This is a genomic window from Halomonas sp. A3H3 (genome assembly GCF_000982975.1).
GTDB lineage: Bacteria > Pseudomonadota > Gammaproteobacteria > Pseudomonadales > Halomonadaceae > Vreelandella > Vreelandella titanicae.
On record NZ_HG423343.1, the window covers coordinates 604654 to 661182 of the forward strand.

Below are 56529 nucleotides of genomic sequence, written 5' to 3' on the forward strand. Positions count from 1 at the left end.
CGACACCGAACACCCGCTGACGAGCCAACGTGTCGAGCTTATGACGAACCTGTTCCGGTGAGCGGGGATCATGAAGCACGGCGGCCAAGCGGCGTGTTAGGCGATGCTGTTTATCGACTTCACGAAGCAGGAGTAATCCGGCGTCCGACGTAATGTGGCCCCCGGAGAAGTCGGCTTCAATTTGGCGGCGAGAGAGTGGCGAGAAGGTCAGCTTGTCAGGTACCATTTTGGAAGCGGCTGTTGGTGTTGGTTTTTGGTGTATGGCCCTGAAACGTTAACACTTTCAGCCGCTTTCTTTTATACCCTGTGAGAAATCCGGGCTAGAAGATCATGCGGAATATAAGGGCAATCAAAAGCAGATATCCACTTACCAATACAATCCCCCTTTCGCACCAAAAAGGAGATCCCCCCTAGAAACGCGCACTAAGTTGCACGTTTTTATCGGTGCGTGTTTCCTTAAAATCATGTATAAACTTTTACTTATATAATAAAAACAAAGGGTTAATTTAATTTGGCACATCACCTGCATACGTTCAGATATTACGTATATTGGCCGGATAATTAGAGCCCTGAAGATTAATTCAACGCAGCGCCTGCTGCAGTAGGACGACATCACGTTACTGAAAGGACTCTACTTGCCTGCCTATGACTTCATAGTGAGGTAGCAATGTCATTCAATCCAGAAGGTGTAACGCGTCGATCTTTTTTAGGCATGGTGGGCGCGGTGGCGGGAGCTGCGGCCATGTATTCCGCAATGAGCACAATGGGCTTTGCATCTCAGTCTAATTGGCGAGGGCGCTTAAACCTACAGGGAGCCCCTGACAATACCAATATATTAATCTTAGGGGCTGGCTTAGCCGGTATGACGGCAGCCTTTGAACTGCGCAACGCTGGTTATAATGTCAAAGTGCTGGAGTATCGCGATAAAGCAGGTGGCCGCTGCTGGACGTTACGCGGTGGAGATAGCTACACCGAGTTAGGCGGTTTTACCCAGCATATCGATTTTGCTGAAGGCAACTACTTAAATCCTGGCCCATGGCGAATCCCTTCGGACCACTTCGCCGTATTGGATTACTGCAAACGCTTTGGAGTGAAACTAGAACCCTTTATTCAGGTCAATTACAACGCTTACTTACACGACTCAGAAGCCTTTGATGCTCAGCCTCAACGCTTCAAGGAAGTGGCCACCGATTTCAGAGGTCACGTTGCAGAGCTACTTGCCAAAGTCGTTGATCAACAGGGGCTAGATGAGGCAGTTAGTGTTGAAGATGCAGAAAAGCTCGTTGCCGCACTTAAACGCTATGGCGCATTAAATGACAACTTAGATTATATAACGGGCAGCGAGTCCTCCACTTTCCGAGGTTGGAGTCACCCTGAAGGCGGCGGTGTTGATGGAAAGCCTGAGCCATCTCAGGTCAACTCACTCTCAGAAATACTAAACTCAACGTTATGGCGTAACCTTACCACTGGCGATAATTTGCACATGCAGTCCACCATTTTCCAGCCGGTGGGTGGAATGGACATGATTGCAAAAGGGTTTGAAGAACAGGTTGGCGAGCTGATTACCTACAACGCGAAAGTGACTCGCATACGCCACGAAGGCGACCAAGTAACCGCCTCTTGGATATCTGCCGATAGTGGTAGCAATGAGCAGACAGAAACGGCCGATTACTGTATCTGCACCATTCCGTTTTCCGTGCTTAGCCAGATTGACCATGACTTTTCACCTCGCATGAGCAAGATCATTGATTCAATGCCCTATGCATCAGCCTTCAAGGCTGGAATTGAGTTTAAGCGGCGCTTCTGGGAAGAGGACGAACATATCTATGGCGGCATTAGCTATACCAATCTTCCCATTACGTTAATTTCTTACCCACCCTACAACATGTTTAGCGATGGCCCAGGAGTCCTTTTAGCGGCTTACCCTTGGGGAGCCTACGCCTATCAATTTAACGCCCTCTCCCCCGAAGAACGTATCGACAAAGTGATGGAATACGGTTCGCAGATTCACCCTCAATATTACGATGAGTTCAAAACCGGCGCTTCAGTCGCATGGCATCGTGTTCCATGGACCTTAGGTTGCTATGGCCTGTGGCAAGACCGTGAAGCGGACTACCAGGATGCCACCGCAATGGATGGACGAACGCTAATGGCAGGTGAGCATATTTCGTATCTACCTGCGTGGATGGAAGGGGCCGTACTCTCCGCTCTGGATGCCGTCGAACGCCTACACACCACCATTACTGAGATTTAAGGAGTCTGTGATTATGAAAATGCTATTCACATCAATGGCAGCACTCTTTCTCTCAATGCCGGCCATCGCCCAGGAGACCTCCATTGATACCACCACTTGGTTCGATGACCCTTCTACGTTAACTCAAACCGACGGGGCTTCCATCTATGCGGGCGTTTGCGCCGGTTGTCACATGCCCAATGGGCAAGGCGCCAAAGGGGCAGGAGAATATCCAGCGCTTGCTAACAATCCCAGCTTAATGGCGACCGCTTACCCTATCAGCCTTGTTATTCACGGACATAAAGCCATGCCCCCGCTAGGCGGCTTACTGGATGACGAGCAAGTTGCTTCGGTGGTGAACTTTATCCGCACCAACTTTGGTAATAACTACACTGATAACGAAGCCAGTACAGAACTGGTTAAGAACATGCGCTAAGGCTTTTCGCTAAGCCTTAAGCAACGCAAAACGCGTTCTTACTCCCAAAAGGAAATATATGATGAGTTTTAAAAGCACGATTATTGGCCTAACACTTCTTTCTGCTTATGCGGGCTCGGCTCTTGCTGAAGACATTATTCGCCACCCCATTCCCAATTCAGATTTCCCTATACTGCAGGCAGTTGAAATCCCTTCCGATAGTACAACGGTTTATCTCAGTGGCACTGTTCCTAGCATCATTAATGAAGATGCTGATCCAAATAGTATGGAGGCGTTTGGAACAACCGAAGAACAAACGGTCACGGTTATGAACCGCATTAAGTCGAACCTGGAAGGTCTCGGTTTAGGTGTCGGCGATATCGTCAAAATGCAGGCGTTTCTTGTAGCCCCTGAGGGTGAGACCGTCGATTTCAAAGGCTTCATGGCGGGATATACACAATTCTTTGGCACCGAAGAGCAGCCTAACCTCCCTGTGCGCTCCGCCATGGTCGTCGATGCGCTGGTCAACCCCGGCTGGCTGGTAGAGATCGAAGTTACCGCCGTTAGGCCATAATTTAAACAGCAGGACAGCAAAACAGCCGACTACATTAATGTAGTTGGCTGTTTTGTGATGGCACCGCTAGCAACTATGGGGCTGTTCGCGCTTCTATTTTTAAGGTTTTATCAAATGCTTTGAGAAAAAATCTAGCAGTAGTTGGCAGTGTGCATTCTGCCCAGAGCTACTGGGTATATGATCTTCACCTTCGTAGTAGTGCACTTCCGGGGCGCGGCCATGCTCGCGCAGGCGTTGTTCCAGGCGTTTGGTCATTTCCACCGACCACATTCGGTCTTTGGTGCCATGGGAAAGCAGTAGCGGCCCTGGGTAGCGTTCGATTTCGATCGGCGTGGTCGGTAGCAAGCCTTCGTGACTATCGCGCCATGTCCAGGCGCGTTTGCTGACATCCCAGGCTTGCCAGCCTGGATCCCCTCCATCGCGAAAACTACGTGCATCAAAGGCCCCGCATACAACATCTGGAGGGCTATGCGCGGCAATGGCATCAGGCATACCTTCGATCTTATCTCTTGCCATCAGTGAGCCGAGCAATAATGCATGCTCGGCGCCGCGTGAAATACCATAAAGCCCTACTCGCTCATCAGCGAACTGGAATTCTCGTAGGGCTTTAAATGCCTCCACGCTGCGATCCAGTGGGTGGTCGATAATATGCCCCGCATTCCATGCATTACCGCCGCTTGAATAGCCATAAGGGAACGCCAAGAAGCCATGGGCGGCGAATAGCATCGCATCACGATGGCTCCACCCTGCCCACGCGCCTTCAGAACCATGCAACAACATGACGGCTGGAAAAGAGCCATCGCCCGGCGGGCCATAAGTAACGCCCCAGCCGGGTAGCAAACGCTGCACGATATTTAAAGGCATTTAGACAACCATTCCTTCCTTGTTTTCTGATTCATCCAAACTAACTTTTTGTCAAACCCTGCTCGGAAAGCCGTTCACTAAGCAGGGAAAGGCAACACGCCTTGGTGAAGAAAATCATCCAGGTGGTAGGTATAAACGCCTGATGCGTCTTTGCGTTTAAATGACACTTGAGCGGCACTTGTAACGCAAAGCCAAGGGCGCATATCGGCTGGCTCATGCTGGGCAAGCGCATCAGGGGTAAACAAGCCCACGCACGCACCACCCTGAATATCTCTTGCGGAGGCATACTCAAACGCCTCAACGCCTGCCCCACGCATTGCGCTACCCAATTGCTGACACGGGGCGTAATCAACTGGATGTTTCAGTACCGCAAGGTGGTCGACAAAGAAGCCTGCGTATAGCCTCACTCCCCGTTTAGCGGCATAGTCTACAGAAAAGAGTGTGTGCTCTGAGCGCAGCGAGGCAGTAACGGGATCACCTTCCATGGAGTACCAGAAAACCAGTCGGTAGTAGGCAGATTCAGCGAGAGTGGTAGCAATGCCCTTACCACCGTAGAAAATGCTTGGCTCAAACACACGGCCAAAACGTGACCCCCATTTGAGAGGGGGATACCGAAAAGGGGTTTTTAGAAGATAGTGCAGGTCTCGCTCCTGTTCAGGGTAAGGCGGTTTAGCAGTTTCAAGCAGTGCTTCAAGCATCTCCTGCTCTTCTAACGTGTCGACATAGCTAAGCGTTGCGACTTGCTCCTGACTTTCCACCAGTCGATAAAGGGTTCCGGAAATAGGTTTAATATTTCGCGCGCCGCCACAGGCTTCCCACACACTCACACTTTACCCCGCATACCATCCACGAATCTCAGTACCGCAAACAGCCCCTCCAAACGTGTTACCTGCTCGGCCGGGATGCCACCAGTAACACGATTGGATGTTCGCATAAAATGCTGAATCCATGTTTGGTCGCCTCCGGTAAGAGCGAATAATGCTCGAGCCAAGCGGATAAGCAGCAGAGCTAGTTCACCCTGCTTAGAGTTCGGGTCAAGCTTCAGGCTTTTTTTAAGTTGGGTAATAGTCGTGCGGTGTACGCCTAGCACCTCTGCCAAATCAGACTGCGATAAACCCAATTGCTCAGCAGCACGCAAAACTGCTTTAGCTAGCACCATTTCGGGGGTGGGCTTTGTTTGAGTAAGAGCTGGCATGGCGCACCTCAGAGAGATGGATTTTCATCAATGATAGCAAAAAAGTTCTTTATTCACACACTGAGCACAATTTTCCTATTTATCTAGGTGGCCAGGCGAATGGTTTCATTTAGTGCCGTGCCCCAGCATCGTATAAAGTTTAACTAGCATAGTAGCTAAAAATGACGCTTCCATCGCATTAGAATATTATGGATCATTAGACTTTAGCCGACACCCAGGATATTACTATGCACCAGCCAATCGCTGTTTTCGACGCTGGCATTGGCAGCTATGCCATTGTTGCCGAGATACATAAACGCCTTCCCAAACAGGATATTGTTTATTTCGCTGATCGGGCGAGCTTTCCTTATGGGAGCAAAGGGCGTGAAGAGCTACTCGCTGTCATGCATCGCACACTGCGTTTTCTTGAGGGCTATGCACCCTCTGCCATCGTCATCGCATCGAACGCACCGTCTATCATGGTGCTGGATGATGTTCGCCAAAGCACCTTGGTGCCATTGTTCGGCGTCTACCCGCCCATCGAAGAAGCACTCGCTATGTCGGCGAGCGGCAAGATCGGCATCATGGGGGTGCATTCACTCATCGAAAGCTCGCCGCTCAAGCAGTTCATAGCTCGCCATGCACCCCACCCGGAGAATGTCAGCCTGATCAATGCTTCGTCCATGGTGGAGCTTGTCGAGAATGGCGCCTTTCTATTCGACCCAAAAGCGACGCAGAAAGCGGTCACTGCTTTTATCGACGGCGTCTTCCGGCAGCACCCCGATATCGACACGCTGACACTTTCCAGCACGCATTTACCATGGCTTCGCTCCTTCTTCGAAGCGGCGAGACCCAGTTGCCGATTCCTCGACCCCGCCGAATCTATTGTCGCTGGATTAGGCGATGGCACGCCGGGCACAGGCCAAATTCAAGGTCTGGTGACAGAAAGCGAGGCCTATGATGTTGAGACATTCCGACGTATGTTGCAGCAGTTCGGCATCGATATACCGCTAGAGGTAGTCTAAGCGCCATAAGGCTTTATCAGGTCAAAACGCGTAGTTTTTCCCTGGGTTCTTTAAACGAGTCGGTAGCGATGCCAAACCGTTCCGAAAGCTCGCAGATTTGGCGCCAGTTCAGCTTGCGGCGCCCACTGAGAACTTCAGACACCACTGATTGAGCGCCAACTTCAGGTAGCTCGCTCTGCGCTATCCCATGCTCTTGCATAAGGTAGCGAAGTACCTCACTTCCAGACACCTCAGGCATCGGGCGATGTGCTTCATCATAGGACTCAATGATATCACCCAAGCGATTCGCCAGGCCGACAAGTGGGTGTGTCTCATCGTCACCGACAAGATCAAGAATTTCATCAAGCGCCTCGACCCGGGCATCGTATTCAGCTTCGGAATGTGGATCGCTAAGAAGAGGGGCAAGATAAACCCAGTGTTCCGTCGCTTGCTCAACGAGTGCGTGCATAGTCACTCCTTTTTCCACTTACCCTTGTCATAACAAGACTACTTTATGGGTAAAATACGCGAAAGCGTTATCTGCCGCTGCACAAACACCCTTTATTCAAATGGTTTGACCTCAACACTACCCACTCCCTCCGAGCTTTTTCCTTGCGCCCCTCGGGCGATATCGTTGTGGCTGATAACCACAATTTCACGTGGCCACCACTCTGGATGGTTATCGCGGATAAACGCCAGCAGCTTCTCGCGCACATTCATTTCCGCTGTCCAACCCGCCAAAGGGTCTGAGGTCATGAGGTAACAAGTGACGGTTTGCGCCGTTCCTGTTTGTGCCGTTACGTAGCAGAGCAGCTTATGGTGTTCGATAACGCTGTCTTCTTCTTTGGCGACCTCGATAAATTTCTCTCTTAACAGTCCTATATCGGCGCTTAAGTGAAGCGTCAGCGTCAATGACCGGTACATCTTGGTACTTTTTACCGACAAATTGTCGAATGGCTTAGAAGTAAAATAGGTAACGGGCACAATCAAACGCCGCTCATCCCATGACCTCAACCGGATAAAGGTATAAAAGATACCTTCGACATAGCACCACTCGTCTTCAAAGATCACCAAATCGCCAATGCGAGTGGGTTTAGCAAACGATAACTGAAATGAAGCGAGGATATTGCCAAGTACCGTTTGGCCCGCCACACCCACTAATACGGCCAATACACTGGCAGACGCCAGAATCGATAAGCCAAGAGTTTCGAAAAGCTGAACCTGACCCAGTATGTAGATGGACACGCCAGTAACGGTGATCAGAATAATGACCCGGCGCAACGCGTAGAGCGACGTTAGCAGTCTGCGTTCGTCTCTGGGCTTGGTATCATCGATTTCACCCACAATACGCCGCGTTAAACGCAGCATAATGGTATCCACTAAGCGCAACGCAATCGTGCCGACTCCCCAGGCCATAATACTGATTAACAGCACCCGAAAGGTTGTGGTGGCAACCGCAGAAAACGACACCACATAATCCAGCACCATCTGGGTAACCAGCGACATTGCAATCAGCGCCCCAGGCATACCGATTTGGCTGGCAAAAATGCTCGACACTCCTGAAGGTAACCATTTCGACATCAAGCTGATCAGACGGTGAACTCCCCACCCTACGAGCCCGATAAATAGCACAAACAAGGGAATCGCGATCCATTCCCAAATTCTCAGGACGCCAAACGAGGCCTGGAAGCGTTCGGGAATATAGCTTTCCAGAGCTGAGGGGCCGTACTGTTCATACAGCGCCGGAATATAAGACACACTGATAGGCATGATTAGCCAGACTGGCTCCTGGTCACCCACGCGGTATCGACCCAAGCGGATATCGTAGGTTTCGCCATCGGCTTTTAAAGAGGAGACCTCAACGTTGCGACGGGTCTCGCCAACGCGGGGGTTTTGGCCTGCGGGATCTTCAATCACCGCGTCTTCGCGACCGGGCAGATCGGAAACGCTCAACCACTCGCCGCGTTGAAAAATCTCTGCCAGTTGCCGGGCGAGCTCACCCCCTTGCTCGCGTTGCTCATCCTCTGAGAACTCGGAAAGGTTGAGCATATGGGCAGCGGCTGCATACTCTTCCTGGCCCGTGAGGTGCAAAAAACTCCTGATCGATTCTCGCGGTGTTACTCGGTTTGCCTCTTCAGGAGGTTCACCAAGCCCCGTATTTAACGCATCGATAGTAAACCACCGCTCACTTTCGCTCTCTCCTCCTTGAGTTTGTGCCGCGCATAGGTTGGAAAAGGTCAGTGCCATCACCAACAAAACCCATGCGAGCCACGAGCTGTTTGCTTTCATAAATGCCTTATTCATTGAAGTGGGTCAGTTTGACTACCCACCGACCGGCCCTATCGAGCCAGTCCAGCGTCATTACTGGACTATCCATGTCAGTGGAGGAACAAAGTACAGCCTACCTTACTGAATGAAGCAAGACAGAATGCAATAGTGAAAAGTGGAGTGAGAACAGCTCGCCAGATAAAGTAAATTTTACTTAACACTTTCTCCTAACTTAGTTAATTCTGCATTGTATAAAGCCACCAGCAAGGGCTCGCCCTTGGTATTCACCCTAAACTGACCATAACGCGCTGGCTCATAGCGCTCACCGTGCCCCTCCTGAAAGAAAAACGCATCGGTGGCAAAGCGTACCTGACCATTGCGTAGCCGGTAGCGAAGGCGCCGTTCGTCGTCGCGTAAAGAAGTACCTTCATCCAAGCGCTGAAAGTGAGCGATACGCTGTTCATCCAAACGCACCACTACATAGCCGTTAAGAGCTTTCAGCGAGTCTTCATCACGCTCACTCTGATAAAGCGCGCTTTGAATTTGGTTACCCAGCGCAAAGTTTAGCGCCATATAGTCGCCCTGCATCAATGAGCGCGGGTCGACAGGCGCCAGCTCCAGGTAAACAATTTCTCCCTCGGATAAATGACGCTCTTTCTGCCAAACGGCCCAGTTCACCGCCACCAACACAACGACGGTGGTTAACACTATGATCCAGCGATTTCGCTTGGCTTTCAGCATCATTTCCCATGTCCTTCCACAGAGGTCGACGGACTATTTTCCGCTACGCTCAACCACTTGAGCAGCGTCCAACGTAGCGCCAGCAGCCCTCCCCCCAACACCAGCAACGTTAGAGCCTTGGTTAACAGTGTTGCGTCCAGCCAGTAGTAATAGCTGCCAATGCCCACCAGCAGAGAAAGCACTCCAAGCCCCAGCACTAGGCGATGCCCGATCGCGAACCCTAACAGTACGACGACCAAACCTTGGCCCACACTCGGTGCATAAAATGAGACCAACAGCAGCGCTAAAGGACTGAGATACAACCCCCAATGGGTTTTGGAATGAGGGATGGTATAGAGCAGCAACGCCAGAGAGAGTGCCACGAACACGGCGTTCAACCAGGGTGCTGACCATGCAAAAGCGTTAGTGCTCTGTGCGTCAGACCAGAAGGCAAAGGAGTGGCCGCTATGCGCTAATCCCTGCATCACCAGCAGGCCTATCAACAGGCCGTAGCCCCATGCTTGCACATCTTGAATACGGCCAGAACAGCGAAACTCATTCAGCCAGAGCAGCGCCAGTGCCAACAGCACCAATCCACCCGCTGCTGGCGCCATAGCGTTCACTGCCAAAGCCATATAGAGCGCCAAGCTGGCGGCAAAGGCTGAAAAGGTGCGATGTACCTGGCTTGGCATTACCAGCGCCAGTGCGCACTGTAAGGCCAGCAGCGACCACCACAAATAAGTGGACACATTCCAGAACTCGACCAGCGCCCACGCTATTAGCAGTTGCCCGGCTAAGCTAACCGCAAGTGCCAAGTGCTCGAGCACATCACCGCGAGCTTTGCAAAACAGCCCATAAGCCGCGCCGATCATCACAAGCCCCAGGCCCAACGACGCGGCGGGGCTCTCCACCACGAACACCACGCCCATAGCGATAAAGCCGAGCAGAAATAGCGCCGCTAACCAGCCTGAAAAGGCCTGCAGCGCACGTACAAACCAAGGCGTTTGCAACTGCGCTGGGGAGGTAGGCTCGTTTAACGGAATACCCGCTTGGCTCAGCCTAACGCTTAAATCATTAACGTTGTTCGTCACTGGGAAATCTCCCGATGTAGCCGCTTTAGCCATACCACGGCCCCAGCGCCCATCGCCAGTACCGCGATGGTGATCAGCAGCAGACTTCCCTCCTGCCAATCGCCTTCCCAGAGCAACAGCCTGGCAAGCAGCAGTGTGGTCACCGTTAACGCCGAGACACAGCCGCCCGCGATCATAAACAGGTCAGGCCGCCAATAGCGATAAACGCCATACAGCACCGCCAGCCAGAGTGAGTAAATCGCCAGCACTGGCGACCATAAGAGGCCTGCATCGACTATCAACCTCATCGTTAACAGCGTCATAGGCACCCCGCTACCCACCGCCAGCAAGCGTAGTACCCACTGCTGTGACCAGTTCCGACAACGGGCCCCCCATTCCCATGTCGCCAGGGCAAGGGTATTGAGCCCAAACAGCCCCCAAAGCGCGGCATCGCTACTGACCAAAACGCCAAACGGCCCGCCCCAGGTACGAAAATAGAGCCCGACGACCAAATTGAGTAACCCCAGCCACAACACCCAGAGCAGCTCAAAGCGCGCCACCCAGACCCAGGGCAGAGCAAGCAGCGCCCAGGTAAAAAACAGTTGCCAGGGGTCGGCACCGGTTTGGTACACCTGCCCGAACAACGCCAACAGCACGCCCACCAATAAAGTGGCCGAGGTTAGCGCCACACGTTGAACCATCGGGCTGGCCTTGGGCCAAACGGCGATGCCTACCGCCAGCACCATCGCTGCCTGCACCACGCCAAAGCGCAGCCAACGGCCCATCTCAGCCCAGTTATAAGCGATGAAAAACAGCACCGCGAAGGCCAGCGCCAGTCCGCCTAGCCACAGCAGTAAGCGATCAATAAACAGCGCCCAAGCGCGAGGCGAAGGGTGCAGCCCAGAAGCTTGCACTGCGCGCGTCACCTGTTCAGGCGGTATCACGCCCTGCTCAATCAGTGGTATCAGTTCACGGCGGGTAGATGCCATGGGGGCTCCCTTCTAAACGGCGCAGTGGAAACAAAGTAATCTAGGCTAAGCGCCACGATCACTCCAACTTAGTAAAGCGCAACCGAGCAACCTGCGCAGGCGGCTGGAAGGAGTCGGCTCGGGCATTTTCCCAATAGTGCTTGAATACCGTGTGCTCGCACTTTGCATTGAGCAGTTCATTGGGTTTTAAGAAGGTGAATATCTGATCGTAGGACTGAATCTCGTTTTCCGAGACACGCCGGATAATGTGCTCGGGCCCCAGCTCACTAGGGTGGCTAAGCCCTGCGGCACCTAGCATTTCCGCCAGCGCTTTTAAGGTATTGCGGTGGAAGTGGTAGACCCGCGCTGTTTTATCGACAATGTCCAAATGGCGGCTGCGGTTAGGGTCTTGAGTAGCCACGCCGCTGGGGCATTTGTCGGAATGGCAGTTAAGCGCCTGAATACATCCTAATGAAAACATAAAGCCCCTGGCCGAATTGCACCAATCAGCACCTAGTGCCATGGTTCGGGCAATGTGAAAACCGGACATAATCTTACCCGCCGCGCCGATACGAATCTCCTCGCGCAGCCCGGCCCCCACCAGGGTGTTATGCACCAGCGTAACGGCTTCTGTTAAAGGCACACCTATACGATTGATAAACTCCAGCGGTGCCGCACCGGTTCCTCCTTCGCCACCGTCCACCACTATAAAATCAGGCCGCTCGCCGGTTTCTAGCATCGCCTTAACGATCGCAAACCACTCCCAGGGGTGGCCAATCGCCAGCTTGAAGCCGATCGGTTTACCCCCAGAAAGCGAACGCAGGCGGGCAATGAATGCCATCAGTTCCAGCGGCGTCGAGAAAGCTGAATGGGCAGCGGGTGAAATCACGTCCTGGCCCATGGGAACTTCTCGCGCTTCGGCAATTTCGGCAGTTACCTTAGCCGCTGGCAATATACCGCCATGCCCCGGTTTGGCGCCCTGGGAAAGCTTGATTTCGATCATTTTCACCTGATCGGCACTGGCGTTAGCTGCAAAGCGCTCCGCATTAAACGAGCCATCGTCGTTGCGACAACCAAAGTAACCAGAGCCTATTTCCCAGACGAGATCACCTCCATGCTTGCGGTGATAGCCGGAAATAGAGCCTTCACCGGTATCGTGATAGAAACCGCCTTTACCAGCGCCCGCATTCAGCGCCTCGATAGCGTTGCCCGAAAGCGAACCGAAACTCATGGCCGAAATATTGAAAACACTCGCCAGGTAGGGTTGGCTGCAGCGGCTACCGCCCACCCGAATCCTGAAGTCACTGTTTTCGATAGCCTGGGGAAGTAGCGAGTGGTTGATCCACTCATGCCCCGGCTGATACATGTCCAGCAAGGAGCCAAAAGGCTTTTTATCGCTCTCATTTTTAGAACGCTGATAGACCACAGCGCGCTGCTCGCGGGAAAATGGTCGTTCGTCAAGATCAGACTGGATGAAATACTGACGTATTTCCGGCCCAATGGACTCTAGAACATAGCGAAAATGGGCCAGAACAGGATAGTTACGGCTCACCGTTCGCCGCGTTTGGCGTAGATCATAAAGCCCCAGCCCAGCGAGCATGCCAAAAATCGCCACGCCCCAAAGCCATGCTAAAGAAAACACCACCCCCACCAGCGAAACCAACAGCAGGATCAGGCAGGCAACAAAGACGGCATTACGCAGAGGAATACGGGTCAATCCCCGGGCTTCGATCATCTGAACACGAACTCCTTATCAACAGTTCACCACGGGGCGACCAGCTACCCCGACAGGCTCAATTTAAATCGTAAGGGTTTTGTGTAAGTTTTGGCGAACTTACTACACCCATTAATATCGAATGCTGCACTCACCTCGTATGCTACCCACAAAGGCCTTAGTGGAGACACCCAATGCTAATAAAGATTGCCAAACCGAGTGACTTACACGAATCCGATGTCACGCCGGAATCTATCTACCTCTCCAGGCGGCGCTTTATGGGCGGTGTGGCAGGCCTAGGTGCAGGGCTTGCCCTATCCGGTCACGCCGGTGCCAACGCCGACTACTCGGACGTGCCTGAAGGCGATGCGCCAGCCTGGTTAAAGGAGAAAATCAGCGAGACCCAATGGCGGGCCATTACCCCTAGCGATCCAGACAAAGATAAAATCGCCCCCTTTGATGACGCCAGTGGCTACAACAACTTTTTCGAGTTCGGCACTGACAAGGGCGACCCCGCCCGCCATGCGGGCAGCCTACAAACAGAGCCATGGAGTGTGGTAGTTGATGGCGAAGTCAATAACGGCGGGCGTTTTGCCCTGGAGGACTTCGCCAAGCCTTCGCAGTTTGAAGAGCGTATTTACCGCCTGCGCTGCGTCGAGGCGTGGTCGATGGTCATCCCCTGGCTGGGCATTCCGCTGGCGGAAATCATCAAGCGCGCCGACCCCACCAGCAAAGCCAAGTACGTACGCTTTGAAACCCTGGTAGACCCGGATCAGATGCGTGGCCAGCGCTCCTCGTTCTCAATCATCGACTGGCCCTACGTGGAAGGCTTGCGCCTGGACGAAGCCATGCACCCGCTAACGCTGCTGGCCATGGGCATGTATGGCCGCGAACTGCCTAACCAAAATGGCGCGCCCCTACGGCTGGTAGTGCCCTGGAAGTACGGCTTCAAGAGTATCAAATCGATTGTGCGCATCTCGCTGGTAGAAGAGCAGCCGGTCAACTCCTGGCAGCAGATTGCCGCCGATGAGTACGGCTTTTATGCCAACGTTAACCCAGAGGTAGACCACCCCCGCTGGAGCCAAGCCACCGAGCGGCGTTTACCCAACAGCCTGTTCAACCCCAACACTATCGATACCTTGATGTTTAACGGCTACGCCGACGAAGTTGCCGAGATGTATGCGGGGTTAGATTTGAGGAAGAACTACTGATGGCAACGCAGCACAAATGGCTAGCCTGGCGCGTCGCGGTATTTCTGGCGGCGCTAGCACCGCTACTGTTTTGGAGCTGGCAGGTGGCGAATAACGCCGCGGGCCCCGAACCGGGGCGCTACCTGCTATTGAATATCGGCATTGGTGCGCTGTGGTTGCTGCTATTCACCCTTAGCCTTACCCCACTGACCAAGCTTACCCGCTGGAAAGGCTTTGCGCTGATCCGGCGCCAGTTAGGGCTTTGGTCGCTGGCTTACGCCACCCTACATATGCTCAGTTACGCGTTGTTTATTCTGGGGCTTAACTGGGCACTGCTTGGCAGCGAGATCATCAAACGCCCCTACATCATCGTCGGCATGATCGCGCTGATCGGCCTTGCTGTGCTGGGTGCCACGTCCAACCGCTGGGCAATGAAGCGCCTGGGCAAACGCTGGAAACCGCTGCACAAATTTTCCTACGCCATTTTAGGGCTGGTGCTGCTGCACTTCTTCTGGGTGGTGCGCGCGGATATGCAGGAGTGGGCAATGTATGCCGCTATGGCTGCGCTGATTATGGCCACCCGCCTGCCGCCTGTTGCCCGCTCCCTGCCTAAACTGCGTTATCGTTTTAGCCGTTAAAGCCTCAATAGATCCCCTTTCGTACCAAACGGGTTCATGTTCTGTTCAGTTAATGCGTTTATGCTGCGTGCAGTCAATCGGATAGCGTTTGGAGTAGTCATATGGCAGCAACGTATTTGGGCGCTGGTCGGCTGGTTTCAGCGCTGGCATTAATGTTGATTGGAACTGTCGCGGTTGCAGAGCAATCTGCGCAAGCTGAACAGCCGTTGCGAGTCGAACAACTGCAGCGCTGTCGCAATCTACTGACGCTGGATATACAAGAGTTCTGTCTTAGCGTCAGTGGGCTTGAGAACAACGACTTTCAGATAAAGCTGAACGGTACAGCACTTCAGCCAAAGGAGATCACCCGCGACAACGACCGGGTGCGTGTAAGCATCAGCAGCGCTGATGCGCAAAGCGGCCCACTGTGGTTTGAGCAGCGTGAGCAGTCCAGCAACCCGGTTTGGCTCAGCCTTAACGGCAGCCACGTAGTAGCCGCCACCGACCAAGAGGTGGCGAAGAACATGGATGGCATCACCACCTACGTGGATCTGATCAGCCTGATTATTGAAGAGAGCCACGACGGTGCCGAGGAAGCCCAGCGTTTGGCAGAGAAGTACGACGCCGAAGTCGTCGGTATGATCCCACCGCTCAATACCTATCAGTTGCGCTTGCCCGCCCGCAACCTGGAAGAGCGCGACGCGCTGGTACTTAGGCTAGGCAGCGAAGTGAGCGTGGATGCGGTGGTGGTCGAAGAGTCGGGGGCAGAAGAGAGCATTGAGAGCGAAACGGAAAAGCCGCCCGCTGCGGATAATCAGGAGTGGGCGTCGAATCGTTTTCTGGATGCCGTGAACTATTACCAGCGACGCTTATCACGTCAGGGGCACGGCGGGGATATCGAGACGCAGCCCATCCGTATTGGCGTCATCGAGCGGGAGGTGGACTTTGACGCCCCGGATTTTGCCGATTACCTGGGTGACTGCCGCACTGATTCCACTAGAACCTGCGTGTACGCCCGCGATGCGGCTAAGCCCGACGGGCATGGCACAACGGTCGCTGGCGTATTTTCCGCGGCCTGGAACGAAGGTGGCAACAGTGGTTTTTTACGCGGGCTGGACGATGTGGGCCCTGGCTTCGATGTAATTGTGGATCGCAACTCAGATGCCGGCATAACGGCTAATGTTGCTGCTTCCGTCAATCTGGTAGAGGACGGAGTACGCGTACTCAACTGGAGTTGGGGCATTCACCGAGTAGGGGCAATCGACATTAACGGGAAGGAGGTCGATTCGCTGGTGCGTTCCGGCATCGCCATGAGCGGTTACGAAGAACTGCTCGAAGAGTTCTTCTTATGGCTGCGCCGCGAACACCCCGACGTAGTCGTCGTGAACTCAGCAGGCAACGCGTCGTCATTTTCAGGAAGTGACGATTATCGCCTGCCCTCTTCTTTTATTACCGACCAACTGTTTGTCGTGGGTGGGCATGAACGCAGCGATGAGGATGTGCAGGTTGAAGATCCCCGCTATGTGGTCAAACGGAATGCATCCAATATCGATATGCGGGTGGATATAACCGCAGCGGCCTGTGTACGAGGCTCCTCCCTGGTAGAGGGTGAGCAAGGCGAAGCCCATTGCGGAACGTCCTACGCGACCCCGCTGGTGGCTGGCCTATTAGCGGCAATGATGTCAATTGACCCCGAACTTACCCCGGCACAGTTACGCATGCTACTTCGCCGCAGTGCCATGACGATCGGGGAGGAGTACGATTTCGAGCCGACAGACGCGGATGATCTGACCGCACCGATACTGCCATCGGAGCGGGCCAACGAGCTGAACCACCCGGATATCGGTCTGTCCGCCCGCCTGGATATGTACAAGGCGCTGGATCTGACGGTGCAAAGCTTGGATCGGGATCGCTAGGTCAGATAAATCAGCCAAGCAAAGCCCACTTCGCGAGGTGGGCTTGTCCGAATTAACTACGTTAAGCCAAATCCTTTAGCCAAGTACTTTAGCCAAGCACTTTGCGAAGATGGGCACGATAAGCCGCTTTATCGCGATCGACATCCGGCATCTTCATTACATCGTTGGCGATAAAGGTCGGCAGCGCTTCTAAGCCGATAAATTCCTGAGATTTGTGGAACGGGAAGTAGACACCATCCACACCGCGCCCTTCGAAGAAGTTGTCAGGCTCATCGAACGCTTCCAAAGGCGCGTTCCAGGTCAGCGATAGCATATAGCGACGGCCCTGTAGCAGGCCACCACTGCCGTACTGCTTGGTCGGGTCTTGGCGGCTGCGGCCATCGCTGGCGTAGAGCGAACCGTGGCCTTCTGTGAATACCTCATCGATGTAGCGCTTAACGATCCAGGGCGTTCCCATCCACCAACCCGGCATCTGATACACAATGGTGTCCGCCCATAGGTAGTTCTGCACTTCGGTCTCAAGATTGTAGCCTTGATCAACCACCGTCTCGCGCACCTCATACCCCATTTCCTGCAACGTACTCACTGCCACGCCGTGCAGGGTATTATTGAGCTTACCGCCAGAGTGGGCAAACGCCTTGCCCCCGTTAATCAGTAGAATCTTCATCTAACGCTTTCTCCCAAAGAGTTTCATCATCAAAGCTAACCGAGTAGATTTGACGTTAATGGCGCGTATTGTGGGAGTAACAGCGCGGAAAAAGAAGCGACGTACCAGCAAGACTCTTTTGATTTTAAATCAACAATGTTAAACACTCACTAAGGCAAACGGCAGCGCTATGAAAAGCAATTTATGAAAAGCACCCTTGAAGAACAGAAAGCATTTGTGACAGTCGTGGATAGCGGTTCTATCACAGGCGCCGCTGAGCGGCTTGGCATGACCGTTTCCGGGGTTAGCCGTACGCTTAACCGTCTGGAGCAAAAACTTGGCGCCACGCTATTACGTCGCACAACGCGCCGCTTGGAACTTACCGAAGAGGGAGAAACGTTTCTAAACCACTGCCGCCATATTCTGGCTGCCGTTGAAGAAGCCGAAGAGGCAATGCTGGATCGCCACAACCAGCCCCAAGGCAGGCTACGAGTTAACGCCGCCCCCAGTTTTATGCAGTTCGTGATTGTGCCGGTGATTGGCGAGTTCCGCGCCCGCTACCCTGGTATTACGCTGGAGCTGGATACTCATGATCGCTTTGTCGACCTGTTGGAACAGCGGGTTGATTTGGCCATCCGCATTGGCAAGCTTGAAGATTCGTCGCTGCACGCCCGCCTCCTTGGCTACAGCCCGCTGCGCCTTCTGGCCAGCCCCGTCTACCTTAAACGCCAAGGCGCGCCGCAAAGCATCGACGACCTTCAAGATCACAGCTTGCTAGGCTTCAGCCAGCTTGATCATCTCAACCGCTGGCCACTGTTCCGCGCCGATGGTCAACCCCTGCACATCACCCCAACGCTGGCGGCTTCCAGCGGCAGTACACTAATCGAGTTAGCCGTTGCGGGAGAAGGCATCGCTTGCTTAGCCGACTTTATGACCATCACTCCCCGTCAAAACGGCACACTGGTGGATGTACTACCCGACTGCACAGAAATGCAGACCCAAGCTGTGAACGCCGTGTACTACCGCCAAACCACGCTTTCACAACGCACCCGGCTGTTTATGGAGTTTTTAGCTGAACAACTGCCAGGGAAGTATTTGATCGCTTAAAACACTCGGTCAGCCGCCCCGAGTGCCCAGAAGCTGTTTGAGAACACGCGACTCCAGCACAAAGGGAACAGACATATGATCTTCGCCCTCTACTTTGTGAAAACTGCTACGCAAACCATATGCCGACAGGTCTTCAAGCCGCTGATAAAGCTGACTAGCATCCTGCTGGTTCTGGAGTGAGTCGTTGTCGGCCACGACCAATGAAAGGCTGTGATGGATGGCATTAACCTCCCCTGCCTCCACCTGCTGACTGAAGTCCCTTTCATGTTTCAACAGGTAGCTATTGTTCCACCAGAGACTGGGGCTGGCCGCGACAATGTGGTTAAACAGCTCCGGCCGAGTAAATAAGGCATAAATCGCAAACATACCGCCGAAAGAGTGGCCATAAAGACTCTGGTGATTAGCATCTACAGGAAAGCGCTCGGCAATAGCAGGCATCAAGCTCTGCTCGATAAAATCCAACAGCTCATCCTGTCCGCCCTGAGGTGGCGTGTTGTGCTCCTCGGCCACCGGCGGTGATAAATCGTAAGAGCGCCGCAGGAAGTTATGCGGCGCTTCGCCCGGATAAGCGATGCCCACAATAATGGCCTGGCGGAACTGCTCCTGTGCCCGCTTGGCCTCATGCAACGAAGCGAAATAAGCGTTGCCATCCAACACGTAGATCACCGGGTAACCGCCGCTGTAGGGTACCTCGCCTTCCGGTTTGCTGATCAGGATACGATAGACGGCACCTTGCTGGTTTTGCATCGTCCATTCCAGCGTCTGATCAAGGGTCACTTGACGCTCAGCCGCCACGTCTGGCTCATCTGCGTATGCTGCCCCTGAACCGGCCATTAAAACCAACCCAGCAAACACTAAACTACTCACAAAAAGTTTCATGACTCGTTGCCCCCGCGACGCTGCCACTTCATCACCATTGGTAAGCGATGCTACCAATCAGACTGCGACCGGCACCGCGATAGCAATAGATGCCCTCACAGGAGATATGCTCTTCATCCGTTACGTTAGTGGCGTTGAGGCTGGCACGAACCCCCTGTAAAGAGCCCGCGAAATCATAGTGAGCCGCCATATCAAACAGGCTGTATGCAGCGTTTTTATTGCTGTTGGCATTATCAATGTACTCACTACCGATATAGCGCACCCCACCGGAAAGACGCAGTCGTTCCAGCGCAGGAACGCGATAATCCAACCACAGGGACGCCAGGTGACGCGGGGTATTCGCCAGGTCACTGCCCTCGTTGCCATCATTATCCGCGGTGATTTCGCTGCGGTTGTAGTTGTAGCTTGCAGTCATGCGCAGGTCGTCGGTGACATTCCCGACGGCCTCAAGCTCCAGCCCACGGGTACGCACTTCTCCGGTTTGTACTTGAAATAGTGGGTTCTCGAGATCAGTGGTTTTACGATTGGCTTCATCGATCTGGTAGATCGCCGCAGTCAGCATCGCATCACTGCCCGCTGGCTGATATTTCAGCCCCAGCTCAAACTGCTCACCTTCGGTAGGATCGAAGTCATTGCCGCTCACATCGGTACCACTCTCAGGCAGGAACGATTGCGCATAGCTGAAGTACGGCGACAGCCCCGAATCAAATGCGTAGAGTGCGCCAAAGCGCCAAGTGTTTTTCTCATCCCGGCTTTCGCTGGCAGTACCGGTGAGGTTGTTGCGAGTCTCGTCACGCGCCCAGTCGCGGCGGATTCCTGCGGTCAAACGCCAGTTATCGAGTTTAATCTGATCCTGTAAATAAAGGCCTCTGCGGTGGGTTTCCCCACTGTCGTTTGTCCACACGTTACTCGGCTGGGCTACAGGCTGACTGTAATCCGGATTGTCGATATCGATCGACGGTGCGCTGCCGCCCGCATAAATAACATCGTTCTCGAGATAGGCGTAATCGGCGCCTAGCATCACCTGATGTTCCACCCCGCCCTGATCAAAGGTCGCCATCAGCCGGGTGTCCGTGCTAAGTGACTCCATCTCTTCGTAAAGGCCGACGCTGCTGCGGCTTAGCGTTGTACCGGATAAGGTGCCTGCTGAAAGGTACTGGTTGGTGGTATCCACCTGACCGTAGCGCACATTTTGCTGCAGTTGCAGCTGGTCACTCCAACGGTGGTTAAATTCATAACCCAGTGCCCACTGCTCTTGATCCAGCTTGTCAAAGTCTTCATCGCTGGACCAAAAATGAGTCAGGTTATCGCCGTCCTGATAAGGACGCGGTGAAGCAGAGGTCTGGCGTTCCTGATACTGGGTAATAAAGGTAATGTCGGTATGATCGCTAATCTGCCAATAAAGAGATGGCGCCAGCAGCGAGACGTCATTATCCACCTGTTCAATGTCCGTTTGCGCATCGCGCATAACGCCCACCAAGCGGTACTGCACATCGCTGCCCATATCACCACCCACATCGAACTGGCCTTGCAGATGGTCATGGCTGCCCACCTGCAGTTGCACTTCCTGTGGTGCATCAGCACTAGGACGTTTGCTAACCCGGTTCACCAGCCCACCCGGTGATAGCTGACCATAGCGCATCGAATCAGGGCCTTTGACTATCTCAATTCGTTCCAGATTATAAGGCACGGTGGAGTAGTAGGAGAGCCACCCGCTATTGGGTTGGCGCAAGCCATCAAGGAAATCGCCATGATATACCGTCGGATACCCCCTCACCGATATCAAGTCAAAGCGCGGGTCCATCCCCGCTGCTTCAACCCGAACCCCAGCCGTATAAGCCACCGCCTGCTCTACTGACGACGGCTGCCGGGCACGAAGCTGCTCTTCGGTGACCACACTGATACTTTGCGCAAGCTCTATCAGCGGTGTATCGGTTTTGCTGCCCGCTGAGGTGCTGTAAGCCAAATAACCGTCACTACTGATTCGGCTGCCTACCACTGCCACGGTATCCAATACCATGTTTTCTGCCCTACCTGCTTTTTCCATTACATAGTCCGCAGGCCCCCGCTTGACCACTTTCAAACCACTGCCCTGAAGCAACTGTTCAAACCCCTCCTCCACGCTATAACGCCCATTCAATCCGGCGCTTTGCAGGTCATCAGTGAGATTAGCGGGGAAGGACAACACAATGCCCGCATGGTTGGCGAATTGGCTCAATACACTGCCCAGCGATCCCGGTTCGATGCTGTATGCCTGCTGGTTCGCAGCCTGTTGCGCCTGTCCGTCCGTTGTTTGTGCTTGCGCTGCTTGTAGGGGCAACAGCGACATCGAACTCATCAGGGCACAGCCTAGTGCGATACCGCCAAGCGCGCACGAGGGTTTGCCATGATGGTATCGAAGGGATATGAGTGTCTGCTTGGGGTTAAAGGGTTTGGTCATCTTTATCTCGTTAATTCCAGAATCGGTTGCTTTATCTCTGGGTCGAACGAGATCGGAAAAGGGACAATAAATAATCCAACTTTTTATTCGCTAGATTTGAGAGTTACCCAATATTGGGTCAGTCGGTCGACGCTAACCGGCAGCGCATTGGCAATGGCTTGCAGCGCCCGGTCGGTATCATCAATAGGGAAAGCGCCTGATACCCTCAGCCCGGCAATGGCGGGATCACAACGCAGCACGCCTGTACGGTAACGGCTCAACTCTGCTACCAAACGGCTCAACGGCCAGTCCACCGCTACCAGCAGACCGCGTGTCCAGCTATCCGCCTGGGCGGTGGCGGTGGCAACCTCTACAGAGCGTGAGCTCATCTGCGCCTGCTCTCCAGCAACAAGGCGCTGGGTCTTGCCACCAGCCAACTGCGGAATCAACTCGACCTCATCCTCCAGCACGGTGACTTGGGTAGACGTGCCCTGCTTGCGCACGGTAAACACGGTGCCCAACGGCACAACAGTGCCTTGCTCGGTATGCACCTGCAGCGCTTTAGCGGCGGCAACGCCTTTCGCCCCTTGGCCCGTGCGAATAAAGATTTCGCCTTCATAGAGGCGAATCAACCGCGTGGTCGAGGTTTCCACTACATCCAGCGCGGTGGCCGTGTTAAGTACCAATTGCGTACCGTCGGCCAGGGTATATTCACGGCGTTCTCCCCGTGCGGTGCGGTGGCTGGCCATCCAGCTTTCTACTGGCGCCTGTTGCCAGGCCAACGAGCCCAGCGCGCTTCCTGCTGCCAATAAAGCAAAGCCGCGCAGCACTGCTCGTCGGCTATGACTCTGACGTTGTTTGATCTGCAACGCATTGAGCGAAGGAGTACCAGGAATCACCTGCAATTGCTGACGCAGTTTTTCTACCTGTTGCCAAGCCTGAATGTGGGCCGGATCCTCCGCTAACCAAGCCGCATGTGCGTGTTTTTGCTGTGCAGTAACATCTTCCGAGCACAACAGTGCGTACCAGCGGGCCGCAGCTCTGAGGGTATCTTTGCGGGTTGCCTGGGTATCGCTCATAGTGGTTCTTCAAACATCAGCAGCAAGCAATGTTCAGTGGCTTTGGCCATGTACTTTTTCACCGAGCTGACGGATACCCCCAAACGTTCGGCGATCTCAGCATAACGCAGACCCTCCAAATGGCAGAGCAAAAACGCCTGGCTTACCTTGTTGCCTAACCCTTCCAACATTTCATCGATCTGAAACAGGGTTTCCAGAATCAAGGCCTGCTCTTCCGGCGAGACGACCACCGGCTCAGGTTGATGCTTTAAGGCTTCCAACCAGGCTTTTTCCAAGGCATCCCGACGCACAAAATCCACCCACACCCGGCGAGCAATGGTGGTCAGAAAGTTACGCGGTTCATGGAGTTTGCTAATTTGGTCGGCGTTACTCGGAGAGGTGAGAATGCGCAGAAAGGTATCCTGAGCCAGATCAGCCGCCTGCCAGCTACAGCCCGTTTTGCGCTGCAGCCAACGCTGCAACCAGCCATGATGTGCATTATACATCTCGGCCAATGGCGTATTCTCAGCTGAAACCGGCATCCCCCCTCCCAAACGATCAGCAAACGGAGGGATATTCTAGTAACAGCTGCCAGTTAATACAAATCATTATTATTTTCTTTAACCACACTATTGTCCCTCGATAGCTGCCGCTGAAAAGTGGACGTACAGCCCGCTCTTATTGAACTGCAGACCCAAACTGTGAACGCCGTGTACTACCGCCAAACCACGCTTTCACAGCGTACCCGACTGTTTATGGAGTTTTTAGCAGAACAGTTACAGGGGCAACTGCATGGAAGCTTATCCAATCACTGATTACAGCTTGCGCGATTCACTCCCTCATTCTAATTTACTTATATGCAAGGCTATTCAACGTCGCTCCAGATGTCACTTACCACATCGCTACTGAGATAAGGTGCCGCCTATGCCTCCCGCCGCCGCCCACTCTTTATTGCAGTCGCCACTAAATCACTCACACGGGGCTTGCTGTTGCGGTTCACCGTTACTACAACGCTTTCATGAGCGTGTGATGGCAGATATTACCCGCCGCCAATTCATGGGAGGAGCCGCTGCAGTAATGGCACTTTTCTCTGGTCTGCGCGCACCCACCGCCATAAGTGCTCAACCTAAACGGGCTGATGGCCCACTATTATTGACCAATCTAAGGCTATTCGACGGCAGCGGCGCGGCGTTACGCGACAACGTTTCAGTACGTATTGAAGAGCAGCGTATCCAGGCTATTTTGCCTGGTGATGCCGCACCTGAAGGCGCAGAAATCATCGACTGTGGTGGTAGCGTATTAATGCCAGGCTTGATTGATGCCCATTGGCACACGACGCTGGCGGCTATTAGCCAAGTAGACGCCATGACCGCCGATCTAGGCTATATCCATCTAGTGGCGGCTCAGGAAGCAGAGAGAACGCTGATGCGTGGCGTTACTTCAGTGCGAGATGCGGGCGGGCCATCCTTTGCACTGAAGCGTGCTATTGATGAAGGAATTGTGGCTGGACCGCGCATACTTCCAGCAGGAGCCATGATCTCCCAAACCTCCGGCCATGGTGATTTTCGAATGCGCTACGAAATCCCACGGGCCAACAACGCACCGCTTAGTGAACAGGAACGCCAAGGCGTAGCCGTCATTGCCGATGGGGAAGCAGAAGTATTACGACGTACCCGTGAACAACTCATGCTAGGAGCTTCACAGATCAAATTGATGGCAGGTGGCGGCGTGGCGTCTACCTATGACCCATTGGATAGCACCCAATTCAGCGAGCGCGAGCTGCGCGCAGCGGTGGATGCAGCAGAAGACTGGGGTACCTATGTCATGGTGCATGTTTATACCTCCCGAGGTATTCAGCGTGCATTAAGGGCAGGCGCTAAATCCATCGAACACGGGCAGCTCGCCGATGAAGAAACCGTAAGGATGATGGCAGGGGAAGGCGCATGGTGGAGCCTTCAGCCTTTCTTGCAAGATGAAGATGCAAATGTTTATCCCGATGCCGCTCGCCGCGAAGCACAACAACAAGTAGCCGAAGGCACCGTGCAGGCCTACGAGCTAGCCCAACGTTTTGATATCAAGACAGCCTGGGGCACTGATATTTTATTTACCCCGCAAAATACCCCCAACCAGCTGCGTCAATTAGTCAAGCTGACTCGCTTTTATGACCCACTTACCGTGTTGGCCATGGCGACTGGCCGCAATGGTGAGCTTCTTTCACTATCAGGATCACGCAACCCCTACCCTGGCACGCTCGGTAAAATAGAGCCGGGCGCGATGGCCGATCTACTTTTAGTAAACGGTGACCCTAGTAAGAATCTTGATTTCCTTCATGACCCTGAACGCAATCTGCGACTGATCATGAAGGGCGGACGCATCTATAAAGACAATGTATAAGGATTTCTGTGATAGCCAAATTACGCCCATTTATCACTGCCTTCAGCATCTTAGCGATAGGCTTTGCAACGAATGCCAATGCCCAAGAGGATGCTTGGCGTTTCCAGCTTACCCCTTATGTCTGGATGACGGGTTTAGCTGGCGATGTGCGTCCACTGGCGACTGCTCCTACCATTAGTACATCGCGCTCATTTAACAATGTACTTGATGATCTTGATGGTGCCTTTTTCATGGCTGGCAGCGCACGCCGCGACCGCCTAGTGCTGTTTGGTGACATTACCTGGGCATCGCTTAGCCACGAGAGCACGCTGCTTCCTGGCGTTGCTATAGAGGGCAAGCTGCGCCAACGCTCTTTAACTGCAGCAGCAGGTTATCAAGTGGTCAATACTTCGAGCCAATACTTAGATTTACTGGCGGGCGCTCGCGCTTGGCGGATCGAGGCGGAAGTGGATGTGCCCGCGCTGGGAGTTGGTGCAAGCGAGACCGAACGTTGGCTCGACCCGATTTTAGCCGCTCGACTGCGTTCCACCTGGAGCCCCCAGTGGTCAACATTAGTGCATGCCGATATTGGTGGCTTCGGAGTTAGTTCTGATAGCACCTGGCAGGTAGTGGCTACCGCTAATTACCAAATCAATAAGGCGCTCCACCTATCAGCAGGCTATCGCCATTTGGCAGTGGATAGAGACGAATCGGGTACACGCATCGATATATCGATGAGCGGTCCTTTGCTGGGTGCTACTTGGCGCTTTTGAGTAGGCCAATTCTTCCCTCTTAAACCTCAGAATCATCTCTCCTGCCATAGTCCACCCACACCCGGCGGGCAATGGTGGTCAGAACGCTACGCGGCTCATGAAGTTTGCTAAAGGAAGGTGTCCTGAGCCAGATCAGCCGCCTGCTTCACCTCCAGCCTTTGGATGTCAATACACAGCCAATTTTCTCATTATTTGTCTTTCACCGACGCCATGACCCTTCCGGCATATCAATGTCGCGTTGAGCCTCATCGAGCGCCTGACGCACCCCTTCCCGATCAAACGGTATACAGTAAGCTGGTTTGGCGCGCTCAAAACGCCAGCTTTCCGCCAGCGACCCAGCATCGACAACGTCGAAGCCGAACTGTCGCACCAACCTTGCGACGCTCTCCTTAGCCGCATCGTCATCTCCCGCTATCGGTAGGGCGCGCCGGTTTCCCGAAGGCAGCGTCTGCCCACCCTTCTCCAGATCGGAGGCCAGAATCGCGTTGAATGCCTTCACGAGACGGGAGCCTGTCAAATGCTGCGCCAGCAGTCCACTCGTCGTCGCCCTGCGCTCATCCAGTTCGGGGATCGATCCATCTCGATCTGGATAGTAGTTATTGGCGTCCAGCACTATCTTGTCACGCAGTGGCTCAACCGGAAGAGTGGCATATTGATGAAAAGGAATGGCGATCAGTATAATTTCGCCGAAGCCTATGGCTTCATGCAGGCTGCCAATCTGTGCTCCAATTTTCGGCGGAATGCTGCTGAGTGTCTGCGGCCCCCGCGAGTTGCTGATCATGACGTCATGGCCTGCCGCAATCACCTGGCGTGCAAAGGCTTGTCCGATAAAGCCCGCACCAATAACCCCAATCCGCATGTCTTTCTCCCGACCGTTTTAAGATAAGCAGTACTTTATTGCGTTACTCAAACGTGATAAACAGGTCTTTATTGACTTAATAATCCACTGAGAGTTGATAATGCTGGATCGGTTAACGAGCATGGCTATTTTTGTGAGGGTTGCCGATCTTGGCTCTTTCACAGCCACCGCCGCAGAATTCGGCCTATCGACGCAGATGGTTTCCAAACACATCATGGCCCTGGAGCAGCTGCTTGGGTCGCGGCTCTTGCACCGCACCACGCGCAAACAGAGCCTGACCGAGATCGGACATCTCTATCACGAACGATGTCAGGTTATCCTTGCAGAAGTCGAGGCGGCCGAAGCGCTGACGGAACAGGCCCGGGCCGTTCCACGGGGTCGCCTCAGAATCAACGCGCCCGTCACATTTGGCAGTCAAAGCCTGGTGCCTCTTGTCACCCGCTACCTTCGTAAGTACCCAGAGGTGGAGGTCGACCTCACCTTGTCGGATCGTCTGGTCGATCCTATCGAGGAAGGTTACGAAGCTGTCATTCGCCTCGGGCCCATCAGCGACAGCACCACATTGGTGGCACGTCCGCTTGCCCCCTACCAGCTCATCGCCTGCGCCTCGCCTGCCTACTTAGCGAAGCATGGAGAGCCGGAGACGCCTGCGGATCTGGTTGAGCATGAGTGTCTGGGGTTCGCCTATTGGTTCGGCACCTTGGGCAGGCAGTGGCGCTTCAGTCGCGACAACTGCAATTTCGACGCTTCCGTGAACGGGCGGCTACAAATCAACGACTGGAAGGGGCTGCTTCGCGCAGCATTGGAAGGATTCGGCATTACATTGGGCTACGAAGCTGCATTGACGGAGGCGTTATCCACTGGGCGGCTGGTGCGCATCTTGCCAGACTATGCTGGGCCATCAAGACCAATGCACCTGCTCTACGCCGCCGATCAACGCATGACGCCGAAACTACGTCATTTCATAGACGACGTTGTGGCCACGTTCGCTTAACTTCCACCGTTACCTCGCGCCTTTGTCGTCACTCACCCAGCGGGTAAAAGCAGCGACCTGAGGATCCGCCTCCTTTACGGCATAATAAACCAACCGTAGGTGGCGCTCTTCATCAACGGTTAACGTCGTGTGCTCGAACGCTACCTCGCCTAACTCCTCAAGGTGAAGATGACGTACTCCCTGGCAAGGGGCGTTGACCTCCTGGGTTTTCCACAACTGCTTAAACTCAGGCGAGACCTTGGTTAACTCTTCGACAAGCTCATCAATGGTGGGGTCTTGCGCCGCTCGGGCAAAGTCGCGGCGAAAACTGGATAGCATTTGGCTGACCTGCGTTTCCCAGGGTGACAAGCGCTGACGCATGGCAGGGTCGGTAAATAACAACCACAGCATGTTGCGACGCTCTGGTGCATGGCAAGAGAAGTTGAACAGCTTATTGGCCGCGCTGTTCCACGCCAGCACATCCCAGCGCAAGTTCAGGATATACGCAGGTCGCGTAGGCAGGTCGTCCATCAACCTTTGAACCAGCGGCGGCACGCTGCACCAGGTTTTGCCTAGCTCAGAGGGTAAGCGCTGATGGGTAAGCAAGAATAGATGTCGGCGCTCAGCCGCATCCAGCTTGAGCGCTTTGGATAGATTGTCCAGAAAAGTGGCCGATACGCTGATATCGCGACCCTGCTCCAACCAAGTATACCAAGTCAGCCCCACGCCTGCTAAAGCGGCGACTTCTTCACGCCTTAACCCCGGCGTACGCCTTCGGCGGCCACGAGGAAGCCCCACCTCTTCTGGTGCGATTTTCTCTCGGTGCATGCGTAGAAACTCAGCTAGGTCTTCCCGCGTTCGAGTCAGCGTCCGTGGAGCGGTCATTTTATTACCTTGAATAACTTATCACTTTTAGTAATAGCATAAATAGTTAAATTGTACCCCCTTTAAAGCCTCTCCAGAATAGCTCTTCGCTGGCAAAACAGCGCTGGCGGATTCTTTTCTAATGCTTATGCCTGGAGTGCGTTATGGCTGACCAATCTCGTCTATCGGTATATCTCGTGGCACTGGGTGCGTTTGCACTTGGGATGGCCTCTTATGTGACTGCGGGGCTAATTCCCCTCATCGAAGACGCCTTTAGTGTCTCTGCGGCCACGGCTGCTCAGTTAGTCACGGTATTCACCTTAGCCTATGGCTTAGGCTCGCCTGTCGTCGTTGCGCTACTACCTGGCAAGCACCAACGCCTGGGTTTACTACTAGCGTTAGCCGTTTTTATTGTGGCAAATATCGCCAGCGCACTAGCCAACAGTTTTATATCACTCTCGATATGGCGGGCGGTCGCTGGCGTTGGCGCAGGGGTTTACCTTGCCATGGGCATTGCCGCCTCAGCCGCCATAACGGCTGAGGCCCACCGCGGTAAAGCGATTGCCATCATTATGGGCGGTATGGCGAGCGGCACGGTACTGGGGGTGCCTATCAGCCTGTTGCTAGCAGAGCGTTTAGGTTGGGAGTCAGCGATGTGGCTTATTTCAGCACTTGGGTTAATCGCCTACGCGGGGCTACAGGTAAAACTACCTGCTCTTCCATCCGCACCAACGCTTTCACTTGTTCGCAAGCTCGCTATTTTGCGAAGCCCTCATGCCATGGCCATTCTGGCGGTTTCCTTATTGGGCGCTGTGGCCAGTTTGGGGATGTATACCTTTATTGCCCCGTTTATGGCGGCCACCGAGTCAGGTGCTGTTCAGTCAATTACCGGCTATTTATGGGTGTGGGGGATTGGCGGCGTCGTGGGCAGTTTTCTGATTGGGCCTCTGGTGGACAGGTTTATCGGCCCTGTGATTACCCTGGCGATTATGTTGCTGCTCTTTTTGGCGCTCATTGCTCTACCTTTCACGGCGTCGGTTCACCCACTGCTGACGTTACTTCCAATTGCGCTTTGGGGTGCTGTGGGCTGGGCGCTTCAAGTGCCACAAAACAATGAACTCGTTCGTGCACGCCAAGCCCACGGCGACGGTAACCTGGCGGTCGCACTCAATGAATCAGCGCTCTATTTAGGCAGTGCGATAGGCGCGGCGTTCGGGGGCGTTTTGCTGGCTTTCCACCTTCCCGTTTCGACATTAGCCATTGGCGCGGGGGTTATTGCCGCTGCAGGTGCAGCAACACAGCTAATCATCGTCATGCGCATGAAGCGCTAGATCAGTTAGTGCACGCCAAGTGGCACTCTTCATGCCCCTTGGCGGCTCTACATAGATCAGTCTTTTGCTTAACACCCAAACATCAGCGACCGGTGTGTAGAAAGCCCGGCCATGGCGCCATCAGCCACGGCAAAGGTGACCGACCCTGCGGCGCGGGCTACATCACCGCAGGCGAAAACACCGGGGATTGAAGTGGCCTGCATTGCATCGGTTTTAACAATGCAGCCCATGGGAGACTCCTCTAGCTCGCATCCCAATTGAGCTGCTAACGGGCTAAGGTGAATGCGCGGCGCGACAAATAAGCCCACCAATGGAAACACCCGACCATCCTGCATTACCAGCTCAACGCCAATCTCTGTTTGGGAGACTAGCCGTGCCGCTGCGCCATATTCGATATGAGTACCGCGCGCCTTAAGCTGAGCCAGTTGCTCAGCAGTGGGTTCAAAGGCATCGTTAACAAACAGCATGGTTGCGCCCCAGTCGGGCAGCATCAAACCATGGTGCATCGCGAGTTCTGAGGTTGCCAGCACACCGATACCCTCTTTGCCCAGCTCATAGCCGTGGCAGTACGGGCAGTGGAAAACGCGTTTACCCCACAGCTCGGCGAGCCCCGGTAAGCCTGGAAGCTCATCGGTAACACCCGCGGCCAGAATAATGCGCCGTGCCTGATAGGTGCTTCCATCGGCCAGCGCCACCAAGAAATTATCAGCCGTCCCCGTTACTGCCTCCACCCGCCCCGTGCGCCACTCAACCGTTGGGTACTCCATCAGTTGGCTACGGGCCTCTGCTGCTATCTCTGCGGGTGGTGCACCATCCTGGGTTAAAAAACCATGGGAGTGAGAAGCAAAACGGTTACGGGGTTGTCCCGCATCTATCAGTAATATTTTCCGCCTTGCTCGGGCTAGCTGTAGCCCTGCCGCCATGCCTGCGTAGCTGCCACCGATAATCACTGCATCAAAACTCATTGCCCTTCCTCCGTGTGCACCCAGCCTTTTAAGCCCATGGTGAATAAACTCATTTCATGTATCTTTTATTGATACATTAAAAAGCGCACAGAGGTCAATGGCAATGTTGAGAATGCCGATTAACGTTAATCGGGTAGGTGTTGAAGTATTAAGGCGTCGGCAGTTGGTAGCCTTTGCGCGTCGCAATATCATCAAACTGTTCAGCAAGCTCGGCCAACGTGACCGCTCCCAGGCGGTCAATGAGCAGCGCTTCCGCTTCGCGCATGGCATCAAAAAGCGCCGCATTAACCACCTGCTCTACCGCGCAGTCCGGGTTATCACGGTCGGTGCCGATGGCGAAAATGCGCGGTCCGCCTACGGCGTTGTGTATATCCAGCAGCGTTACGCTGTGCAAATCACAGGCGATGCGCCAGCCGCCGTTGTGCCCCTTTTCAGACTTTACATAGCCCGCCTTACGAAGGCCCGCCATAGTGCGCCGCACCACGGCAGCATTGGTGCCCAGCATGGCGCCAATCTGCTCTGAAGTAATCGGTTGGGATTCCCGCGCGATGTGCAGCAGCACATGCAGCATACGAGAGAGGCGGCTATCTGTTCTCACGGGCAACAATCAACTATTCAGAGGATAAACAAAGGAAAACAACGAAGCTGCACTTTAGCACACCCGCGAGCGGGGCTGGGAATGAACCCAACCAGGGCCACCGCACACGAACCTACACCTCGTTCGCCGTTATAAGGCAAACTATGCTCTCGCTCTCTATACTGGTGCTGAATCACTTTCACTGGCAGGGGATAAATGTCTGGCACGTCATTAGCCCCATTTAGCGCCTCCCATTGTCGTTACTTCCAGGCCACTTAAGGATGTTATGGGTCTTCACGAAATCGCTGTCGGTGGCATCTACTTAAGCCCTCTGTTGATCTACGCGCTGATCGGCTTTGTGGCTACGCTGACCATTCGTTCACTACTGCACTGGGTGGTCGGCGAGTACGCGCTCTGGTACGAGGCGTGGTTCGACATTTCATTATTTGTCATCCTCACCGCTGCCACCACGTTCATTTTTACTGTTTTGCTTCAAAGCCCTTAAGACAGCCCTTGAGAGAATCGCCGATGCGCCCTTCGCTCCGTATTTTGCTCACCCTCGTTATTGTCGCCATTGCCGTTGCCGCCGGTGCATGGCTATGGCACTACTACCTCTATACCCCCTGGACTCGCGACGCTCGGGTTCATGCGGAAGTGGTGACGATTGCCCCCGATGTCTCTGGCTGGGTACGCACACTTGAAGTAGTGGACACCGACCATGTTGCCCAAGGTGATACGCTGTTTGAGATCGATAACACGCGTTACCAAGCGGCGGTGGACAGCGCCCAGGCCACAGTTGACCATCGCCAGGCAACCCTGGAGCTAAGCCGCGCCGAGGAGAATCGACGTAACCAGTTGAGCAATAATCGTGCGATTAGCGCAGAAAACCAGCAGATTGCCCAGATCAACTCGCGCATTGCCGCCGCTGATTTACAGCAGGCTCAGGCGGAGCTGGCCAGCGCCCAGCTTGATTTAGCGCGCACCCAAATAACCGCGCCGGTCAGCGGCCATATCCTCAATGTCCATCTTACCGCTGGTACTTACGCTAATCGCGGCACGCCGGTAATGGCGCTGATCGCGGATAATTCCTTCTATGTCGTGGGTTATTTCGAAGAGACCAAAATGACGTCGATCGACATGGGTGATCCGGTGGATGTGATTCTGATGAACGGCGACACCCATCTGGCGGGCCGAGTGGCGGGTATTGGTCGAGGCATTGCCGATAGCAACACAACCCTTAACCAGCAGCTGCTACCGCAAGTGGAGCCCACCTTTAGCTGGGTGCGCCTGGCTCAGCGTATTCCGGTGCGCATTGCACTAGAAGACGTTCCTGATGACACTCTGCTAAGCGTCGGCATGACGGCAACGGTGCGCGTCCGCCCTGCTAAAAACGCTGCCGATCAGTCTGAGTAACCCATGTCGCCGTTTGTTAGCACCTACCTGACGCCCAACGCTACGGCGGTCAAGTTTGCGATCAAGACCACCCTGGCGATGATGCTCGCGCTCTATATCGCGCTTATGTTCGACTTGGAGCGCCCCTACTGGGCGCTGATGTCGGCAGCGTTTCTGCAGATACGCCCAATGAGCGGCATGGTGGTAGAAAAAGGCATCTGCCAACTTGTCGGCACCTTGATTGGCGCCATGGCGGGTATCGCGATCATGGCACTCTTTGCCCAGGCTCGCGTGCCTGCGCTTATCGTGCTGACCGCTTGGATTATGCTATGCACTTACGTGGGCTCGCTGTGGCGTAATAACTACACCTACGGCTGTCTGATGGCCTCCGTAACCGCCATGCTGATCGTGGTCATCTCCAGCGGCAGCACGCCCGCCGGGATCTTCGATATCGCCGTGGCGCGCCTTACCGAACTGGGGCTGGGCGCCATCTGCGCCATGCTGGTCAGCTCGCTGCTCTGGCCATCCCATGTGGGCGCCCACCTTGCCACTCAGGCCGACAGCGTGATCAACGAAGCCTTCGAGCATGCCGCCCTGCGCTTAGAAGCCAGCGACGATATTCCAGCGATGCAGAAAGCCCTGCGCAGCAGCCTCGTGCCGTTAACCCTGCTGGAAACTGACAGCCAGGCCGCCCGCTTTGAAGGCCCGGTAGGCCCCGGCCGAGTTCGGGCAGCCCATGTACTAACCCGCCGCACGCTGCGCTTTTTCGCCAACCTGCAGGCGCTGCACCAACTGATGCACGACCACGCTGACCGACTCGCTCCGCAAAGTATCGAACTCGCGGGCGAGGTCGCAAAAGGCTTTCGCGATGCTGAACACGTCAAAGGGGTCATTGAGGCCAGAAAAGCTCTCCAGTCGCTACGCCATCGGGTTCATGAAAGCGAGGAAGAGGCCAGCTTAGCCCCTCTCGATCGGCGTCTGCGGTTGGGGCTACGTGAATCGATCGGCCACGCCATGATCATGCTCGATGCCCGGGAGGCGATTGCCTCGCCGGAGAGCCATAAACTGCGCTCATCGCCACTGGCCTGGCACCGCGATCACCTCGCCGCCGGTATTAACGCCATTCGCTCAGGGCTAGTATTTTCGCTACTGGCGACTTTCTGGATCGTCACCGCCTGGCAGAGCGCCATGATCGCGATGATGCTGGGCACACTGTTTTCCGCCTTTTTCGCCAGCCGTGACAATCCCCTCGCCATCACCATGATGTTTTATAAAGGTATGCTGGCGGCGATTCCTAGTGCTTTTCTGTTCGGCCATGTATTGCTCTCCCAGGCCAACGGTTTTCCGATGCTAGCAATGCTGTTTGGTACACCGCTGTTCTTAGGACTATTAGGTGCCACTAACCTAGCCACCATGGGCTACTGCCTAGCCTTCACTATCTTCAATATTCTGCTAACCATGCCCGGCAACGGCATGGATTTCTCGTTCGACAGTTTTGCCAACCGGGTGGTGGCCGTAGTGATTGGGCTAAGCTGCGTGGTAATGAGCTTTCGCTTGCTGCCGGGGCTGGGCACCCGACTTCGGCGGCGGCGTTTAATCAATGCGATTTCCACCGATATCCATGAGCTAAGCCAGCGCTCGATTCGCGATGCCGAAACCCGCTTCAGCGGCCACATGGCAGATCGGCTTCTGCAACTGGCACAGCATGACGACATGCTACCCGAAGACCAACGCCACCTGTTTATTCTTGGCTTGACCGGGCTGGATGTTGGCACCGCTACGCTGCGCCTGCGTGATCGGCTTGATGATGCACCGCACCCGCGAATTCGCGAGGCGCATCGCCACCTACTAGACACGCTAGCTGGCGGGTTTGAAGAGAGCGCCAACGGGTGCCAGCCGCAAGGAATTCGCGAAGCAGGCCAGCAGTTGGAAGAGGCAATAGAGGCTTACGGTGACGTGCCCGCTGACCGCCGTGTACTGTTGGAAGGCTTGGTTGAGCGGCTCGAACTGGCTCTAGAGCGTCTGGGGCGCATCATGGCGGAGCGGCCACAGATTACGTCTATGCATAAAGCCCCGAACGCTCCCGTGCTAAAAAAATAAGTGTCCGTTCATGGAATTACCAGAGTAAAGCGCTAGTGAACTAGCTACTTGTATCGCTACTGCCCCCGTCGATCAACCATGGGCGCATGCTGAGCCATCAACTCCACAACCCAATCGATAAACACGCGCAGCTTGGCGCTTACGTGCCGATTCGGTGGAAAAGCGACGTACATCGGCATTGGGTCGAGATGCCAGCCATCAAATAGGCGAACCAGCTCCCCGCGAGATACTTGCTCACTGACCATGTAGTCAGGAAGCCACACTACGCCGAGCCCCGCTATGCCTGCCGCAAGACCGGCATTACCGTCATCGACCGAAATCACATAGCGCCCTTGTACGGTAACGCGCTCTCCGTTGCGGTACATGGCGTAGGGAGAAGACGCCCCGGCACGGGCCCATCGGAACCCTACAATGTAGTGAGGGGGAGCTGAGAGTTCTTGCGGGTGCAAAGGCAAACCAGCGCTTTCCAGATAGCTCGGCGCGGCGTAAATACCGATCTTCAGGTCGCCTACGCGGCGCGCCACTAACGATAAATCCGTGAGTTCTCCGCCGCGCACCACACAGTCCACGCTTTCACCGATCAGATCCACCATGCGGTCACTCGCCCCCATATCAATTTGAATATCGGGGTATTGAGCGTGGAAAGCAGGCAAAGCTGGTATCAAGATCATGCGCGCGAAAGGGCTGGGCACGTCCACCCTTAGTCGGCCGCGAGGCGACACCGAGGCGTTGGACAGGCTGGTTTCAGCATCATCCATATCGGCTAATAGCTTTATAACGCGCTCGTAATAGGCGGCGCCGTCAGCCGTTACGTTCACCTTGCGCGTGGTGCGGTTGAGCAGCTTTACCCGTAGCCGTGCCTCTAATTGTTGCACGAGTTGCGTCACGCTGGTTTTGCTCATGTGAAGTGTTTCAGCTGCTTTGGTAAAGCTGCCCGTCTCCACGACCCGAGCAAAAGCCTGCATTGCGTTAAAACGATCCATGAGGGTGCCAAACACCTTTGATTGTTTGAAAACTACAAACAATGTTGAACAGAATTCGCCGTTTATCTACCAAAAATGGAGGTCTAAAGTGACTTCATCGTAAACAACGGGTCGGTTTCGACCTACTGATGGAGATTCACATGGCTAAGCGTGACGCTGTTTTCCCCTCCGGCCGCCAGGCACTTTATGACCAGAATACCTATTCCGCCGCTGTTCGCTCGGGCGATTTTCTGTTTGTCTCGGGCCAAGTGGGCAGCCGTGAGGACGGCTCGCCCGAGCCAGATTTTGCTGCTCAGGTGCAGCTTGCTTTCGACAACCTACAGAGAGTACTGGAAGCAGCGGGCGCAAGCTTTGACGATATCGTCGATGTGACGAGCTTTCATACTGACCCGGAGGCCCAATTCCCTATCTGGCTGGAAGCCAAGGCGCGTGCGTTTCCGGAAAAACCTTACCCAAACTGGACAGCGGTCGGCGTGACATGGCTGGCAGGTTTCGATTTTGAAATCAAGGTCATTGCCAGACTACCCGAGTAATCAAGTGCCATGTGGCACAAGCGCCTATTCGCAGGGACATCGCTGCATGGTTACTGGCTGCCTCGATAGTTTTCTGACAGCGCAGCCTGTTTAGCTGCGCTTGGCATACGTCCGGGTGGCCTATTTGAGTGGATTCGTCTGATTTTCTCCCGCCTTTCAACTCAACGTTAGCAAGATGCTGAAGGTATTCACCCGCCCCTGCAGGATCAGGCAAGTTTTGCGCAAGGGTTGGCAAGCCCTGCCGCCGTGGAATTGTTAAAAAGTAAAGGTCAGCGCAGCCGTTCAGGGGCCTCACCAACGAAGCGGTTCGAGCAGCACGACTATCGATATTGATGGCATTGAATCCTAATGATAGGCGGAGTGTATAACAGTGAAAACATCAGGAAACACCATTCTCATCACCGGCGGTGGCTCCGGCATTGGCCGTGAGCTTGCTCTACGCTTTAACGCGCTGGGCAACACCATCATCGTCGCTGGACGGCGCATGGAAACGCTGGAGGAAACCATTGCCGGTCACCAGAATATGCACGCGATGGTCGTCGATGTAGAGGATCCGCGAGCAATTGTGGCCTTTGCTGAGCGCGTCGTCGCTGAGCACCCCGACCTCAACGTGCTAATCAACAATGCGGGCATCATGCGCCGCGAGGACTTGACCAGTACCCATGACCTTATTGATTCCGAACAAACGGTCGTCACCAATCTGCTTGGGCCTATCCGGCTGACCAACGCACTGACCGACCACCTGACAAGCCAGCCAGACGCGACGATCGTGAACGTATCGTCCGGGTTGGCGTTTGTGCCGTTAAGCGGCACGCCCACCTACAACGCCACCAAGGCGGCCATTCACTCCTATACGATTTCGCTCCGCGAACAGCTCAAGGGCAAGGTCGAGCTTATCGAACTGGCACCTCCCGCCGTGCAGACGGAACTGACACCAGGCCAGTCGACCCGCGAAGGCTATATGCCGCTCGATGACTTTATCGACGAAGTCATGACGCTTTTCCACGAAAAACCCACGCCCAAGGAAATACTGGTGGAAAACGTCAACTTCCTGCGCTGGGCGGAACGCGACGGACACTTCGATGAAGCGGTGGAGATGCTCAGTCAATTTTGAACGGCACGGCTTCACTACGACTGACGGGCTACCCCGGATCAAAACTGCCAATTGGCCGGAACCCAGGCATAGCCGTTGTCGGTCTTGAGCATTCGGCCAATGCCCGGGAAGGGAAAGTGGAAGCCGAGAACGGGTAGCCTGTCTGCCGCGGCCATATCGAAGATCCGGCGGCGCGAGGCGAGTGCCGTTTCCTTGTCACGATCCGGCCCGGGCAGCCATGAGTGATCAATATTGACGATAGGATGATAGGCAAGATCAGCGGTCAGCAGTAGCTGATCCTTCCCGGAGTGGACAAGGAAGTTCGCCATGCCGGGGGTGTGGCCCAGTGCCGGAAGCGTGGTCAAGCCAGGAACGATTGCTGTGCCAGCTTCGTACAATTCGATATCGCCGGTGACCGGCGTGAGGCTCTGCCGGATGGCTGTGGCGAAATGGCGGCGAAAATCCTCGGGTACCGGCATGTAGGAAAGATCCGGATCGTTAGTGATGAAGAAGTCCCAATCGGCACGGGGCGCAAAGACTGTTGCCCGCGGAAATGCCTTGCCACCATCGGCCGTTCGCAGGTTGCCGACATGATCCGGGTGCGTGTGCGAGATAACCACAATGTCGATATCATCGGGCCGTAAACCGATAGCGGCCAGATTATCGAAGATGCGACCGCCTAGCGACCCCATGGTCTGCCCGGCACCAGCTTCGAGAAGAATTCGCCGGCCATTCGTTTCAATAAGAAGGGTATTGAGATTCAGCGTCATGTGGTCGGTCGGCAGGAAGGCTTGCCTCAACACCTCCTCAAGTTCCGCCTCCGACGCATCGCTGGCGTAAACCTGCGGTGGGCCGCCTATCAGCCCATCGCTCAACACGGTGGCAGAGATGTCGCCGACGCGAAAACGATAATAGCCGACATTGCCACTCGCATTTATACCCTGAGCCGTAGATGACGCGGTGGAAGCCTGCTGTGCAAAGGCTATGCCGCTGGCCGGCAAGATCACCCCCGCCGCTACCGACGCCGCTGTCAGCATCACCTGCCGACGATTCACTGTTATTCCGCTCATATGTCCACCCTGTTCGAGTCACTGATTGCTCTGCAGTACTTGTTTTCAGCGCCGGCCAAGACCAGGGGTAACCAAAACCGAGTCATTGCGACGCGCTTTTAAAGGATGACCCAGAACAGGCATGCGGATAAGCTAACGAAAACGGATCAGCTTATTAAGCAGGGCTTTGCAATGAGCCAACTACGCCTTGACAGCTTAGAGATATTTGAAGATGTGGTGCGCTGCGGTGGCTTTAGAGCCGCTGCCCTTGGCAGGGGCGTGTCATCGTCCGCCATTAGCCAGTCGATCAGCGCACTTGAGGAAGCGCTGAGCATTCGGCTGCTGAACCGAACGACACGTAGCGTCGCGCCCACTGAAGCAGGCGAACAGCTTCTTGAGCGACTTGGACCCGCTCTTCATGACATCAGAACAGCGATCGACGATCTCAATCAGCTTCGAGAACGCCCATCTGGCAGCGTGCGGATCAATACCCCAGGGCCAGCGGCCGACCATGTGCTGTGCCCATTGGCCTTTGAATTCATGAAAATGTATCCCGATGTCAATGTTGAGATCGTCAGTGATGCTGCGATCGTCGATATTGTGAAGCAGGGCTTCGACGCTGGCGTGCGCTTCGGGAATCAACTCGCCCAAGACATGATCGCCATGCCCCTGGGCCCCTCCTTGCGATATGCCATCGTGGCCTCGCCCGATTATCTTCGCGAGCGTGGTCGGCCCGACTCACCGCGCGATCTCTTGCAGCATGACTGTATTCGCCGCCGTTTCCCCGGCGGCACCATGGTAACGTGGACATTCGAGAAGGACGGCGATGAAGTGGAGATCACGCCGCAAGGCCGGTTGACGCTGAGTTCAGCGCACCACGAACGCCAGGCGGCGATTGCGGGATCGGGAATCGCTCATCTGTTTGAGGACTATGTCCTCGCCGATCTCGAACAGGGCAGCGTTATTGAATTGCTCAGCGACTGGAAGAAGAAGCTGCCGAGCTGGTATCTGTATTATCCGAACAGGCGGCATACCAGCGCGGCCATGCGGGCCTTCCTCGACTATATCCGCCATCGTGAATGGCCTCCTGTCAGCAACTAATGCTTCACAGGCTATGCTTGCTTATTCATTTCAACCAATAGCAAAGTAGAAAATAACCGCACCCCTTAAACGTCGATGGTTTTAATAATGTTGGCGGGATTACCCCCTACCACAACATTATCTGGCACATCTTTAATAACGACGGCCCCCGACACGATAACAACGTTATTACCTACACTAACGCCTGGGTTAATGATGGCACCGCCACCAATCCAGACGTTATTTCCAAACGTAATCGGCTTTGCGTACTCTTTGCCCGAATTACGCTCACGCGGATCCAAGGGGTGCGTGGCCGTATAAATCTGCACATTCGGCCCAAGCATGCAGTTATCACCAAATCGTATTTCACAAACATCCAGCAGTGTGCAGTCGAAGTTTGCAAAGAAGTTTTCACCGACATGGATATTATATCCATAATCCAGTCGAATATTTGGCTCTACATGAAGGCACTTCCCCGTAGAACCAAATAAATCTTTTAACGCTTTCAAGCGCTGAGCATCGGTTTCCAACACTTGATTGTATTGCCAAACCTTGCGCTTTGTTTCCTCATGCTCTTTTCGCAATACCGGATCAGCAGGGTTATAGAGCTCTCCTGCTAGCATCTTGTCTTTTTCCGATCGCATTATTCGCCTTCCTTGCTAGAACTCTATGTTAATCACCCCCAACCGGTATTGTCTCGCTCCGGTTCGGAATCAAGCGGTGCAGCCAGTTCAAGATATCATCGACACCACTGTAGGCAACGGGAATCACCAGCAGACTCAAAAACATCAACGTGACCAGCCCACCAATGACCGCGACGGCCAGGGTGCCCAGAAGCTGGATCACCCTCCTCCCTTGAGCTCAGTGAGAGTTGATCATGTAAAGTGATCGTTTTACACTACTCACATGGATACTAAAACAAAGCTTATTTCAGCAGCAGAGCAGCTATTCGACCGGCACGGCTTTACCGCCACCGGGATGGACAAGCTAACCAAGGCGGCTGGCATGTCGAGCCGAACGCTCTACAAGCATGCGGGTAGTAAAACGGCGCTAATAACGGATGTGCTCAAAGAGCGCCATCGACGGTTCCTGCCGCTCATCGAAGTAGACAGCGTTGATGCGCTCTTCGACGCGCTGGAAGAATGGATAAGGAGCGAGAGCGCAAGAGGATGCCTTTTTCTGCGCGCTTACGGCGAAACCGGCGGCGACACGCCGGCAATCACTGAGGCCGTGCTGGCTCACAAGGCAAGGCTTTATGAGAAGATCCAGGATATTGTCGCGATAGAAACCGATGGCCAGGAGATGCCGGAACTCGCCGAGCAGATCCTTATTCTGTACGAAGGCGCCACCGCGGCCGCGATTTACCGTAGCCCGGAGGCGATAGCCTCGGCACACAAAGCCGCATCAGCACTGCTCAAGCAGGCACGATCATGAGCCCCAGCGTGTACCTCGGCGCGGCGGGGTTTGGCCTGATTGCGGTGTGCTATGGCTTTGCGCGCTTCGCCTTCGGGCTCTTTCTACCCCAGATCGACACTGACCTTGCTCTTACGCCCACCTTGAGTGGCTTTATCTCAGGTGGATCTTTTCTGGGCTACTGTGTCGCCATCATTTTATCGGCGTACCTGACCGAACGGATCGGCGCCCGCGCCGTTGCCATCGGGGCGGCGCTGGTCGCGACCGTCGGCATGGCAGGCATCGCCATGGCGCCTTCCCCCGTATTGCTCGCCAGCGCGGTCATGCTGGCAGGCTCAAGTACGGGGCTGGCCTCTCCGCCCATGGCAGCAGCGGTGGCTGCCGCCGTGCGACATGGTCGGCAAAGTGCCACCAACACGATCATTAATGCTGGAACGAGTGCCGGTGTGGTGCTTTCCGGGCCAGTCGCGTTACTGATGGGAGGTCAATGGCGGTTAGCGTTCGCGTGTTTTGCAGTGGCGGCTTTTGTGATAGCGGTAGTTGCCGCGCTCAGCGTACCCAGCGGCACCAAAGCGACCCAGACCTCGGGTGGCTTTCCACCCTTTAGCAGCGTTGTTATGCGCTTGATCGCGGCTGCTTTTCTGATGGGCGCGTCCAGCACTGCTATTTGGTCTTTCGGCGGCAAACTCGTCGCGCTGCAGCTTGGCTGGGGCAATGCTGGCGCAGGGCTGCTTTGGATCGCCATCGGTGCAGCCGGTATTGTGGGCGCAGGCGCAGGCACGTTAGTGGCGCGCTTCGGGATCGACCGGGTGCATTGGTTTTTTCTGGGGGCATTGGCAGCAGGCATTCTTTTGGTTGGTACCAGCGCCACCACTCCCCTACTGGCAATCGTCGGCGGCATGCTGTTCGGTGCTGCTTACATCATGGTGACAGGTGTCTATCTGGTATGGGGCGTCACGGCGTTGCCCGACCGGCCTGCCACAGGTCTGATGATCGGCTTCCTGACCATCGCGATCGGCCAGACGGCTGGCGCCCCACTCTTTGGTTTTTTGATGGATCGGCTGACCCCCGACTACGCTGTGCTGGTCTTCGCATGCCTTGCCTTTACCGCGGGGCTGGCAAGGGCCGGCAGCGCCATACCCAAGCCCGCCCCAAAAGCCACCTAGTCAGCACAAGAGGTAAGTCGCCTAATAGCGGGGTTACTGACCATACACCGACAATAACGAGGCAGCGTTAACGCTCCTGACACAACACGTTGAAGCAGCCAAAACGTTCGCTGCGCTTATTCAGTGTGGATTGGCCTAATAGAGACTAAGCTCGCAACTCTCGCAGCAGGTCGATAAAAGTCCGCAGGCTGGGAGGCACATGACAGTTATCCGAGTAGATACACGCCCCTTTCTTGCCAACGCTGAGCTTATTGCACCTCCACATTGGCAGTGTCGGTGGCTTCGTAAAGTGGGCGTAATGCCTCTTGCCGAACGGCACCTCCTACGCCGTCATTCACCAAGGCTTCGGCATTATTTTCAAGATATTGTCTAACTCCTTCGCTTTCAGCAACAACCTGAAAGTCGCGAAGTGAAGCCATCAGTTGTGGTGTCAATTGGTCAAGTTGGGGGCGAATATCTTCGGCAAGGTCTGGCGGGGATGCAAAGGGAGGCTGCTCCGTTTGCCTCCATTGTTCATGGAGCCGGTGCTGGATAACCTTGCTTGCCTCAAACTGGTGTTTGAAAAACGTCTGGGCAAAGGCTTCATTGATACCCGCCCGCGAGGCTTCAGCCACGACCCTCTCTAGAATTTGCGCTTCTCGTGCGGGAGCATCAATAGGATCACCAGAGTTCCATTTAGCCTTTGCAACATCGGGTGCAATAGCCAGCCGCTCATCAACCAACCGAAGCAGCTGATCCACCGTTTGTCTAACGTCATTGGAAGGCTCGGCGGCACGGGCCTGATATCCAACACCGAGCACCAGCGCCACCAGGAGAATGGCGCACAACATGACACGCAGGGAAGCAAGAGAGATCGTTCTTAGAGTGACCATCATGACCATCCATAGCTAGTTAGAGTGAATTCAATTTTTCTGTTTGCGACGCGCCAAAGTTTAGCAAAAGGCATACTGGCCAACACGCTTACGCATTAAATGGAATGCAAAGATCACGCTGTTGTAACCGTTAACGGCGATACTCTATGTTCAATAGATCTTCGAGCTCGCAAAGCGTCCTGTTTCGGCGGCTTCTGAAACAGCCGCCCATATTCACGGGTAAACTGGGGCACGCTCTCGTAGCCCACCTCAAAAGCAGCGCTGCTCGCAGAAAACCCTTCATTGAGCATCAAACGGCGCGCTTCAATCAGGCGAAGTCGCTTCTGGTACTGCCCCGGCGTGAGCGACGTCATGTGCTTAAAGTGCTTGTGAAACGAGGTGCTACTCATTCCCGCTTCTGCCGCAAGTCGCTCAATGGGCACACGCGACTGATACTCAGCTCTGAGTACCGTAATGGCGGCGGCAAGACGGCTTGCATGGCTGTCCGGGTCTGCCAGCGTCCGCAAAGCATTACTGTGAGGCCCAGACAGGAGCCAATAGTGCAGCTCCCGCATGATTCCTGGGCTCAAGAGCGGCGCCGCTTCCGGGCGATCCAATAGGTGCATCAGCCGTGATGCGCAATCGAGCAGTGCGGCTTCGGTGTCGATGGCGAATAGCGTAGGCATCCCTGAAGTGCGCGGCGGGCGGGGGGTATCGATATGGGCGGTGAGTTCGCGCAACAGCGCCACCTCCAGTTCGACAGCGATCGCCAGATAGGGCTCGCTCTGGCTTGCTTGCACGACCCGTCCGGTGACCGGCATGTCAGCACTAACGAGGACAGACTTCCCGCTAGAAAAAACCCGTTCCTCATTCCCCACTATCAAGCGCTTCGCACCCTGCAGTACCAGGCATATCAGCGGCCTGTAAACCGAATGCAGATCGCCAGAGGGCGCCTTGAGGCACATCATTCGTAAACCCGGCACCGGGGTTAGCGCCATACCACGGTTGTCGGCGTAGCGGCTGGTATAAGCCCGGACAGCCTGTTTGAGCGAGTTCATAGGTTTCCTCCCGCATTTCAGCTGGAACTTATCATGAAGGGATGGCATCAGGGGATGGTTTCAAACAACGATCTCACCCCACCCGGCTTTGCGCTCGCGAAGCGTCAAAGCTCCAAACGCCTGGGCCTGCGGCACTAATATAGAGAAAGATGAAGCAATAAAGCATGGCCGCTTCACCGTGGTTGAGAACAGGAAAAAAACTGTTCGAGCTGTGCGCGATAAAGTAGGCAAATGCCATTAAACCAGAAAGTAAGAAAGCCGTTGGTCGCGAGAACAGACCCATTAATAGCAACAACCCGCCCACTACCTCCAGGATGCCTGCGGTATAAAGCATGGGGTTAAGGGGATACTCGAAAGGGGCGGGCCAGCTGAAAAGCTTCATCGTCCCATGTGTCAGGAAAGACCCAGCGGCAAAGATTCGCAGAACGCTGAGAAAGTACGGAGCTAATTTGCTCAAGCGATGCATTGGCAGTGTCGGCATGTTGTCCTCGCTCTATGCTAGAGATTACGGTGCCGGGCTAACTAAGCTCTACGGCGACAACGAGGATGGTAGGTGATAGTTGTGTCCATGATATGCCGTAGTTTTGGTTATTTTGTAGCAAACTGTGCCACTAACGCTAAATCACAATAAACAATGTGATGAGTTTGCCTCGCAACATTGGGCATGGGTTACTGGAGTGTCAGGACAAGAAACAGGCTATTTAGGTGAGTGAGCGCTTTGCACGGGTCGTGAAGTTCTTTTAAGTCGCCAGATGCGCTCTTTTCTCACTGGCGCTGCATCTACACTGCCTTCTCTAGGAAGCGAGATGATGGCTTGCATACCGGCTTCGCCATTGAAAAACGAGATATCTCCCCCGTGCTGCCGCGCGACTGCGCGCACTATCGAGAGGCCGAGACCGATGCCTCCGGTCTGTCTGTTTCGCGACGTTTCAAGCCGGACAAAAGGCGCGAAAACCTTCTCTTTCATGTCGTCCGGAATCCCCGGCCCACGGTCTTCAACGACGATATCAACCGTGGAAGGAGTCTTCCGAAGAGACACTTTTGCCTCCCCCCCATAACGCACCGCGTTCTCGACCAGATTTCTTAACGCGCGGCGAAGGCTATCTGGTCGACAACGGTACTTCATCTTAACGCTCTCGACATGGGTGACCGGATGTCCCAGATCAGCGTGGTCGTCACAAATACTCCCCACAAGCGCTTCCAGATCAATGGTGCGCGTTTCCTCTTTAATCGACTCTCCACGTGCGAACGAAATCGCGGCTTCCGTCATCGACTGCAGCTCGTCAATTGTCGCTATCATCTTACGCTGGATATCTTCGTCGTTAACGAATTCGGCTCTTAACCGAAGCGAGGTCAGCGGCGTCCGTAAATCATGGCCAATCGCTGCAAGCATCTTCGTCCGATCCTCTACGAAACGATGTAGACGGCTTTGCATCTTATTGAAGGATTGAGCTGTGCGCCTGATCTCTTCTGGCCCCTCTTCCAACAATGGCGGCAGGTTTTGCCCTCGCCCTAAAGCTTCAGCGGCTGTGGCCAGATTTCGTAGTGGTTGGGCGATACGGCTTGCTATAAAAATGCTGATCAAAGCGAGCATGACAGCAGTAAGCCCAAGCGAAATCAGAGGCTTAGATGTCCACAAACTACCTTTATCGTGCTGATAAAAGGCCGCATTCAACCAACGCCCGTCACCCAGTTGCGCCTTGTACCCATACCCAAGACTGCCTGAAAACTGGAGCACCTTGGTTGGCTGTGACAGCATCCACAAATAGGGCGTTGGCGTCCACCATGGGTCATCGGCGTTTGCAGTGGCCACTTCGTCGACGTTCGGTAATTTCGGATGGGGAGACCCAGCCCATCCTAATGTTCCATTTGGATCGACGGCGCTATCCAAAGGCCGGGAAAGCTGGGAGAGAGCCACCAATCTCCAGGCATTAGGATCCGCAGGGTCGCTGTCGGTCAACCAGTATCTTAAATAACTGCCTTCACTTGCGCGCAGAGCCTGCTCTCTCAATGGCGGCGATAGCGATTCCACCAAGCGGGTCACTGATGACGCTCGGCTGATAAATTCAGCTTTTACCCCTGCATCGAACTTTTTGGTGTACTCATCCATGGAAATAAGGAAGGTAAACGCCTGGGAGACGATTAACGCCGCTAGCGTCAGCCCGATGATTTGTATAGCCAAGCTTTTACGCCAAAGACGAATCATTCGAACACGACCTCAGTACACAGGCTGTAACCACCGCCCCAATGGGTTTTGATGATCGACGGATTCTTGGCATTCTCCTCAATCTTCTTTCGCAGACGGCTAACTTGGTTATCAATGCTGCGGTCAAAGATGTCGGCTGTCCTCCCAACCGTCAGATCAAGAAGCTGCTCTCGGCTGAGTATTAACCCAGGTCGCTCAATGAAAACCTTGAGAAGACGAAATTCCGCTGCACTGAGAGGAATGCCAACACCATCGTCACCGAAGATCTCCTGGCGCCCTAAATCGAGTTTCCAATGTCCGATGCGCACTATCCTACGATTGAGAATTGTACCCACCGGCGTAGAACTGGTAGCACGACGGAGGACGGCTCTAATTCGAGCAAGAAGCTCACGCGGATTGAATGGCTTAACCAGGTAATCGTCCGCGCCAAGCTCGAGACCGACGATACGATCTGTATCTTCGGCCATCGCAGTCAGAAATATGATAGGAACATCTCCGGATGCCCGAACCTCCCGGCATAGCGAGATACCGTCCTCACCGGGCATCATGACATCGAGAATGATCAGGTCGACCGTCTGTCGCGCGAGGATTCGTCGTAGGGTTGCCCCCCCTTCCGCTACGCTGACCTTGTAACCTTGATGCTCGAGATACTCCCGCACCAGATCCCGTATATCATTATGATCGTCAACGACGACTACATGTGTGGCCTCGTGCATTGCCCTAACCTCCGCGCCGTGAACCTGAAACTCTCGTCAGCCGATATCTGGCCAGCCTTCTTAGCCAGTTCATCATAGAGTCGCGTCGCCTTCGCCAACCCCGACTTCACTTTAATCATTGACGGGATCCTAGGAACCCCACCGTGCGCTTCTGGATTAGTTGCGGCATAGGCAGCATAGAGTGTCGAGAGCGCTCCGGGTGAGACGTGATGCAGAGCATAATCAATACGATCAATTTGTCGCTTAAGTGTGCCGTACCGATACCAAATTGTAGCAAAGTGTCTCCCAAAGGAGGCGAGCTGGGCGGGCAAATCCTTTCAGTTCCACTTGTGACTTCAGAATCGACCAAATAGAGCGAATCTATCTGTTTCCCTGCCGCATTCAGGTTGAACTTAGCATGATGTCGAAGGCCTTCCTCGCCCCCTGCAGGAAAAGGCAAGGTTTGCGCAGGTGCTGGCAAGTATTGTCTCCATCAACTTGTTAAAAAAGATAACGCAGCCTTGGCCGAAGCCAACTGCTGCCTCTAAAGCAATCGAGAAGAGCCAACAACCCTGCCATGCTACGACCCGAAATGAGGCCAAGGAGCCCCCCATGACAGCATTTACGATCAACGGACGCGCGGTAGACGTTACCGCCGAGCCGGGTACACCGCTTCTCTGGGTGATCCGGGAGCAACTAAAACTCACCGGCACCAAGTTCGGTTGCGGCATCGCGCAATGCGGTGCGTGCATGCTGCATGTGGATGGAGAGCCGGTGCGTGCCTGTGTTTTCCCGTTATCTGGCGCCGAAGGCAGATCCATCACCACGATCGAAGGGTTGTCCGAAGATGGCTCGCACCCCGTCCAGCAGGCCTGGGTGGAACTGGACGTCCCGCAATGCGGTTACTGCCAGTCGGGTCAGATCATGAGCGCCGCTGCGCTTCTGGCGCGCAATCCGCGCCCTACCAATGCGCAGATCGATGACGCAATGAGCGGCAATCTTTGCCGCTGCGGCACCTATGTGCGCATCCGGGCGGCCATACACCGTGTCGCCGAAAGCTAACCGGCACCGTATCACCTCAAGACTTATGGAAAGGACAGGTCAACAATGAAAACACATCATTTATCCTTTAGCCGTCGCGCCTTTCTAGGCGGCACCTTAGTGGCAGGCGCCGCGCTCATCATTCCCCTTCGTCTCCCCACGGCCTGGGCACGAGAGGAAGAGGATTCACTCTTTTCGCACGCTTATATCCGCATCGACACGAACGGCCAGGTGACCTTCCTGCTACCCACGAGCGAAATGGGCCAGGGCACCCACACGGGCCAGGCCCAGATTCTCGCCGAGGAGCTGGGCGCCGACTGGTCGAGTATTACTGTCGGCATGCCGAATCAGCTCTCCGACGACTACAGGATTCCGTTCATCGGCCAGATGCGCTCTGTGGGTTCGTTCGGCATCCGTTTCTGGCACGGCCCGCTGCGCCGCGCGGCCGCCCAGGCACGGCAAATGCTGACCCAGGCGGCGGCCGAGCGTCTAGACGTAGCAGCGGCAGCCTTGCACGCCGAGAACGGCTTCATTGTCCACGCCGACAGCGGCCGAAGGATTCCCTTCGGTGACCTGGTGGAAGACGCCATGGCGCTGCCGATGCCTGAGGATCCAACCCTCCGACCCGATAGCGAACGCACGCTGACCGGGCGCAAGGTAGCGCGTCTCGATACCCCGGCAAAGGTGGCAGGCAAAGCCGTATACGGGATAGACGTCGAGCGCGAAGGCATGCTGTATGGCGCCGTCAGACTCGCCCCGGTCTTTTCCGCCGATGTCGAGACATTCGATGAGAGCAGCGTCTCCGGGATGCCGGGCGTTGTCGCCGTGGTTAGCGTGCCGCGCGGCATGGTGGTGGTTGCCGACTCCTGGTGGCAGGCCAAACAAGCAGCCGACACCCTGGATATCACCTTCACACGAACACCGGCGGACACGCTTTCCACCGATGAGATAAATGCAATGCTTCGCGAGGGACTGGATCGAACCGATGCCCCCGTCACCACGCTGCGGGGCGAGGCTGAGGCAACCCTATCGGACGACGGCCAGGTCGTCGAGGCCGAATACTCGGTGCCGCTTCTGACTCATGCCAGCATGGAACCGATCAACTGCACGGCCGAGTCCACCGAGGAACGAACAGAACTATGGATCGGCACACAGGGCCAGGACGTCGTACGCATGACGCTCGAGAATGCGATGCAGATACCGGCTGACCGGTTTTTTATCAATACCACCTATTTGGGTGGTGGCTTCGGGCGCAAGACCCACGGCGAGATCGCCCTTCAGGCAGCGCTCGCCAGCCGCGCCGTCGATGGTCGGCCGGTCAAGGTGCTATGGGCGCGCGAGGATGACGTTCAGCAGGGCCAGTATCGCCAGACGATGATGTGTCGCTTCCGGGCGGTTCTGAACGAGGCCGGCCAGATCACCGGCATGCGCATTCGCGTCTCCGGGCCGCAAATGGGCCGCGAATACGGCATTGATCCGGAGCAGCGGGCGCAGTCGACGGGCAATCTCGCCAACTTCGATCCCTTCTCGCTCGGCGGCCTGTCGGACATGCGCTACGTCATCCCCAATTTTGTCGTGGATCATGCAGTGGTCGACCTGCCAATCCCGCTTTGCCCCTGGCGTTCGATCGCCCACTCCTTCAACGGCTTCTTCTTTGAAAGCTTCATGGACGAATGCGCTGCAGCAGCGGGCCGCGATCCGCTGGAGTTTCGCAGAAGCCACTGCACCGATCAGGCGAGGATGCTTGCCGTCCTTGACCGGGTCGCCGAAATGTCGCACTGGCACGAGCCTGCGGCAGTGGGAATCTCGCGCGGCTTGGCCGTGGTGGAAAGCTACGGCTCCTATGTTGCCCAGGTAGTCGAGGCTCGGGCTGACGATGAAGGTATTCAGGTAAAACGTGTCCATGCCGCTATCGACTGCGGACGCGCGATCAATCCGGGCCAGGTGGAAGCGCAACTACAGGGTGCCGTCATCGATGCGCTCGGAGCCGCCATGAGGCAGAAGGTGACGATCCGTGACGGCCACGCCGAGCAGTCGAACTTTCACGACTATCCCTTGCTCCGCATCGGGGAAGCGCCAGAGGTAGCGGTGAGCATCGTTGATATCGGCTCGCCGCTAGGCGGCGTTGGTGAGCCGGGTATTCCCCCGCTCGCCCCAGCGCTGGCCAATGCGCTGTTTGCCGCTACGCAGCAACGAATCCGCCACCTGCCGTTGTCCGATCATGTTCAGGGTTAGCGCAGCCGACCACAGATTGACGAGGTCTACCATGTATCTGGAACACGCACAGGATGTCCTTGGACAGTGGCTCGACTGGCGCAGAGAAAGCAAGACCGCTCTCGTTATCGTGACCGCGACGGAAGGGGGCGCCGTGCGCATGCCAGGCGCCCTGATGGCCGTGTCCGCCACGGGTGACCGGTGTGGCTACATTTCAGGCGGCTGCATCGACGCGGATGTGGCCCATCATGCTCGGCAAGCGCTTAGCACGGGGCGGGTTAAGCGCCTGAGGTACGGCAAGGGCTCACCGTTCATCGATTTGCCGCTACCCTGCGGTGGGGCCATTGACGTTTGCGTACTTCCCAACGCCCAGCCCAGTGTTCTGCGTGCCTGCCATGATCAGCTCGCCTCGCGCCAGCCGGTAACGATCACGCTTTCTGACTCGGGCTCGCTCGGATTGGGGCATGTGCCCACCCCAGGCGCTCTGTCTTTTCAGTACATACCCAAGCTTCGCCTGCGCATCGCCGGGCGCGGCGCCGATAGTCTGGCGCTTGCCCGGCTGGCGACGGCAAGCGGCATCCACACCGAGCTGCACCTCCGCGACGCTGCCGAAGCCCAGGATGCCCACCGATTAGGCACCGGCCGTGTCACGTTATTGACGGTTCCTTCGGCGCTTCCCAAGCTGGACGATGATCCATGGACGGCGTTTCTGCTCGCCTTCCATGACGTGGACTGGGAGGAAGCCCTACTCGCCCAGGCGCTTAAAGGCGCCGCCTTCTATATCGGCGCCATTGGCAGCAAAGCTACCCATGCGCGGCGCTGTGAGAGGCTTCAGTCAATCGGTTTTACCGAGAGACAGACTCACCGCATCCGCGGGCCCGTCGGATTGATACCTTCCATGCGCGACGCTTCATCGCTTGCCGTGTCCGTGCTCGCCGAGATCGTAGAAGCCTATCAACGCAAGGTGCGATCCCCCTTAAGCTCGACCGCGATTGCTTGCCTGAGAGTTTCGGCTCAAGCAATGGATCCGGTCTCCGGTGAGCTATCGGCTTCGGCCTGTAGCACCCTGTCAAACGAAGCACCCCGGGCATAACGGGCAGGCGGAAGCCCGACATGACGGCTAAAGGCGACACTAAAGGTGCTGGCGGAGCTGTAGCCAACCCGTTCGGCGACGTCAGCGATACTGGCTTTTTCTCTGCGCAGCAAATCCTTGGCCAAGGCCATGCGCCAGGCGAGCAGGTACTCCATTGGCGCCATGCCCACCGCGCGACCAAACCGCTCGTAAAATGCGGAGCGGGAGAGTGTCGCTTCATTTGCAAGCTGTGCAACCGTCCAGGGGCGCTCGGGACTCTCATGTATCCGGCGGATCGCGATCGCAATCCGCTCGTCGGTAAGACCGCGCAGTAGCCCGGGCGAGGTGTCCGTCGTACCGACAGAGCGAAGGGCCTCGATGAGCAGGACTTCCAGCAGGCGTTCCAGAACCACATCCCGCGCCGGCCGTTGCGCACGCGCTTCATCGCCGACGAGTTGCATGAGAGTGGCCAGCCGATCCACTCCCCGAACATGTACAAGCTTGGGGAGCAGCGACGAGAGCAGAGCCGCATCCGGGGAGCGAAAGACACAGTAACCCACCAGAAAGCGGACATCGGGAGAGTCGTCTGGGTTGCCGACCCTGTGTTCGCCATCGGGTAACACGATGGAGGTATGAACGATGTCTTCGGGGGTCGTGGGCGAGTGGCTCGACATTGAGAAGTTATACGCGGAGGGGAGGAGCACGAAATCCCCCTCTTCGAGGGCGATCTCGTCGTGCCCGTCGGCTTTGAGACGGCATGCTCCCTCAAGAATGGCGCAATAGAAAGGGCGCCCGACCTCTGTGCGGAGCACTCTCCAACGACCGGCGCCGCTACCCCGTTTCGAAAACGGGGTAGCGGGTTGAAGGAGCGTGACTACCTGGGCAAGCGGATCGAGCAACACAGGACACCTGCAAACTAAATACGGACGATTTATTGTAGTGCATCCTGTTTCGGCTTGCCATACTCGACTCATGGCAGATGCCAGAAGCGCTCTGCAGCGGGGATCTCTCCCGCGACTGTTGTGAACATGATTCACCTGCACCGTTGCCATCATACGAGGAGAGCACCATGCAATATCGTCAACTTGGCCGTACCGGCATCCAGGTCAGCCCCTACTGCCTGGGCACGATGATGTTCGGGAAAATCGCCAATGCTGATCACGATGAATGCGTCGGCATGATCCACAAGGCACTGGATTTCGGCATCAACTTCATTGATACCGCCGATGCCTACAGCCAGGGCGAATCTGAAGAGATCGTTGGCAAGGCACTGAAGGGGCGGCGAGACGATGTCGTCCTTGCCACCAAGGCTTCTCTCCCGATGGGGGACGACCCTAACCGCCGGGGTGGGTCGCGGCGTTGGCTGACCCGCGCGGTCGAAGACTCGCTGCGCCGCCTGCAGACCGACCACATCGACCTTTATCAGATTCATCGGCTGGCGCCGGATACCGATATCGAGGAAACCCTGTCGGTTCTCACCGATTTGATGCGCGAGGGCAAGGTGCGCGCCATCGGTGCCTCGACCGTTCCTGCTTCCGCCATCGTGGAGGCGCAATGGGTCGCCGAGCGACGCGGGCTGGCCCGTTTCCGCACAGAACAACCACCCTACTCTATTCTCAACCGTTCAATCGAGCGGGAAGTGCTGCCCTCCTGCCAGCGTTATGGCATGGGAGCGATGGCGTGGAGCCCGCTGGCTAAGGGTATGCTCACAGGCAAATACCGCAAGGGTGGAGAGCAACCGGACTCGCTGCGCGCGAAATATTTCCCCAAGGCGATGTCCGACGAAGCCAGCCTCGACGCTGTCGAGCAGCTCATCCCGCTGGCCGAAAATGCGGGCCTGTCGTTGACCCACATGGCACTGGCCTTCGTCGTGACGCATCCGGCGATTACATCCGCTCTCATCGGCCCCCGCACGCCCAAGCAACTCGACGATCTGCTCGCCGGCGCGGAGGTGCAGTTAAGCGATGAAATCCTCGACCGGATCGACGAAATAGTCCCGCCGGGCGTTGATGTGGCGCCGCTGGAAGGAGCGGCCTATGTCCCGCCTGCGATCGCCCAGACATCCCTGCGGCGGCGTAATCCCCAGGAGCGGGCGGCCATTGTGCGTGGTGAGCAAGGAGAAAGCTGAAGGCAGTGCCGTGTTTATGCCCTTGTGGCGGAAATCAAAAACAGGTAATTTCATGATTCCCGCTTGCCAAAGTGATATATGCTGCTAGAGTTCCCGCATGGATCTTTTCTTCAGCACGAATAAATTCAAATTAAACGGCCTAAGCTATACAGGCTTTCCAATCCTTATTTCCAAGAATGGGAAAGTTGCTGAGGAAGCGTTGGACTTTTGTATAGCGCACCTGATCAAGCGTGGCAGGGTTCAATCCAAGAAGTCGTGGATAACATACGGAAAAGCGTTGTATCAGTTCTTTGGCTGGTGTGAGGTGAATGGCATTGACTGGCGTGATGTGGGCAATGACCGAGAAGCTACGATACTGGCGGAGTTTCGTGACTGGAACCTGAGTCCCGAGGGTGGAAGCCTTGCCGCCACAACAGTGAATGCACGGCTACGACTTCTCTGTGCATTCTATCGTTATGCCGCCAACTGTGGTTGGGTAACAACTGTTCCGTATGCCATGGAAACGGTAACGGTTAGGCAACCTAAAGGCTTCCTCGCTCACGTCGATGCGAGTGGAGGGAGGCGTACGACCGCAGACGTCATGCTGAAGACACCACGAACCACAATTCGTGTGCTAAGCAAACATCAATCGATTGATCTCCTAAATGCCATCACCAATTCCACGCACAAGCTAATCATGCGGTTGGCACTCACGACAGGACTGCGCCGCGAGGAACTAGCAACATTTCCGCTGAAATATGTGATCAATCCGGTGACTTACACCAAGCACCGTTCGTTCATTCGGGTCAATCTTGATCCACGCGACATGACTATAAAGGGCAATCAGCCCAGAGGGATCGATGTCCCTCGTACTGTCATGGAAGCCCTCTGGCAATACGTCCTGGATCGTCGCCATCAGCACGAGAGCATTTCGGGCCAACCCCAGCCCTTTTTGTTCTTAACGGAATCCGGCCATCCTTACGCGAACGACGGGGCAGCCTTTCTGGGCATCGTTAAGAAAGCTGGGAAGTCTGCAGGTATTCCTTACATCAACGTCCATATCCTTCGCCACACATACGCCACGCACACTCTATACGCAATGATGCAATCTAAGGCCCAAACCCATGCCTTGCTGTACGTGCGCGACCGACTCGGCCATGCCTCGGTCACAACCACTGAGAAATACCTACATTCTCTCTCAGAGCTTGAGGATGCGCTAATGAACGACTATCAAAGTGAAATTGATCTCATAAGCAAGGAGCTCAGCAGTGCCTAGAAAAAAACTCCAGTCAACAGCCTCCCGTCCTGGTAAAGCCGCCAATGATGAAACGCTGGATCTCACTAGCTTGCCTCCGTCTAAGACGGTCGTATCCTTGCCCGAGAATGCGCGGGGTATGCGCAACCTGGAGTTTGCCAAGCAATACGGAAATGGCTGCGATGTCATAGTCTATGCCACTCAACGCGCACTGGATCGCATGGCTAGAGCATGCGCCGAAACCGGCGGAAAAACACTTAGCGCGGCTACTATCGCCAGCTATTATAGAGCCGAGCGGGTATCCTTTCTGCCGTTCTGCGCCACGATGGCATCTGCGCTGGGACGCGAGCTCCGACTGGATGATATTGGCCGTCAGTTTATCGACCATTTCATTGCCTATTTGCTGCAGTCGGGTGGCAGCTTCGCGTATCAGAAGACCCAATACCAAGCCACCAAGTCGGTACTGGTCGCGATGGGACAGTCAGGCTGGATTGCTAAAGACATTTTTCCACGCAATCCCTTTCCGAACTCCAATCGATCAACGAAAGCGCAGGCCGCCCTGAGCGAGCAGGAACGCCGCAGTGTTTTGCGGGCGCTGAAAGCCGATATGGGAGCGATCATCAAGGGAAGTGGTTCGCTAGCCTCTAATGAACTTATCGTCTGTCTACTGGCCATTGCAGCGCGCACGGGGATCAACCCGGCCCCCGCTCTGGAACTTCTAACCGACTGCCTTCAGTCCCATCCTGTCAAGCCAGAAAGATACGTGCTGGTCAGTTTCAAGCGTCGCGGCAACGCCACGCACATTCAAAGCCTACGTCGCGCTGCCGATGTTGAATCGATGGTTTCAGCGCTGCCTGACGTGGCCCGCATCATTGATCTTGTGCGCGAGCGCAACGCCATGCCACGACAAGCGAGTAACTACCCGGAGTTGCTGTTTGTTTACGAGAGCCGAGCCAAGATAAACGCCGGGGAAATGTGCCGTTTGACACAAATAAATCTTGCTGCCGGCATTAAAATATTCATCGCACAGCATCAGATAACCGATGCTGACGGCAAGCCTCTGAAGCTCAACATCATGCGACTGCGCAAGACTTTTGAGAACCGGCTGTTTACCCTATCCGGCCAAGACCCGTTCCTAACAGCAAGGCTCGGTGGCCATACACCGAAGGTGTCCGACAACCACTATCTTGAGGCCCCGGAAAGCGCCGAGAAAGAATGGCGACTCATGGGTGAGATCCGGACCGAAGAACTGTTGGATCAAGGTAAGGTTGCGCCCCTGCCGACCCAGAACACGCCGGTAGCCCGTTGTCGAGACACCTTGAACGGTGAGCGTGCGCCCAAAAATGGCGAGCACTGCCAGAAGTTCCTGGCTTGCTTTCGCTGTCGGTCATTCGTTGTGACGGGGGATGATCTATATCGTGTCTTCAGTTTTTATTGGTTGCTGGTCAAGATGCGCCAGAAAATGGGTGCTAGTGCGTGGAAACAGGTTTATGGCCACATCATCAGGATCATCGACCAGGAGATCACACCACAATTTGATGCCGAACTGGTGGGCATTCAACGACAGCGGGCAAAGGTCGATCCGCACCCCTTCTGGCGCGATCCGGAACAGCTGGAGGGCGTAGCATGAACACAGCTGAATTCCGTGCAGAGCAACTCAAAACTCTTCA

56 protein-coding genes (1 of these 56 only partly in view) are annotated in these 56529 nt (G+C 55.2%); 27 read left to right on the forward strand and 29 right to left on the reverse strand.

Going from position 1 to position 56529, the window contains the following annotated elements; genetic code table 11:
- On the reverse strand, positions 1-226 hold a 226-nt coding region (locus HALA3H3_RS02530; RefSeq protein WP_199105043.1), incomplete at its 3' end, for a transposase.
- Between the two features lie 441 nt (positions 227-667).
- On the opposite strand from HALA3H3_RS02530, the gene HALA3H3_RS02535 reads away from it, so the two are divergent.
- The 3 genes from HALA3H3_RS02535 (at position 668) to HALA3H3_RS02545 (ending at position 3222) form a co-directional block, all read left to right on the forward strand.
- Entirely contained in the window at positions 668-2254 is a 1587-nt protein-coding gene (locus HALA3H3_RS02535) for a flavin monoamine oxidase family protein (protein WP_022519605.1), read from the forward strand.
- A gap of 13 nt (positions 2255-2267) precedes the next feature.
- Positions 2268-2669: a c-type cytochrome gene (locus HALA3H3_RS02540; protein ID WP_022519606.1), complete on the forward strand. Its 402-nt coding sequence runs from the start codon at positions 2268-2270 to the stop codon at positions 2667-2669.
- Between the two features lie 61 nt (positions 2670-2730).
- Positions 2731-3222, forward strand: coding sequence for a RidA family protein (locus HALA3H3_RS02545; protein ID WP_035538940.1), 492 nt, complete (start codon positions 2731-2733; stop codon positions 3220-3222).
- Positions 3223-3321: 99 nt separating this feature from the next.
- Here HALA3H3_RS02545 and HALA3H3_RS02550 read toward each other — a convergent pair whose 3' ends face one another.
- The 3 genes from HALA3H3_RS02550 to HALA3H3_RS02560 form a co-directional block, all read right to left on the reverse strand.
- Complete coding sequence (locus tag HALA3H3_RS02550; protein ID WP_022519608.1) at positions 3322-4086, reverse strand: alpha/beta hydrolase family protein; 765 nt, start codon at positions 4084-4086, stop codon at positions 3322-3324.
- Positions 4087-4163: 77 nt separating this feature from the next.
- Positions 4164-4913, reverse strand: coding sequence for an RES family NAD+ phosphorylase (locus HALA3H3_RS02555; RefSeq protein ID WP_022519609.1), 750 nt, complete (start codon positions 4911-4913; stop codon positions 4164-4166).
- Complete coding sequence (locus HALA3H3_RS02560) at positions 4910-5281, reverse strand: antitoxin Xre-like helix-turn-helix domain-containing protein (RefSeq protein ID WP_022519610.1); 372 nt, start codon at positions 5279-5281, stop codon at positions 4910-4912. Before HALA3H3_RS02560 ends, HALA3H3_RS02555 begins: the two co-directional genes overlap by 4 nt.
- 227 nt (positions 5282-5508) lie before the next feature.
- On the opposite strand from HALA3H3_RS02560, the gene HALA3H3_RS02565 reads away from it, so the two are divergent.
- Positions 5509-6285 carry a glutamate racemase gene (locus tag HALA3H3_RS02565; RefSeq protein ID WP_022519611.1) on the forward strand — a complete coding sequence of 259 codons (777 nt, stop codon included), beginning with the start codon at positions 5509-5511 and terminating at the stop codon, positions 6283-6285.
- Positions 6286-6301: 16 nt separating this feature from the next.
- Here HALA3H3_RS02565 and HALA3H3_RS02570 read toward each other — a convergent pair whose 3' ends face one another.
- The 6 genes from HALA3H3_RS02570 to HALA3H3_RS02595 all read right to left on the reverse strand — a co-directional run bounded on the left by HALA3H3_RS02570 (position 6302) and on the right by HALA3H3_RS02595 (position 13025).
- Positions 6302-6733 (reverse strand): helix-turn-helix domain-containing protein, encoded by a 432-nt coding sequence (locus HALA3H3_RS02570; protein ID WP_022519612.1) that lies wholly within the window; start codon positions 6731-6733, stop codon positions 6302-6304.
- A 92-nt stretch (positions 6734-6825) separates the two neighbouring features.
- Entirely contained in the window at positions 6826-8553 is a 1728-nt protein-coding gene (locus HALA3H3_RS02575; protein WP_022519613.1) for a mechanosensitive ion channel family protein, read from the reverse strand.
- Positions 8554-8742: 189 nt separating this feature from the next.
- On the reverse strand, positions 8743-9276 hold the full coding sequence (locus tag HALA3H3_RS02580) for a GDYXXLXY domain-containing protein (protein ID WP_022519614.1): 534 nt from the start codon (positions 9274-9276) through the stop codon (positions 8743-8745).
- Positions 9273-10343 (reverse strand): DUF4401 domain-containing protein, encoded by a 1071-nt coding sequence (locus HALA3H3_RS02585; RefSeq protein WP_053856871.1) that lies wholly within the window; start codon positions 10341-10343, stop codon positions 9273-9275. The genes HALA3H3_RS02580 and HALA3H3_RS02585 overlap by 4 nt, the downstream gene beginning before the upstream one ends.
- A complete protein-coding gene (locus HALA3H3_RS02590; RefSeq protein WP_022519616.1) occupies positions 10340-11311 on the reverse strand; it encodes a DUF2157 domain-containing protein in 972 nt (323 codons plus the stop codon). Before HALA3H3_RS02590 ends, HALA3H3_RS02585 begins: the two co-directional genes overlap by 4 nt.
- 58 nt (positions 11312-11369) lie before the next feature.
- Entirely contained in the window at positions 11370-13025 is a 1656-nt protein-coding gene (locus tag HALA3H3_RS02595; protein ID WP_022519617.1) for an FMN-binding glutamate synthase family protein, read from the reverse strand.
- Positions 13026-13198: 173 nt separating this feature from the next.
- Here HALA3H3_RS02595 and msrP point away from each other — a divergent pair, with 173 nt between their 5' ends.
- From msrP to HALA3H3_RS02610, 3 genes are all read left to right on the forward strand, one after another.
- Complete coding sequence (msrP, locus tag HALA3H3_RS02600; RefSeq protein WP_022519618.1) at positions 13199-14215, forward strand: protein-methionine-sulfoxide reductase catalytic subunit MsrP; 1017 nt, start codon at positions 13199-13201, stop codon at positions 14213-14215.
- On the forward strand, positions 14215-14832 hold the full coding sequence (msrQ, locus tag HALA3H3_RS02605; protein WP_022519619.1) for a protein-methionine-sulfoxide reductase heme-binding subunit MsrQ: 618 nt from the start codon (positions 14215-14217) through the stop codon (positions 14830-14832). The genes msrP and msrQ overlap by 1 nt, the downstream gene beginning before the upstream one ends.
- A 101-nt stretch (positions 14833-14933) precedes the next feature.
- Positions 14934-16727, forward strand: a complete 1794-nt coding sequence (locus tag HALA3H3_RS02610) for a S8/S53 family peptidase (RefSeq protein WP_022519620.1) — start codon at positions 14934-14936, stop codon at positions 16725-16727.
- 88 nt (positions 16728-16815) lie between these two features.
- On the opposite strand, the gene HALA3H3_RS02615 is transcribed toward HALA3H3_RS02610, so the two are convergent.
- Positions 16816-17394, reverse strand: a complete 579-nt coding sequence (locus HALA3H3_RS02615; RefSeq protein WP_022519621.1) for an NAD(P)H-dependent oxidoreductase — start codon at positions 17392-17394, stop codon at positions 16816-16818.
- A 183-nt stretch (positions 17395-17577) separates the two neighbouring features.
- Between HALA3H3_RS02615 and HALA3H3_RS02620 the strand changes: the two genes are divergently transcribed.
- A complete protein-coding gene (locus tag HALA3H3_RS02620) occupies positions 17578-18480 on the forward strand; it encodes a LysR family transcriptional regulator (protein ID WP_022519622.1) in 903 nt (300 codons plus the stop codon).
- A 9-nt stretch (positions 18481-18489) separates the two neighbouring features.
- Here the strand turns inward: HALA3H3_RS02620 and HALA3H3_RS02625 are convergent, their stop codons facing one another.
- The 4 genes from HALA3H3_RS02625 to HALA3H3_RS02640 all read right to left on the reverse strand — a co-directional run bounded on the left by HALA3H3_RS02625 (position 18490) and on the right by HALA3H3_RS02640 (position 23378).
- Positions 18490-19359, reverse strand: coding sequence for an alpha/beta hydrolase (locus HALA3H3_RS02625; RefSeq protein ID WP_022519623.1), 870 nt, complete (start codon positions 19357-19359; stop codon positions 18490-18492).
- A 31-nt stretch (positions 19360-19390) separates the two neighbouring features.
- Positions 19391-21799, reverse strand: coding sequence for a TonB-dependent siderophore receptor (locus HALA3H3_RS02630; RefSeq protein ID WP_022519624.1), 2409 nt, complete (start codon positions 21797-21799; stop codon positions 19391-19393).
- A gap of 83 nt (positions 21800-21882) precedes the next feature.
- Positions 21883-22857: a FecR domain-containing protein gene (locus tag HALA3H3_RS02635; RefSeq protein WP_022519625.1), complete on the reverse strand. Its 975-nt coding sequence runs from the start codon at positions 22855-22857 to the stop codon at positions 21883-21885.
- Entirely contained in the window at positions 22854-23378 is a 525-nt protein-coding gene (locus tag HALA3H3_RS02640) for a sigma-70 family RNA polymerase sigma factor (RefSeq protein WP_022519626.1), read from the reverse strand. Before HALA3H3_RS02640 ends, HALA3H3_RS02635 begins: the two co-directional genes overlap by 4 nt.
- A 487-nt stretch (positions 23379-23865) precedes the next feature.
- Here HALA3H3_RS02640 and HALA3H3_RS02645 point away from each other — a divergent pair, with 487 nt between their 5' ends.
- Entirely contained in the window at positions 23866-25230 is a 1365-nt protein-coding gene (locus HALA3H3_RS02645; RefSeq protein WP_235270469.1) for a metal-dependent hydrolase family protein, read from the forward strand.
- A gap of 8 nt (positions 25231-25238) precedes the next feature.
- A complete protein-coding gene (locus HALA3H3_RS02650) occupies positions 25239-25982 on the forward strand; it encodes a hypothetical protein (RefSeq protein ID WP_022519629.1) in 744 nt (247 codons plus the stop codon).
- A 199-nt stretch (positions 25983-26181) separates the two neighbouring features.
- Here the strand turns inward: HALA3H3_RS02650 and HALA3H3_RS02655 are convergent, their stop codons facing one another.
- A complete protein-coding gene (locus tag HALA3H3_RS02655; protein ID WP_022519630.1) occupies positions 26182-26841 on the reverse strand; it encodes an NADPH-dependent F420 reductase in 660 nt (219 codons plus the stop codon).
- 100 nt (positions 26842-26941) lie between these two features.
- Between HALA3H3_RS02655 and HALA3H3_RS02660 the strand changes: the two genes are divergently transcribed.
- Positions 26942-27835, forward strand: a complete 894-nt coding sequence (locus HALA3H3_RS02660) for a LysR family transcriptional regulator (protein ID WP_022519631.1) — start codon at positions 26942-26944, stop codon at positions 27833-27835.
- Positions 27836-27844: 9 nt separating this feature from the next.
- On the opposite strand, the gene HALA3H3_RS02665 is transcribed toward HALA3H3_RS02660, so the two are convergent.
- Positions 27845-28699 carry a helix-turn-helix transcriptional regulator gene (locus HALA3H3_RS02665; protein WP_009286867.1) on the reverse strand — a complete coding sequence of 285 codons (855 nt, stop codon included), beginning with the start codon at positions 28697-28699 and terminating at the stop codon, positions 27845-27847.
- A gap of 143 nt (positions 28700-28842) precedes the next feature.
- Between HALA3H3_RS02665 and HALA3H3_RS02670 the strand changes: the two genes are divergently transcribed.
- Positions 28843-30009 (forward strand): MFS transporter, encoded by a 1167-nt coding sequence (locus HALA3H3_RS02670; protein ID WP_022519632.1) that lies wholly within the window; start codon positions 28843-28845, stop codon positions 30007-30009.
- A gap of 68 nt (positions 30010-30077) precedes the next feature.
- On the opposite strand, the gene HALA3H3_RS02675 is transcribed toward HALA3H3_RS02670, so the two are convergent.
- Positions 30078-30974: an NAD(P)/FAD-dependent oxidoreductase gene (locus HALA3H3_RS02675; RefSeq protein ID WP_022519633.1), complete on the reverse strand. Its 897-nt coding sequence runs from the start codon at positions 30972-30974 to the stop codon at positions 30078-30080.
- A 148-nt stretch (positions 30975-31122) separates the two neighbouring features.
- On the reverse strand, positions 31123-31572 hold the full coding sequence (locus HALA3H3_RS02680; RefSeq protein ID WP_053856872.1) for an Rrf2 family transcriptional regulator: 450 nt from the start codon (positions 31570-31572) through the stop codon (positions 31123-31125).
- A gap of 265 nt (positions 31573-31837) precedes the next feature.
- On the opposite strand from HALA3H3_RS02680, the gene HALA3H3_RS02685 reads away from it, so the two are divergent.
- From HALA3H3_RS02685 to HALA3H3_RS02695, 3 genes are read left to right on the forward strand one after another with little or no spacing between them, the layout of a single operon-like run.
- Entirely contained in the window at positions 31838-32056 is a 219-nt protein-coding gene (locus tag HALA3H3_RS02685; RefSeq protein ID WP_022519635.1) for a DUF1656 domain-containing protein, read from the forward strand.
- A gap of 23 nt (positions 32057-32079) precedes the next feature.
- A complete protein-coding gene (locus HALA3H3_RS02690) occupies positions 32080-32964 on the forward strand; it encodes an efflux RND transporter periplasmic adaptor subunit (protein WP_022519636.1) in 885 nt (294 codons plus the stop codon).
- 3 nt (positions 32965-32967) lie between these two features.
- A complete protein-coding gene (locus HALA3H3_RS02695) occupies positions 32968-35043 on the forward strand; it encodes an FUSC family protein (protein WP_022519637.1) in 2076 nt (691 codons plus the stop codon).
- A 56-nt stretch (positions 35044-35099) separates the two neighbouring features.
- Here HALA3H3_RS02695 and HALA3H3_RS02700 read toward each other — a convergent pair whose 3' ends face one another.
- On the reverse strand, positions 35100-36026 hold the full coding sequence (locus tag HALA3H3_RS02700; RefSeq protein WP_022519638.1) for a LysR family transcriptional regulator: 927 nt from the start codon (positions 36024-36026) through the stop codon (positions 35100-35102).
- Between the two features lie 140 nt (positions 36027-36166).
- Here HALA3H3_RS02700 and HALA3H3_RS02705 point away from each other — a divergent pair, with 140 nt between their 5' ends.
- A complete protein-coding gene (locus tag HALA3H3_RS02705) occupies positions 36167-36559 on the forward strand; it encodes a RidA family protein (protein WP_022519639.1) in 393 nt (130 codons plus the stop codon).
- Positions 36560-36929: 370 nt separating this feature from the next.
- On the forward strand, positions 36930-37673 hold the full coding sequence (locus tag HALA3H3_RS02710; protein ID WP_022519640.1) for an SDR family oxidoreductase: 744 nt from the start codon (positions 36930-36932) through the stop codon (positions 37671-37673).
- A gap of 38 nt (positions 37674-37711) precedes the next feature.
- Here HALA3H3_RS02710 and HALA3H3_RS02715 read toward each other — a convergent pair whose 3' ends face one another.
- Positions 37712-38722, reverse strand: coding sequence for an MBL fold metallo-hydrolase (locus HALA3H3_RS02715; RefSeq protein ID WP_022519641.1), 1011 nt, complete (start codon positions 38720-38722; stop codon positions 37712-37714).
- Between the two features lie 171 nt (positions 38723-38893).
- Here HALA3H3_RS02715 and HALA3H3_RS02720 point away from each other — a divergent pair, with 171 nt between their 5' ends.
- Positions 38894-39802 carry a LysR family transcriptional regulator gene (locus HALA3H3_RS02720; RefSeq protein WP_089691604.1) on the forward strand — a complete coding sequence of 303 codons (909 nt, stop codon included), beginning with the start codon at positions 38894-38896 and terminating at the stop codon, positions 39800-39802.
- Between the two features lie 65 nt (positions 39803-39867).
- On the opposite strand, the gene HALA3H3_RS02725 is transcribed toward HALA3H3_RS02720, so the two are convergent.
- Together HALA3H3_RS02725 and HALA3H3_RS26895 are read right to left on the reverse strand one after the other, a co-directional pair.
- Complete coding sequence (locus tag HALA3H3_RS02725; RefSeq protein ID WP_022519643.1) at positions 39868-40425, reverse strand: sugar O-acetyltransferase; 558 nt, start codon at positions 40423-40425, stop codon at positions 39868-39870.
- Between the two features lie 28 nt (positions 40426-40453).
- A complete protein-coding gene (locus tag HALA3H3_RS26895; RefSeq protein WP_022519644.1) occupies positions 40454-40627 on the reverse strand; it encodes a hypothetical protein in 174 nt (57 codons plus the stop codon).
- Positions 40628-40687: 60 nt separating this feature from the next.
- On the opposite strand from HALA3H3_RS26895, the gene HALA3H3_RS02730 reads away from it, so the two are divergent.
- Entirely contained in the window at positions 40688-41215 is a 528-nt protein-coding gene (locus tag HALA3H3_RS02730; protein WP_022519645.1) for a TetR/AcrR family transcriptional regulator, read from the forward strand.
- On the forward strand, positions 41212-42360 hold the full coding sequence (locus tag HALA3H3_RS02735) for an MFS transporter (RefSeq protein WP_022519646.1): 1149 nt from the start codon (positions 41212-41214) through the stop codon (positions 42358-42360). The genes HALA3H3_RS02730 and HALA3H3_RS02735 overlap by 4 nt, the downstream gene beginning before the upstream one ends.
- Positions 42361-42608: 248 nt before the next feature.
- Here HALA3H3_RS02735 and aroQ read toward each other — a convergent pair whose 3' ends face one another.
- The 5 genes from aroQ to HALA3H3_RS02760 all read right to left on the reverse strand — a co-directional run bounded on the left by aroQ (position 42609) and on the right by HALA3H3_RS02760 (position 47191).
- Entirely contained in the window at positions 42609-43241 is a 633-nt protein-coding gene (aroQ, locus tag HALA3H3_RS02740; RefSeq protein ID WP_238326061.1) for a gamma subclass chorismate mutase AroQ, read from the reverse strand.
- A gap of 104 nt (positions 43242-43345) precedes the next feature.
- Complete coding sequence (locus tag HALA3H3_RS02745; protein WP_022519648.1) at positions 43346-44269, reverse strand: AraC family transcriptional regulator; 924 nt, start codon at positions 44267-44269, stop codon at positions 43346-43348.
- A gap of 73 nt (positions 44270-44342) precedes the next feature.
- The gene (locus HALA3H3_RS02750) at positions 44343-44750 is read right to left on the reverse strand and encodes a DoxX family protein (protein ID WP_022519649.1); all 408 of its coding nucleotides are present in this window, start codon (positions 44748-44750) and stop codon (positions 44343-44345) included.
- Positions 44751-44966: 216 nt separating this feature from the next.
- Positions 44967-46451 carry an ATP-binding protein gene (locus HALA3H3_RS02755; protein WP_238326062.1) on the reverse strand — a complete coding sequence of 495 codons (1485 nt, stop codon included), beginning with the start codon at positions 46449-46451 and terminating at the stop codon, positions 44967-44969.
- A gap of 20 nt (positions 46452-46471) precedes the next feature.
- A complete protein-coding gene (locus tag HALA3H3_RS02760) occupies positions 46472-47191 on the reverse strand; it encodes a response regulator (protein WP_022519651.1) in 720 nt (239 codons plus the stop codon).
- Between the two features lie 591 nt (positions 47192-47782).
- Between HALA3H3_RS02760 and HALA3H3_RS02765 the strand changes: the two genes are divergently transcribed.
- The 3 genes from HALA3H3_RS02765 to HALA3H3_RS02775 are packed head-to-tail and all read left to right on the forward strand — an operon-like array spanning position 47783 to position 51518.
- Positions 47783-48232 carry a (2Fe-2S)-binding protein gene (locus HALA3H3_RS02765; RefSeq protein ID WP_022519653.1) on the forward strand — a complete coding sequence of 150 codons (450 nt, stop codon included), beginning with the start codon at positions 47783-47785 and terminating at the stop codon, positions 48230-48232.
- Positions 48233-48277: 45 nt separating this feature from the next.
- Positions 48278-50446, forward strand: a complete 2169-nt coding sequence (locus tag HALA3H3_RS02770) for a xanthine dehydrogenase family protein molybdopterin-binding subunit (protein WP_022519654.1) — start codon at positions 48278-48280, stop codon at positions 50444-50446.
- A 31-nt stretch (positions 50447-50477) separates the two neighbouring features.
- Entirely contained in the window at positions 50478-51518 is a 1041-nt protein-coding gene (locus HALA3H3_RS02775) for an XdhC family protein (protein WP_082116803.1), read from the forward strand.
- On the opposite strand, the gene HALA3H3_RS25920 is transcribed toward HALA3H3_RS02775, so the two are convergent.
- Positions 51440-52399 carry an AraC family transcriptional regulator gene (locus tag HALA3H3_RS25920; protein WP_022519655.1) on the reverse strand — a complete coding sequence of 320 codons (960 nt, stop codon included), beginning with the start codon at positions 52397-52399 and terminating at the stop codon, positions 51440-51442. The genes HALA3H3_RS02775 and HALA3H3_RS25920 overlap by 79 nt on opposite strands.
- Before the next feature lie 167 nt (positions 52400-52566).
- On the opposite strand from HALA3H3_RS25920, the gene HALA3H3_RS02790 reads away from it, so the two are divergent.
- From HALA3H3_RS02790 to HALA3H3_RS02805, 4 genes are all read left to right on the forward strand, one after another.
- Positions 52567-53625, forward strand: coding sequence for an aldo/keto reductase (locus HALA3H3_RS02790; protein ID WP_022519656.1), 1059 nt, complete (start codon positions 52567-52569; stop codon positions 53623-53625).
- 97 nt (positions 53626-53722) lie between these two features.
- Complete coding sequence (locus HALA3H3_RS02795) at positions 53723-54880, forward strand: tyrosine-type recombinase/integrase (RefSeq protein ID WP_022519657.1); 1158 nt, start codon at positions 53723-53725, stop codon at positions 54878-54880.
- Positions 54873-56489: a hypothetical protein gene (locus HALA3H3_RS02800; RefSeq protein ID WP_022519658.1), complete on the forward strand. Its 1617-nt coding sequence runs from the start codon at positions 54873-54875 to the stop codon at positions 56487-56489. The genes HALA3H3_RS02795 and HALA3H3_RS02800 overlap by 8 nt, the downstream gene beginning before the upstream one ends.
- Positions 56486-56529, forward strand: partial view of a site-specific integrase gene (locus tag HALA3H3_RS02805; protein WP_022519659.1) — the 5' end (the start) only. 1813 nt of this gene lie beyond the right edge of the window; the window shows 44 of its 1857 coding nt (coding positions 1-44); its start codon is at positions 56486-56488; its stop codon lies beyond the right edge, outside the window. Before HALA3H3_RS02800 ends, HALA3H3_RS02805 begins: the two co-directional genes overlap by 4 nt.

Excerpts from the sequence above, each read along its gene's own strand:
- HALA3H3_RS02535 (WP_022519605.1), top strand. The coding sequence starts at position 668 with ATGTCATTCAATCCAGAAGGTGTAACGCGTCGATCTTTTTTAGGCATG.
- HALA3H3_RS02540 (WP_022519606.1), top strand. The coding sequence starts at position 2,268 with ATGAAAATGCTATTCACATCAATGGCAGCACTCTTTCTCTCAATGCCG.
- HALA3H3_RS02545 (WP_035538940.1), top strand. The coding sequence starts at position 2,731 with ATGAGTTTTAAAAGCACGATTATTGGCCTAACACTTCTTTCTGCTTAT.
- HALA3H3_RS02550 (WP_022519608.1), bottom strand. The coding sequence starts at position 4,086 with ATGCCTTTAAATATCGTGCAGCGTTTGCTACCCGGCTGGGGCGTTACT.
- HALA3H3_RS02560 (WP_022519610.1), bottom strand. The coding sequence starts at position 5,281 with ATGCCAGCTCTTACTCAAACAAAGCCCACCCCCGAAATGGTGCTAGCT.
- HALA3H3_RS02565 (WP_022519611.1), top strand. The coding sequence starts at position 5,509 with ATGCACCAGCCAATCGCTGTTTTCGACGCTGGCATTGGCAGCTATGCC.
- HALA3H3_RS02570 (WP_022519612.1), bottom strand. The coding sequence starts at position 6,733 with ATGCACGCACTCGTTGAGCAAGCGACGGAACACTGGGTTTATCTTGCC.
- HALA3H3_RS02575 (WP_022519613.1), bottom strand. The coding sequence starts at position 8,553 with ATGAAAGCAAACAGCTCGTGGCTCGCATGGGTTTTGTTGGTGATGGCA.
- HALA3H3_RS02580 (WP_022519614.1), bottom strand. The coding sequence starts at position 9,276 with ATGATGCTGAAAGCCAAGCGAAATCGCTGGATCATAGTGTTAACCACC.
- HALA3H3_RS02590 (WP_022519616.1), bottom strand. The coding sequence starts at position 11,311 with ATGGCATCTACCCGCCGTGAACTGATACCACTGATTGAGCAGGGCGTG.
- HALA3H3_RS02595 (WP_022519617.1), bottom strand. The coding sequence starts at position 13,025 with ATGATCGAAGCCCGGGGATTGACCCGTATTCCTCTGCGTAATGCCGTC.
- msrP (WP_022519618.1), top strand. The coding sequence starts at position 13,199 with ATGCTAATAAAGATTGCCAAACCGAGTGACTTACACGAATCCGATGTC.
- msrQ (WP_022519619.1), top strand. The coding sequence starts at position 14,215 with ATGGCAACGCAGCACAAATGGCTAGCCTGGCGCGTCGCGGTATTTCTG.
- HALA3H3_RS02610 (WP_022519620.1), top strand. The coding sequence starts at position 14,934 with ATGGCAGCAACGTATTTGGGCGCTGGTCGGCTGGTTTCAGCGCTGGCA.
- HALA3H3_RS02615 (WP_022519621.1), bottom strand. The coding sequence starts at position 17,394 with ATGAAGATTCTACTGATTAACGGGGGCAAGGCGTTTGCCCACTCTGGC.
- HALA3H3_RS02620 (WP_022519622.1), top strand. The coding sequence starts at position 17,578 with ATGAAAAGCACCCTTGAAGAACAGAAAGCATTTGTGACAGTCGTGGAT.
- HALA3H3_RS02625 (WP_022519623.1), bottom strand. The coding sequence starts at position 19,359 with ATGAAACTTTTTGTGAGTAGTTTAGTGTTTGCTGGGTTGGTTTTAATG.
- HALA3H3_RS02630 (WP_022519624.1), bottom strand. The coding sequence starts at position 21,799 with ATGACCAAACCCTTTAACCCCAAGCAGACACTCATATCCCTTCGATAC.
- HALA3H3_RS02635 (WP_022519625.1), bottom strand. The coding sequence starts at position 22,857 with ATGAGCGATACCCAGGCAACCCGCAAAGATACCCTCAGAGCTGCGGCC.
- HALA3H3_RS02640 (WP_022519626.1), bottom strand. The coding sequence starts at position 23,378 with ATGCCGGTTTCAGCTGAGAATACGCCATTGGCCGAGATGTATAATGCA.
- HALA3H3_RS02645 (WP_235270469.1), top strand. The coding sequence starts at position 23,866 with ATGGCAGATATTACCCGCCGCCAATTCATGGGAGGAGCCGCTGCAGTA.
- HALA3H3_RS02655 (WP_022519630.1), bottom strand. The coding sequence starts at position 26,841 with ATGCGGATTGGGGTTATTGGTGCGGGCTTTATCGGACAAGCCTTTGCA.
- HALA3H3_RS02660 (WP_022519631.1), top strand. The coding sequence starts at position 26,942 with ATGCTGGATCGGTTAACGAGCATGGCTATTTTTGTGAGGGTTGCCGAT.
- HALA3H3_RS02665 (WP_009286867.1), bottom strand. The coding sequence starts at position 28,699 with ATGACCGCTCCACGGACGCTGACTCGAACGCGGGAAGACCTAGCTGAG.
- HALA3H3_RS02670 (WP_022519632.1), top strand. The coding sequence starts at position 28,843 with ATGGCTGACCAATCTCGTCTATCGGTATATCTCGTGGCACTGGGTGCG.
- HALA3H3_RS02675 (WP_022519633.1), bottom strand. The coding sequence starts at position 30,974 with ATGAGTTTTGATGCAGTGATTATCGGTGGCAGCTACGCAGGCATGGCG.
- HALA3H3_RS02685 (WP_022519635.1), top strand. The coding sequence starts at position 31,838 with ATGGGTCTTCACGAAATCGCTGTCGGTGGCATCTACTTAAGCCCTCTG.
- HALA3H3_RS02690 (WP_022519636.1), top strand. The coding sequence starts at position 32,080 with ATGCGCCCTTCGCTCCGTATTTTGCTCACCCTCGTTATTGTCGCCATT.
- HALA3H3_RS02695 (WP_022519637.1), top strand. The coding sequence starts at position 32,968 with ATGTCGCCGTTTGTTAGCACCTACCTGACGCCCAACGCTACGGCGGTC.
- HALA3H3_RS02700 (WP_022519638.1), bottom strand. The coding sequence starts at position 36,026 with ATGGATCGTTTTAACGCAATGCAGGCTTTTGCTCGGGTCGTGGAGACG.
- HALA3H3_RS02705 (WP_022519639.1), top strand. The coding sequence starts at position 36,167 with ATGGCTAAGCGTGACGCTGTTTTCCCCTCCGGCCGCCAGGCACTTTAT.
- HALA3H3_RS02715 (WP_022519641.1), bottom strand. The coding sequence starts at position 38,722 with ATGAGCGGAATAACAGTGAATCGTCGGCAGGTGATGCTGACAGCGGCG.
- HALA3H3_RS02720 (WP_089691604.1), top strand. The coding sequence starts at position 38,894 with ATGAGCCAACTACGCCTTGACAGCTTAGAGATATTTGAAGATGTGGTG.
- HALA3H3_RS02725 (WP_022519643.1), bottom strand. The coding sequence starts at position 40,425 with ATGCGATCGGAAAAAGACAAGATGCTAGCAGGAGAGCTCTATAACCCT.
- HALA3H3_RS02730 (WP_022519645.1), top strand. The coding sequence starts at position 40,688 with ATGGATACTAAAACAAAGCTTATTTCAGCAGCAGAGCAGCTATTCGAC.
- HALA3H3_RS02735 (WP_022519646.1), top strand. The coding sequence starts at position 41,212 with ATGAGCCCCAGCGTGTACCTCGGCGCGGCGGGGTTTGGCCTGATTGCG.
- aroQ (WP_238326061.1), bottom strand. The coding sequence starts at position 43,241 with ATGGTCATGATGGTCACTCTAAGAACGATCTCTCTTGCTTCCCTGCGT.
- HALA3H3_RS02745 (WP_022519648.1), bottom strand. The coding sequence starts at position 44,269 with ATGAACTCGCTCAAACAGGCTGTCCGGGCTTATACCAGCCGCTACGCC.
- HALA3H3_RS02750 (WP_022519649.1), bottom strand. The coding sequence starts at position 44,750 with ATGCCGACACTGCCAATGCATCGCTTGAGCAAATTAGCTCCGTACTTT.
- HALA3H3_RS02760 (WP_022519651.1), bottom strand. The coding sequence starts at position 47,191 with ATGCACGAGGCCACACATGTAGTCGTCGTTGACGATCATAATGATATA.
- HALA3H3_RS02765 (WP_022519653.1), top strand. The coding sequence starts at position 47,783 with ATGACAGCATTTACGATCAACGGACGCGCGGTAGACGTTACCGCCGAG.
- HALA3H3_RS02770 (WP_022519654.1), top strand. The coding sequence starts at position 48,278 with ATGAAAACACATCATTTATCCTTTAGCCGTCGCGCCTTTCTAGGCGGC.
- HALA3H3_RS02775 (WP_082116803.1), top strand. The coding sequence starts at position 50,478 with ATGTATCTGGAACACGCACAGGATGTCCTTGGACAGTGGCTCGACTGG.
- HALA3H3_RS02790 (WP_022519656.1), top strand. The coding sequence starts at position 52,567 with ATGCAATATCGTCAACTTGGCCGTACCGGCATCCAGGTCAGCCCCTAC.
- HALA3H3_RS02795 (WP_022519657.1), top strand. The coding sequence starts at position 53,723 with ATGGATCTTTTCTTCAGCACGAATAAATTCAAATTAAACGGCCTAAGC.